This is a genomic window from Amycolatopsis jejuensis, assembly GCF_000717335.1.
GTDB classification, from domain to species: Bacteria; Actinomycetota; Actinomycetes; order Mycobacteriales; family Pseudonocardiaceae; genus Amycolatopsis; species Amycolatopsis jejuensis.
In genome coordinates this window covers 54,134-110,720 of sequence record NZ_JNYZ01000020.1, presented here as the reverse complement: position 1 = coordinate 110,720, position 56,587 = coordinate 54,134, and the positions used below count along the sequence as shown (strand labels likewise).

Annotated in this window: 57 protein-coding genes (2 of these 57 cut by a window edge); 49 read left to right on the top strand and 8 right to left on the bottom strand. The window is 69.6% G+C overall.

Translation table 11 applies throughout. The features are described 5' to 3' along the window. The 6 genes from OO71_RS26630 to OO71_RS26605 form a co-directional block, all read left to right on the top strand. Positions 1–1,352: the 3' portion of a xanthine dehydrogenase family protein molybdopterin-binding subunit gene (locus OO71_RS26630; RefSeq protein WP_051792227.1), read on the top strand. It extends 1,063 nt beyond the left edge of the window; the window shows 1,352 of its 2,415 coding nt (coding positions 1,064–2,415); its start codon lies off the left edge, out of view; the stop codon is at positions 1,350–1,352. Then, positions 1,352–1,870 carry an SRPBCC family protein gene (locus OO71_RS50965; RefSeq protein ID WP_033292628.1) on the top strand — a complete coding sequence of 173 codons (519 nt, stop codon included), beginning with the start codon at positions 1,352–1,354 and terminating at the stop codon, positions 1,868–1,870. The genes OO71_RS26630 and OO71_RS50965 overlap by 1 nt, the downstream gene beginning before the upstream one ends. Before the next feature lie 42 nt (positions 1,871–1,912). Continuing rightward, on the top strand, positions 1,913–2,698 hold the full coding sequence (locus OO71_RS26620; RefSeq protein WP_033292627.1) for an SDR family oxidoreductase: 786 nt from the start codon (positions 1,913–1,915) through the stop codon (positions 2,696–2,698). Between the two features lie 37 nt (positions 2,699–2,735). After that, positions 2,736–3,071 (top strand): cupin domain-containing protein, encoded by a 336-nt coding sequence (locus OO71_RS26615; protein ID WP_033292626.1) that lies wholly within the window; start codon positions 2,736–2,738, stop codon positions 3,069–3,071. A gap of 81 nt (positions 3,072–3,152) precedes the next feature. Continuing rightward, positions 3,153–4,475 (top strand): MFS transporter, encoded by a 1,323-nt coding sequence (locus tag OO71_RS26610; protein ID WP_051792225.1) that lies wholly within the window; start codon positions 3,153–3,155, stop codon positions 4,473–4,475. A gap of 13 nt (positions 4,476–4,488) precedes the next feature. Continuing rightward, positions 4,489–5,109 (top strand): SRPBCC family protein, encoded by a 621-nt coding sequence (locus tag OO71_RS26605; RefSeq protein ID WP_033292625.1) that lies wholly within the window; start codon positions 4,489–4,491, stop codon positions 5,107–5,109. Between the two features lie 54 nt (positions 5,110–5,163). On the opposite strand, the gene OO71_RS26600 is transcribed toward OO71_RS26605, so the two are convergent. Then, positions 5,164–6,630 (bottom strand): aminotransferase-like domain-containing protein, encoded by a 1,467-nt coding sequence (locus tag OO71_RS26600; protein ID WP_051792222.1) that lies wholly within the window; start codon positions 6,628–6,630, stop codon positions 5,164–5,166. Between the two features lie 134 nt (positions 6,631–6,764). Here OO71_RS26600 and OO71_RS26595 point away from each other — a divergent pair, with 134 nt between their 5' ends. From OO71_RS26595 to OO71_RS26570, 6 genes are read left to right on the top strand one after another with little or no spacing between them, the layout of a single operon-like run. Further along, the gene (locus tag OO71_RS26595; RefSeq protein WP_033292794.1) at positions 6,765–7,988 is read left to right on the top strand and encodes a Tm-1-like ATP-binding domain-containing protein; all 1,224 of its coding nucleotides are present in this window, start codon (positions 6,765–6,767) and stop codon (positions 7,986–7,988) included. Further along, entirely contained in the window at positions 7,978–8,826 is an 849-nt protein-coding gene (locus OO71_RS26590; RefSeq protein WP_033292624.1) for a phosphoenolpyruvate hydrolase family protein, read from the top strand. The genes OO71_RS26595 and OO71_RS26590 overlap by 11 nt, the downstream gene beginning before the upstream one ends. Then, positions 8,816–9,232, top strand: a complete 417-nt coding sequence (locus OO71_RS26585; protein ID WP_033292623.1) for a cupin domain-containing protein — start codon at positions 8,816–8,818, stop codon at positions 9,230–9,232. Before OO71_RS26590 ends, OO71_RS26585 begins: the two co-directional genes overlap by 11 nt. Further along, a complete protein-coding gene (locus OO71_RS26580; protein WP_051792220.1) occupies positions 9,225–10,064 on the top strand; it encodes an SDR family NAD(P)-dependent oxidoreductase in 840 nt (279 codons plus the stop codon). The genes OO71_RS26585 and OO71_RS26580 overlap by 8 nt, the downstream gene beginning before the upstream one ends. Before the next feature lie 36 nt (positions 10,065–10,100). Continuing rightward, positions 10,101–11,426 carry an MFS transporter gene (locus OO71_RS26575; RefSeq protein WP_051792218.1) on the top strand — a complete coding sequence of 442 codons (1,326 nt, stop codon included), beginning with the start codon at positions 10,101–10,103 and terminating at the stop codon, positions 11,424–11,426. Then, on the top strand, positions 11,423–12,970 hold the full coding sequence (locus tag OO71_RS26570; protein WP_033292622.1) for a sulfatase family protein: 1,548 nt from the start codon (positions 11,423–11,425) through the stop codon (positions 12,968–12,970). Before OO71_RS26575 ends, OO71_RS26570 begins: the two co-directional genes overlap by 4 nt. A 6-nt stretch (positions 12,971–12,976) precedes the next feature. Here the strand turns inward: OO71_RS26570 and OO71_RS26565 are convergent, their stop codons facing one another. Next, entirely contained in the window at positions 12,977–13,171 is a 195-nt protein-coding gene (locus OO71_RS26565; RefSeq protein WP_033292621.1) for a hypothetical protein, read from the bottom strand. Beyond that, the gene (gene hglS / locus OO71_RS26560) at positions 13,168–14,517 is read right to left on the bottom strand and encodes a 2-oxoadipate dioxygenase/decarboxylase (RefSeq protein ID WP_033292620.1); all 1,350 of its coding nucleotides are present in this window, start codon (positions 14,515–14,517) and stop codon (positions 13,168–13,170) included. Before hglS ends, OO71_RS26565 begins: the two co-directional genes overlap by 4 nt. A gap of 112 nt (positions 14,518–14,629) precedes the next feature. Between hglS and OO71_RS26555 the strand changes: the two genes are divergently transcribed. Next, the gene (locus tag OO71_RS26555) at positions 14,630–15,556 is read left to right on the top strand and encodes a LysR family transcriptional regulator (RefSeq protein ID WP_033292619.1); all 927 of its coding nucleotides are present in this window, start codon (positions 14,630–14,632) and stop codon (positions 15,554–15,556) included. Positions 15,557–15,731: 175 nt separating this feature from the next. Here OO71_RS26555 and OO71_RS26550 read toward each other — a convergent pair whose 3' ends face one another. Beyond that, a complete protein-coding gene (locus tag OO71_RS26550) occupies positions 15,732–17,015 on the bottom strand; it encodes a helix-turn-helix transcriptional regulator (protein WP_211260606.1) in 1,284 nt (427 codons plus the stop codon). A gap of 139 nt (positions 17,016–17,154) precedes the next feature. Between OO71_RS26550 and OO71_RS26545 the strand changes: the two genes are divergently transcribed. The 16 genes from OO71_RS26545 (at position 17,155) to OO71_RS52405 (ending at position 36,236) form a co-directional block, all read left to right on the top strand. Continuing rightward, positions 17,155–18,240: an S-(hydroxymethyl)mycothiol dehydrogenase gene (locus OO71_RS26545; protein WP_033292617.1), complete on the top strand. Its 1,086-nt coding sequence runs from the start codon at positions 17,155–17,157 to the stop codon at positions 18,238–18,240. Beyond that, the gene (locus tag OO71_RS26540; protein ID WP_033292616.1) at positions 18,237–18,860 is read left to right on the top strand and encodes an MBL fold metallo-hydrolase; all 624 of its coding nucleotides are present in this window, start codon (positions 18,237–18,239) and stop codon (positions 18,858–18,860) included. The genes OO71_RS26545 and OO71_RS26540 overlap by 4 nt, the downstream gene beginning before the upstream one ends. Before the next feature lie 131 nt (positions 18,861–18,991). Continuing rightward, on the top strand, positions 18,992–21,049 hold the full coding sequence (locus tag OO71_RS26535; RefSeq protein WP_033292615.1) for a hydantoinase/oxoprolinase family protein: 2,058 nt from the start codon (positions 18,992–18,994) through the stop codon (positions 21,047–21,049). Beyond that, positions 21,046–22,692: a hydantoinase B/oxoprolinase family protein gene (locus tag OO71_RS49180; protein ID WP_084145306.1), complete on the top strand. Its 1,647-nt coding sequence runs from the start codon at positions 21,046–21,048 to the stop codon at positions 22,690–22,692. Before OO71_RS26535 ends, OO71_RS49180 begins: the two co-directional genes overlap by 4 nt. Further along, complete coding sequence (locus OO71_RS26530) at positions 22,685–24,514, top strand: hydantoinase B/oxoprolinase family protein (protein WP_156096545.1); 1,830 nt, start codon at positions 22,685–22,687, stop codon at positions 24,512–24,514. The genes OO71_RS49180 and OO71_RS26530 overlap by 8 nt, the downstream gene beginning before the upstream one ends. Before the next feature lie 240 nt (positions 24,515–24,754). Continuing rightward, on the top strand, positions 24,755–27,055 hold the full coding sequence (locus OO71_RS26525; RefSeq protein WP_033292613.1) for an ATP-binding protein: 2,301 nt from the start codon (positions 24,755–24,757) through the stop codon (positions 27,053–27,055). Between the two features lie 132 nt (positions 27,056–27,187). Then, positions 27,188–27,901 carry a hypothetical protein gene (locus OO71_RS26520; RefSeq protein WP_033292612.1) on the top strand — a complete coding sequence of 238 codons (714 nt, stop codon included), beginning with the start codon at positions 27,188–27,190 and terminating at the stop codon, positions 27,899–27,901. A 183-nt stretch (positions 27,902–28,084) separates the two neighbouring features. Continuing rightward, complete coding sequence (locus OO71_RS26515; protein WP_033292611.1) at positions 28,085–28,579, top strand: hypothetical protein; 495 nt, start codon at positions 28,085–28,087, stop codon at positions 28,577–28,579. After that, positions 28,576–29,736: a WXG100 family type VII secretion target gene (locus OO71_RS26510; protein WP_033292610.1), complete on the top strand. Its 1,161-nt coding sequence runs from the start codon at positions 28,576–28,578 to the stop codon at positions 29,734–29,736. Before OO71_RS26515 ends, OO71_RS26510 begins: the two co-directional genes overlap by 4 nt. Further along, a complete protein-coding gene (locus tag OO71_RS26505; protein WP_033292791.1) occupies positions 29,736–30,563 on the top strand; it encodes an ESX secretion-associated protein EspG in 828 nt (275 codons plus the stop codon). Before OO71_RS26510 ends, OO71_RS26505 begins: the two co-directional genes overlap by 1 nt. Before the next feature lie 30 nt (positions 30,564–30,593). Next, positions 30,594–31,361 carry a transglycosylase SLT domain-containing protein gene (locus tag OO71_RS26500; protein ID WP_033292609.1) on the top strand — a complete coding sequence of 256 codons (768 nt, stop codon included), beginning with the start codon at positions 30,594–30,596 and terminating at the stop codon, positions 31,359–31,361. Between the two features lie 15 nt (positions 31,362–31,376). Next, positions 31,377–32,468: a CHAP domain-containing protein gene (locus tag OO71_RS26495; RefSeq protein ID WP_245633782.1), complete on the top strand. Its 1,092-nt coding sequence runs from the start codon at positions 31,377–31,379 to the stop codon at positions 32,466–32,468. Then, positions 32,465–32,761: a hypothetical protein gene (locus tag OO71_RS26490; RefSeq protein ID WP_033292608.1), complete on the top strand. Its 297-nt coding sequence runs from the start codon at positions 32,465–32,467 to the stop codon at positions 32,759–32,761. The genes OO71_RS26495 and OO71_RS26490 overlap by 4 nt, the downstream gene beginning before the upstream one ends. Before the next feature lie 116 nt (positions 32,762–32,877). Next, complete coding sequence (locus tag OO71_RS26485; RefSeq protein WP_051792216.1) at positions 32,878–33,342, top strand: hypothetical protein; 465 nt, start codon at positions 32,878–32,880, stop codon at positions 33,340–33,342. A gap of 45 nt (positions 33,343–33,387) precedes the next feature. Beyond that, positions 33,388–33,579 carry a hypothetical protein gene (locus OO71_RS26480; RefSeq protein ID WP_033292607.1) on the top strand — a complete coding sequence of 64 codons (192 nt, stop codon included), beginning with the start codon at positions 33,388–33,390 and terminating at the stop codon, positions 33,577–33,579. Positions 33,580–33,917: 338 nt separating this feature from the next. After that, on the top strand, positions 33,918–36,236 hold the full coding sequence (locus OO71_RS52405; protein ID WP_245633781.1) for a glycoside hydrolase family 76 protein: 2,319 nt from the start codon (positions 33,918–33,920) through the stop codon (positions 36,234–36,236). 50 nt (positions 36,237–36,286) lie between these two features. Here OO71_RS52405 and OO71_RS26470 read toward each other — a convergent pair whose 3' ends face one another. Then, on the bottom strand, positions 36,287–37,090 hold the full coding sequence (locus OO71_RS26470) for an RICIN domain-containing protein (RefSeq protein ID WP_245633780.1): 804 nt from the start codon (positions 37,088–37,090) through the stop codon (positions 36,287–36,289). 45 nt (positions 37,091–37,135) lie between these two features. Between OO71_RS26470 and OO71_RS52400 the strand changes: the two genes are divergently transcribed. Beyond that, complete coding sequence (locus tag OO71_RS52400; RefSeq protein WP_245633779.1) at positions 37,136–37,333, top strand: hypothetical protein; 198 nt, start codon at positions 37,136–37,138, stop codon at positions 37,331–37,333. Positions 37,334–37,637: 304 nt separating this feature from the next. Here the strand turns inward: OO71_RS52400 and OO71_RS26465 are convergent, their stop codons facing one another. Further along, positions 37,638–38,474 (bottom strand): hypothetical protein, encoded by an 837-nt coding sequence (locus tag OO71_RS26465; RefSeq protein WP_033292787.1) that lies wholly within the window; start codon positions 38,472–38,474, stop codon positions 37,638–37,640. 144 nt (positions 38,475–38,618) lie between these two features. Here OO71_RS26465 and OO71_RS26460 point away from each other — a divergent pair, with 144 nt between their 5' ends. The 7 genes from OO71_RS26460 (at position 38,619) to OO71_RS26430 (ending at position 44,864) form a co-directional block, all read left to right on the top strand. Next, entirely contained in the window at positions 38,619–39,269 is a 651-nt protein-coding gene (locus tag OO71_RS26460) for a GntR family transcriptional regulator (protein WP_033292605.1), read from the top strand. A gap of 434 nt (positions 39,270–39,703) precedes the next feature. Continuing rightward, positions 39,704–40,516 carry a carbon-nitrogen family hydrolase gene (locus tag OO71_RS26455; RefSeq protein WP_033292604.1) on the top strand — a complete coding sequence of 271 codons (813 nt, stop codon included), beginning with the start codon at positions 39,704–39,706 and terminating at the stop codon, positions 40,514–40,516. Beyond that, a complete protein-coding gene (locus OO71_RS26450; RefSeq protein WP_033292603.1) occupies positions 40,513–41,160 on the top strand; it encodes a DUF2848 family protein in 648 nt (215 codons plus the stop codon). Before OO71_RS26455 ends, OO71_RS26450 begins: the two co-directional genes overlap by 4 nt. Next, entirely contained in the window at positions 41,160–42,611 is a 1,452-nt protein-coding gene (locus tag OO71_RS26445; RefSeq protein ID WP_033292602.1) for a 4-hydroxyphenylacetate 3-hydroxylase family protein, read from the top strand. Before OO71_RS26450 ends, OO71_RS26445 begins: the two co-directional genes overlap by 1 nt. Next, a complete protein-coding gene (locus OO71_RS26440; protein ID WP_033292601.1) occupies positions 42,608–42,976 on the top strand; it encodes a cupin domain-containing protein in 369 nt (122 codons plus the stop codon). Before OO71_RS26445 ends, OO71_RS26440 begins: the two co-directional genes overlap by 4 nt. Beyond that, positions 42,976–43,494 (top strand): flavin reductase family protein, encoded by a 519-nt coding sequence (locus tag OO71_RS26435; protein WP_033292600.1) that lies wholly within the window; start codon positions 42,976–42,978, stop codon positions 43,492–43,494. Before OO71_RS26440 ends, OO71_RS26435 begins: the two co-directional genes overlap by 1 nt. A gap of 26 nt (positions 43,495–43,520) precedes the next feature. Next, on the top strand, positions 43,521–44,864 hold the full coding sequence (locus OO71_RS26430; RefSeq protein ID WP_033292599.1) for an MFS transporter: 1,344 nt from the start codon (positions 43,521–43,523) through the stop codon (positions 44,862–44,864). A gap of 45 nt (positions 44,865–44,909) precedes the next feature. Here OO71_RS26430 and OO71_RS26425 read toward each other — a convergent pair whose 3' ends face one another. Together OO71_RS26425 and OO71_RS26420 are read right to left on the bottom strand one after the other, a co-directional pair. Further along, positions 44,910–45,905 (bottom strand): 5-oxoprolinase subunit C family protein, encoded by a 996-nt coding sequence (locus tag OO71_RS26425; RefSeq protein WP_033292598.1) that lies wholly within the window; start codon positions 45,903–45,905, stop codon positions 44,910–44,912. Further along, the gene (locus OO71_RS26420) at positions 45,902–46,852 is read right to left on the bottom strand and encodes a 5-oxoprolinase subunit B family protein (RefSeq protein WP_033292597.1); all 951 of its coding nucleotides are present in this window, start codon (positions 46,850–46,852) and stop codon (positions 45,902–45,904) included. The genes OO71_RS26425 and OO71_RS26420 overlap by 4 nt, the downstream gene beginning before the upstream one ends. Before the next feature lie 151 nt (positions 46,853–47,003). Here OO71_RS26420 and OO71_RS26415 point away from each other — a divergent pair, with 151 nt between their 5' ends. The 12 genes from OO71_RS26415 to OO71_RS26360 all read left to right on the top strand — a co-directional run. Further along, positions 47,004–48,488 carry a PucR family transcriptional regulator gene (locus OO71_RS26415; RefSeq protein ID WP_033292596.1) on the top strand — a complete coding sequence of 495 codons (1,485 nt, stop codon included), beginning with the start codon at positions 47,004–47,006 and terminating at the stop codon, positions 48,486–48,488. 521 nt (positions 48,489–49,009) lie between these two features. Continuing rightward, entirely contained in the window at positions 49,010–49,717 is a 708-nt protein-coding gene (locus OO71_RS26410; RefSeq protein WP_051792212.1) for an acetoacetate decarboxylase family protein, read from the top strand. Positions 49,718–49,736: 19 nt separating this feature from the next. After that, the gene (locus OO71_RS26405) at positions 49,737–51,236 is read left to right on the top strand and encodes a YHS domain-containing protein (RefSeq protein ID WP_033292595.1); all 1,500 of its coding nucleotides are present in this window, start codon (positions 49,737–49,739) and stop codon (positions 51,234–51,236) included. Between the two features lie 14 nt (positions 51,237–51,250). Next, positions 51,251–51,505, top strand: coding sequence for a toluene-4-monooxygenase system B family protein (locus OO71_RS26400; RefSeq protein WP_033292594.1), 255 nt, complete (start codon positions 51,251–51,253; stop codon positions 51,503–51,505). An 11-nt stretch (positions 51,506–51,516) separates the two neighbouring features. After that, complete coding sequence (locus tag OO71_RS26395) at positions 51,517–51,849, top strand: MmoB/DmpM family protein (protein ID WP_033292593.1); 333 nt, start codon at positions 51,517–51,519, stop codon at positions 51,847–51,849. After that, the gene (locus OO71_RS26390) at positions 51,846–52,832 is read left to right on the top strand and encodes a ferritin family protein (RefSeq protein WP_033292592.1); all 987 of its coding nucleotides are present in this window, start codon (positions 51,846–51,848) and stop codon (positions 52,830–52,832) included. Before OO71_RS26395 ends, OO71_RS26390 begins: the two co-directional genes overlap by 4 nt. A 7-nt stretch (positions 52,833–52,839) precedes the next feature. Continuing rightward, the gene (locus OO71_RS26385) at positions 52,840–53,850 is read left to right on the top strand and encodes a 2Fe-2S iron-sulfur cluster-binding protein (protein ID WP_033292591.1); all 1,011 of its coding nucleotides are present in this window, start codon (positions 52,840–52,842) and stop codon (positions 53,848–53,850) included. A 14-nt stretch (positions 53,851–53,864) separates the two neighbouring features. Further along, a complete protein-coding gene (locus OO71_RS26380; protein WP_033292590.1) occupies positions 53,865–54,200 on the top strand; it encodes a monooxygenase system ferredoxin subunit in 336 nt (111 codons plus the stop codon). A gap of 24 nt (positions 54,201–54,224) precedes the next feature. Beyond that, complete coding sequence (pxpA, locus tag OO71_RS26375; RefSeq protein WP_033292589.1) at positions 54,225–54,947, top strand: 5-oxoprolinase subunit PxpA; 723 nt, start codon at positions 54,225–54,227, stop codon at positions 54,945–54,947. A gap of 34 nt (positions 54,948–54,981) precedes the next feature. Then, positions 54,982–55,230 (top strand): acetyl-CoA carboxylase, encoded by a 249-nt coding sequence (locus OO71_RS26370; RefSeq protein WP_033292785.1) that lies wholly within the window; start codon positions 54,982–54,984, stop codon positions 55,228–55,230. After that, positions 55,227–56,585: an acetyl-CoA carboxylase biotin carboxylase subunit gene (locus tag OO71_RS26365; RefSeq protein ID WP_033292588.1), complete on the top strand. Its 1,359-nt coding sequence runs from the start codon at positions 55,227–55,229 to the stop codon at positions 56,583–56,585. The genes OO71_RS26370 and OO71_RS26365 overlap by 4 nt, the downstream gene beginning before the upstream one ends. Next, positions 56,582–56,587 carry the start of a 5-oxoprolinase subunit B family protein gene (locus OO71_RS26360; protein ID WP_033292587.1) on the top strand. The gene runs 885 nt beyond the window's last position, so 6 of the gene's 891 nt are visible here — the first part of the coding sequence; it begins with the start codon at positions 56,582–56,584; its stop codon lies off the right edge, out of view. The genes OO71_RS26365 and OO71_RS26360 overlap by 4 nt, the downstream gene beginning before the upstream one ends.

Genomic DNA, 56,587 nt, shown 5'->3' with positions numbered 1-56,587 from the left:
CGGTCGCCACCAACAAATGTCCGCTCGGCACTTATCGCGGGGTCGGGCGGCCCTCGGCGGTGTACTCGATGGAACGGCTGATGGACGAGATCGCGCGCACGCTCGTCCTCGATCCGGCGGAAGTCCGCCGGGCCAACGTGATCCGCGAATTCCCGTACCAGACCGCCAACGGCCTCACTTACGACCCGGGTTCGTACGCCGAGTCACTGGAGCTGGCGCTGAAGGTGTCGGGGTACGAGGAACACCGTGCGCGCGGCGTCGAGGAGCCGGACGCGCGGATCCGCCGTGGGTACGGGATTGCGCTGTACAACGAGCAGACGTCACACGGCACGCCCGATTTCGCCACCCGCGGCGGCCCGATCGAAACCGGGTACGAATCGATCCGCATTCGCGTCGAACCCGACGGCATGGTGGTCGCGTACACCGGGCTGCAAAGCCACGGGCAGAGTATGGAGACGACGTTCGGGCAGCTCATTGCCGAAGAACTCGGCGTGGGCCTCGACCGGGTCCGGCTGGTGCACGGCGACACGTCGGCGAGCCCGTACTGCGTCGGGACCTGGGGCAGCCGTGGTGCGGCGCTCGGCGGGGCGGCGGCGATGGGTGCGGCGCGCGAGATCCGGGCCAAGATCCTGGAGATCGCCGCACACCGGCTCGAAGCGGCCGTCGGCGATTTGGAGATCACCGACGGGGTCGTCGGCGTGAAGGGGACCGACGGCGCGCGGGTCACCGTCGCCGAGATCGCGTACTTCGCCAACCGGACGGTCCAGCATCTGCCGCCGGGGATGGCGCCGGGGCTGGAGGCGGTGTCGTACGTCGACGGGCCGCCGAGCGGGACGTTCTCCAATGCCTGTCACGTCGCGATCGCCGACGTCGACACGTGGACCGGCCGCGTGTCGATCGCCCGGTACGTCGTCGTCGAGGACTGCGGGACGATCATCAACCCGGCGATCGTCGATGGCCAGGTCCACGGCGGGGTCGCGCAGGGGATCGGGACCGCGCTGCTGGAGGAGATGGTCTACTCGCCGGAGGGCCAGCCCGAATCGAGCACGTTCAAGGACTACCTGCTGCCCAACACTTCCGTGGTACCCGACATCGAGGTGCACCACCTGGAAACGCCGTCGCCGTGGACCGAACGCGGCATCAAGGGCATGGGGGAGTCCGGCACGATCGGGCCGATGGCGGCGGTGACGAATGCGGTGTCGGACGCGCTAGGGCTCTGCGTCGCGGTCACCCCGCTGCGGCCGCGGCGGGTCTGGGCACTGCTGAACGACGGCGCCGACCCGGACGCGAACTGGCAGTACTGGACCACTCGGCCGGGCCTCGCATCCTTCTGGCACGACGAGGAGGAGTAGTGGACCTGACCAAGACCGTTACCGTCGATGCTCCGGCCGAGCTGGTCTGGCCGCTCGTGTCCGATCCGGGGCAGTGGGGCTCGTGGGTCCCGGAGTCGTCCGGAAGTGCCGACCCGGCCGGGAGTTTCACCGTCCACACCGGACTGATGAGCTTGTGGGGGACGGCCGAGGTGGTCGAACGGGATGCGGACGGCCGGAGGCTGGTGGTGCGCGGCGAGGCGCAGGACCGGCTGGGCCGCAACTGTCTCGATGCGTTCGTCACCGTGCAGCTTTCCCCCGATGGGGAGCAGACCGCGGTGGCCGTCACCGCGCGGTTGCGGATGACCGGGCCGATCGCGCAGTACGGGCCGGGTCCCTTCGATCGTGCGGCGGACCGGGCGATGGCCGGGATCGCGGCCGCCCTCGCCACCGCTGCGCCGGTCGTGCCACCGGCCCGCCGTGCGTCCCGGTGGTGGTGGGCGGGCGCGGTCGTGGCGGTCGCGGTGGCGGTGTGGGCGCGGTCCCGCAAGACATTCTGAACAAACAGGTGGGCGTCGGCTCGCGAAGATCGGAGTACACCAATGGATCTGGGATTGACCGGGCACGTCGCGCTCGTCGTCGGCGGCACTCGCGGGCTGGGGCGGGCGTGTGCGGACCAGCTGGCGGCCGAAGGGGTGAAGGTCGCGGTCACCGGGCGGAACGAGGCGGCCGCGGAACAGGCCGCGGAGGAACTGCGCCGCCATGGCGCCGACGCCGTCGGACTCGCGCTCGACCTGCAGGACGAGCCTGCGGTGGAGTCGGTGGTGGCCGAGGTCGTACGCCGCTGGAACCGGCTGGACGTGCTCGTGGCGAGCTCGCCCGGGCCGCCGTCGGGTCCGGTCGACACGCTCACCGCGAAGGACTGGCGCACGGCGATGGAGATGAACTTCCTGTCGCTCGTGCACCTCACCGACCAGGTCCTGCCGCACATGCGCCGGGCAGGCTACGGAAAACTGCATTACATCGGGACGATCGGCGTGCGCGTGGTGCAGAAGCAGATGGCGCTGTCGAACGCCACTCGCCTCGCACTGCTCGGGTACGTCAAAACGCTGGCCGCCGAACTCGGGCCGGAAGGGATCATCCCGAACTTCATCGCACCCGGCCCGATCGCCACCGACCGGTTCACCGAACTGATCGAGCAGACCGCGCAACGCACCGGGTCGGACCTCGAAACGGCGCGCGAGAGCTGGGTGTCCGAGCTGCCGCTCGGGCGGGCCGGGACGCCGCAGGAGCTGGCGATGCTCGTGGCCACGCTGTCCTCGCCGCACTGCTCGTACACCACCGGAGCGGTGATCCCGGTCGACGGTGGCAAGGCCGTCTCGTACTGAATCTCTTTCCCCCGCAAGGTAAAACAGGAGTATTCCCATGCACATTTTCCGGACGGCCGACGCCACTTTCGCCGAACCACCCGGCCATTTCGGCGGCCTGCGGACCACGAACGTGGTCGGCACGGAGGTCGGCAAGCGTTATTCGATCGCGCTCGCCGAGGTCCCGCCCGGCGGGGGCGGGGAGGACCACCAGCACGACGCGGAGCAGCAGACGTTCCTCGTGCTGTCCGGGAGCTACCGCTTCCGCAGCGGGGACAAGCAGTTCACGCTCGGACCGGGGGAGGCAGTGCTCTTCGAACCGGGCGAGTACCACGAAACGCTGAATGAGTCCGCCGAACAGGTCACCTGTCTGGTCGTGACCGTCTTTCCCTGAGGGGGCTGGAAAAACCCGCGTCTCCGGACGCGGCAGGGGGCGGTGACGGGGGGTGATCGGACAAGGACTCAAGGAGGAGTCATGGACAACATGGTGGGCACGAACGTGGAAACAGACCAGCGCTCGGCGCTGCGAAAAGTCGTCCTCGCCGGTTTTCTCGGCACCGCGATCGAGTGGTACGACTTCGTGATTTTCGGGTCCGTCGCCGCGCTGGTCTTCAACCAGCTGTTCTTCCCGAACGAAGGACCGGTCGTCGGTGTGCTGGCTTCGCTCGGGACGTTTGCGGTGGGATTCGTGGCCCGGCCGCTCGGCGGGTTGTTCTTCGGGCAGCTGGGCGACCGGATCGGCCGCCGCCCGGCGCTGGTGATCACCATGACGGTGATGGGCGTTTCGACGCTGGCGATCGGCCTGCTGCCGTCCTACCATTCGATCGGCGTTCTCGCGCCGATCCTGCTGGTACTGCTGCGGCTGATCCAGGGCTTCTCGCTCGGCGGCGAATTCGGTGGCGTGGCAACGCTTCTGCTGGAGCATGCACCGCGTAACCGGCGTGGCCGGGTGGGCAGCTGGGCGCAGGTCGGCGGACTGGTCGGACCGCTGGTCGGGACCATCGTGCTGGTGGTGCTGACGTCGGCGATGTCGAAGGAGGCCTTCCGCGACTGGGGCTGGCGGATCCCGTTCCTGGTCAGCGTCGCGCTGATCATCGTGTCGATTTTCGTCCGCAGGCACGTGCACGAGAGCCCGGTGTTCACCCGGCTGCGGACCCGGCAGGCCGTGAGCAAGAAGCCGCTGCGCGACGTGCTGCGGAACAACCTCAAGGGCGTGCTCTGCGTGTTCGGCCTGATGTGCGGCAACACGATCCTCTTCTACACCGGCATCGTGTTCATCGTTTCGTACACCACCAAGGAAATCGGCTTGAGCAGCAGCGGTGCGCTCGTGCTGAACATCGCTTTCCTGGTCGCCGCGGCGATCGCGGCGTACGTGACCGGGTCGCTGACCGACCGCGTCGGCAGGCGGAAGGTGGCAGCCGGTGGTGCGATTGCGGGTATCGTCTTCATCTTCCCGGCGTTCGCCTTGCTGCACACGGGATCGCTGCCGGTGATGTGCGTGACGATGGCCGTGCTCGGCGCCATCGAAGGCACGCTTTACGGGTTCCAGCCCGCCTACTTCGGCGAGCTTTTCCGCACTGAACAGCGCTACGCAGGCATCTCGGCCGGGGTACAGCTGGCGACGGTCGTGGTCGGCTCGACCGCCCCGCTGATCGGCGTACTCCTGCTGAGCTGGTCCGGCGGCGGGACGGTCGGGTTCTCGATCTACATCGTCGCGGTCCTCGCGTTCACGCTGCTGGCCGCGCTGTGGGCGGGCGAGACGTTCAAGAAGGACCTGGAAGACGCGTCCGATCACTGAGGAGCAGGTACCCGTGAAACTGGAGAACACGTTCACCATCGCCGTCCCTCTCAGCGACGTGTGGTCAGCCATGAACGACCCGGAGACGGTCGCCCCGTGCTTCCCCGGCGCGGACCTGAGCGAGTACACCGGCGACTCGTTCTCCGGAACCATCAAGGTGAAGCTGGGCCCGATCTCGCTGAGCTACCGTGGAACGGGCACCTACCTGGTCCGCGACGAGGCGAACCACCGCATCGTGATCGACGCAACCGGCCGTGACCAGCGCGGCAACGGCACCGCGGCGGCCAAGGTCACCGGCACCCTGCGGGAGGCAGGCGAAGGCAAGACCGAGGTCCGGATGCTGGCGGACCTGACGATCACCGGCCGCCCGGCCCAGTTCGGCGGCGGCTTGATCGCGGAGGTGGCGGACAAGATCATCGGCCAGTTCGCGTCCCGCCTGGCAGACCGCCTTTCCACCGGCTCCCCGTCGCCTGCGTCGGCGGTGGAGACCGTCCGGGAGGCGGATGACTCGGTGAATGCGTTTGCCGTGCTGGCCGTCCCACTGGCGAAACGCCTCCTGCCGGTGGTCGGTGCGGCACTGGTGGTCGTGCTGGTTTCGGTGTTCGTGAAGCGCCGATCGGCGGCTGAGAGATAGGTGGTGCGGCCGGGGCCCCTGGTTGCCGCCAGGGGCCCCGGCCGTGTGCCGCGGTCAGAGCAGTTTGCGGGGATGCCCCAAGACCGGGTGATCCCGGTCGATCGATACCGATTGCTTGCGGGTGGCGCGCCAGAGGTCGGCGAGGCGGGTGAGTCCGGCGGTAAGTTCGTCCGGCGGCTTCCAGAACGGGATGCGCAGGTGGTCCTGGAATCCTTCCACCGCGGAGAAAACCGGCCCCGGTACGATGACGATCCCGTTGCGGCGGGCGGTTTGTGCGAAGGCTGTCGTGTCGGTGCCGGGCAGGCGGACCCACAGGCCGCTGCCGCCTTCGGGTTCGGTCCAGGACCATTCCGGCGCGTGCCGGTTGAGGGTGTCGACTGCCGCGGTCAGGCTGTGCCGCAAGTGGGTGCGGCGCTGCGTGCGGGCGGTGGTGAGGTCGTTCAGGCAGGCCACCGTCACCAGTTGGCTCACCAGCGAGCTGCCGAGATCCTCGACGGCTTTGGCCCGGACGAGGGTGTGCAGCGTCGATTCCTTCGCGCGGATCCAGCCGATCCGCAGGCCGCCCCAGAAGACCTTCGAAGCGGACCCGACGGCGATCCATTCCGCACTTTTCATTGCGGCACCGACCGGGGTCGGCGGGGCCGGGGTGGTGAGGGTCAGGTCCGCCGGTGACCCGTCCTCGACGAGGATCGAGCCGGAGCCGTCCATGATTTCGGCGATCCGCCGCTTCTTCTCCGGCGAGACGACGTAACCGGTCGGGTTGTGGGCGACCGGAAGCAGATACACCACCCGCGGCTGCAGCTGCCGGACCAGCCGCTCCAGCATGACGACATCCGGGCCGTCCGCCTCGACCGGCACCGGCACCAGCCGGGCGTTGCGCGCACGGAAGGCCTCCAGCGCGCCGCGGTAGGTCGGGTCTTCGACGATGACTGTGTCGCCGCGGCTGACCAGCGTGTCCGCGAGCAGCTTGAGCGCCTGCTGCGAGCCATTGGTGACCAGGACCTCGTCCTGCGTGGTGGGCACGCCGAGGTCTGCGTAGTACGTGCCGAGTGCCGCACGCAGGCTCGGCAAGCCGTGCACGTCGTAACCGTCCTCGGCGACGATCTCGGTGAACAGCGACGTGTTCAGTGCGGCCCGCGCGTGCTCGACAACGATGTCGAGACCGCCGGGTGCGCCGCTCGACAGGTCGACGAGCTCGTCCGCCCGTGAGCCGAACGTGCTCAGCCGTGCGTCGGTGGCCGTCTCGCGCCGGTGGTCCGACATGACGACGGAGCCGCTGCCGGTGCGGCTGCCGACGCGCCCGTCGTCGCGCAGCCTGGTGTACGCCTCGGTGACGGTGCCGCGGCTCACCGACAGCGCGGCGGCGAGGCCACGTTCGGACGGCAGCCGGTCACCCGCCGCCAGGTCGCCCTGCTCGATGAGCTCCGCGAGTGCCCGGAACAGCCGGTCAGGCAGGTTTCCGGACCCGGCCTCCCATCCGTCGAGCAACCGGCCGACGCGCGCGGCGTGGGACGAGGTCACGCACCAGCCCCCTCTCGTATTTGGGCCATTCGACGTGGAATTGGCCCTTGTTGGGGCCAATTCCGTAGACCACAGTATGGGCCAGCGTCCCGAGTCACAAGCAGTTCCGCGGAAGGAGGGCCAGCGTGGTCGTGATGTTGCCCGGCACCCTCGACACGAAGGGCCGGGAGTACCAGTTCGTCCGTGATCTCGTTGCCGGGCAAGGAATCGACGTCGTGCTCGTCGACGTCAGCGTGCTCGGGACCCCGATGGTCGACGCCGACGTGACGGCCGCGGCCGTCGCCGAAGCAGCCGGGACGAGCCTGGACGAACTCCGGGCGCGGCAGGACCGCGGGCACGCGCTGGCGGCGATGGCCGCCGGAGCGAGGGCCGTTGCCGAAGACCTGTATGCGCGCGGCCGGCTCAGCGGGGTGCTCGCGCTCGGCGGCAGCGGCGGTTCTTCGGTGGCGGCGACGGTGATGCAGGCGTTGCCGGTCGGGTTGCCCAAGGTGCTGGTCTCCACGATGGCCGCGGGGGATGTGTCCGCGTACGTCGGCACGACCGACGTCACGCTGATGTACAGCGTCGTCGATGTCGCGGGCATCAACTCGATTTCCCGCCAGGTGCTCGGCAATGCAGCGGCGGCGATCGCAGGGATGGCCACGGCGTACGAGTCCCGGCGGACTGCGGCGGCGGAGGACCGGCCGCTGGTCGCGGCGAGCATGTTCGGCGTCACCACCCCGGCGGTGGAGGCGGCCCGGGAACGGCTGGAGGAGCTGGGGTACGAGGTTCTCGTGTTCCACGCGACCGGCTCCGGCGGCCGCACGATGGAGTCGCTGGTGGCCGGTGGTCATCTGGCCGGCGTGCTCGATCTGACCACCACCGAACTCGCCGACGAGGTCGTCGGCGGGGTGCTGTCGGCAGGCCCGGACCGGCTCACGGCAGCGGCGAAGGCCGGGGTTCCGCAGGTGGTCAGCCTCGGCGCCCTCGACATGGTGAACTTCGGCCCGAAAAGCACTGTCCCGCAACGGTTTTCCGACCGGATGCTACTCGTCCACAACGACGCCGTCACGCTGATGCGCACGAATGCCGCCGAGGCCGCACAGATCGGCGCGGTGCTCGGCCGGAAACTTGCGGCGTCCACCGGCCCGGTCGCGCTGCATATCCCGCGGGGTGGGCTTTCCGCGGTCGATGCCGCGGGCGGACCGTTCTGGGCCCCCGAGGTCGACGCGGCGTGTGTGGACGCGGCCCTGGCTGCGGTCGCGGGCAGCGGGGTCGAGGTCGTCGACAGTGCCCGGCACATCAACGACGCGGATTTCGCGAGGTCGGCTGCTGACCATCTGCACCGGCTCATGGGGAGGACCAGCAATGGATCGTGACCAGGCACTCGACCGTTTCCGCAGCCAGATCGATGCCGGGCGGCTCATCATCGGCGCAGGGGCAGGTACCGGGCTCTCGGCCAAAGCTGCCGAAGCAGGCGGGGTGGACCTGCTGATCATCTACAACTCCGGCCGTTTCCGGATGGCCGGCCGCGGGTCGCTCGCCGGGCTGCTGCCCTATGGCGACGCCAACGCGATCGTGGTCGAGATGGCCGGTGAGGTGCTGCCGGTCGTCGAGCACACGCCGGTGCTTGCCGGGGTCTGCGGCACCGACCCGTTCCGCCGGATGCCGTGGTTTCTCGACCAGCTGCGCGCACTCGGGTTCACCGGGGTGCAGAACTTCCCGACCGTCGGGCTCATCGACGGCGTCTTCCGCGCCAACCTGGAAGAGACCGGCATGGGCTTCGACCTCGAGGTCGAGATGATCCGGCTGGCCGCGGAACGGGAGCTGCTCACCGCGCCGTACGTGTTCGACGCGGCACAGGCGACCGCGATGGCCCAGGCCGGCGCGGACATTCTCGTGCCCCACCTCGGATTGACGGCCAAGGGCAGCATCGGGGCCAAAACGGTGGTCAGCCTGGACGAGGCCGTCACCCGCATCCAGGAGATGCGCGACGCCGCCGTAGCCGTCAACCCCGGCATCCTCGTGCTGTGCCACGGCGGCCCGATCGCCGAACCCGAGGACGTCCAGTACGTCCTGGAACGGACGCACGGCATCGCCGGCTTCTTCGGCGCGTCGTCGATGGAACGGCTGCCCACCGAACGCGCGATCGCCGGCCAGCTCCGTGCGTTCAAGAACCTCGCCCATCACCCGACAGGAGAGACCCATGCATCGTGACCCGAATTCGCTCCCCGCAATGGTTTTCGACTGGGGCGCCATCAAATGGCACGTGACCCCGGACCTCATCGACGGCGCCTCCTCCACGCTGGGCGAAGTGGTCATCAACCCGAACAAGGGCCACGACCGCCACGAACACCCCGATGCCGACGAGGTGCTGTACGTGATCGAGGGGGAGGGCAGGCAGACCGTCGGCGACGACCCGGAGTTCACCGTGCGGGCGGGCGACGCGATCTGGATTCCGAAGGGCACGATGCACTCGACGTTCAACACCGGATGGCGTCCGCTGCGCCTGGTGGCCACCTACACCCCGGGCGGGGCCGAGAACGCCCTGCGCGAGGTGCCCGGCTTCGTCGAGCTGGCGCCGGGGGAGGCGCCGACCTGGGCGGTGGCCCCTCGTGGGTGAGTTCAAGCGGCCCGGCCGCAGCCATCGGATCCCGGTTGCCGAACCGGTGGTCTACCCGGTCCACCAAGGAAAGCGGTTCCTCGTCACCGGGGGTACCGGCGGCGTCGGCAGCGTCACCGCCGAGCTGCTGGTGAAGGAGGGCGCGAGCGTCGTCATCGCCGACGTGTCCGAGCCGGCGGCGGTGAAGCTGGCCGAGTCACTCGGCGGCAGCGAGCACGGCGTGCACGGGCTCGGGCTCGACCTGACCGACGAGTCCTCGGTACACGCCGCGGTGGACCGGACGGTGAGCCTGCTCGGCGGCATCGACGGATTGGCGAACGTCGCGGGCATCGTGAAGATGGCTCCCGCGCTGGAGCACTTCCGGCCGCTGTGGGACGACCAGTTCGCGGTGAACGTCTTCGGTCCCTTCGAGATCACCCGGCTGGTGGCCGAGCGGATGATCGGCCAGGGCACCGGCGGCAGCATCGTCAACGTCGCGTCCGAGGCGGGCAAGAAGGGACACCCGGACATGCTGGCCTACAACGCCAGCAAGGCCGCGATCATCAACCTGACCAGGGTCGCCGCCGAGGAATGGGCGCAGTACTCGATCAACGTCAACTGCGTGTGCCCGGGCGGCGTCGAAACCCCGATGCTGCACCAGGTCGCCGACACCCACGCGACGCAGACGGCCGAATACGCCGACGAGATCTTCTCGTTCATGGCCAACGAACAGCTCGGCCGGCACATCGCGCCGATCGAGGTGGCGTCGGTCATATCCTTCCTGCTCGGCGACCGCGTACAGGCAGTCCGCGGGCAGAGCATCAACGTCGACGGCGGCAGCTGCCCGTACTGACCGGGCTCCCCCTCCACCGCACAAAGGAGTGCGCTCATGAACGACCCCTCAACCGGGCAGCGGCCGGGTACGAAGCTGATCATCGCCACGGTCGTCGGCAACATGCTCGAGTTCTACGATTTCCTCATCTACGGCACGATGACCGCGGTCGTGCTGAACCAGGTCTTCTTCCCGGCATCCGACCCGACCGTCGGCACCCTGCTTGCCTTCGGCGCCTTCGCCGTCGGCTTCATTTCCCGGCCGTTCGGCGCGATGGTGTTCGGCCACTTCGGGGACCGGCTCGGGCGCAAACCGGTGCTGGCGCTGACCCTCGGCATCGTGGGTGCGTCGACCTTCCTCATGGGGTTGCTGCCCACCTACGCCGCCATCGGCGTCTGGGCCCCGCTCGCCCTGACCGCCTTACGCTTCATCCAGGGCTTCGCGCTCGGCGGGGAGTGGGGCGGCGCCGTGTCGCTCATGGTGGAGAGCTCGCCGGAAAAACGGCGCGGTTTCTACGGCAGCCTGATCCAGCTCGGCGCCGGGCTCGGCATCGTGCTCGGCTCGCTCACGGTCACCATCCTGCTCACCGTGCTGACCACCGAGCAGCTGCTCGCCTGGGGCTGGCGGATCCCGTTCCTGCTGAGCATCGTGCTCGTCGGCGTCGGGATGGCGGTGCGGATGCAGCTGTCGGAGTCACCGGCGTTCCAGCGGATCCGCAACACCGGCGCGACGAAGCGGGTATCGATGTTCGCCACGTTGCGCAAGAGCCCGCGCAATATCGTCGTCACCACCGGGCTGTACGTCGCGAACTCGGCGTTCGGGTTCATGCTCGGGGTGTTCGGCATCTCCTACACGGTGAACCAGCTCGGGTTGCCGCGTTCGGTCGCGGTGACCGCAAACCTAGTGGGCGGCATCGCTTACCTGCTGATGGCACCGGTCGGCGGCTGGATTTCCGACCGGTTCGACCGGCGGCGGGCGTACGCCTTCTTCGCCACCTTGATGATCCCGGCCGCGTTCTCGTTCTTCTGGCTCCTCGACACGAAGTCGATCGCCCTCGTGTTCATCGCCAACATCATCGGGTCCGGGGTGGCCGGAGGCCTCTTCGGGATCCAGGCGGCGTTCTTCTCCGAGCTGTTCCCCACCGGCAACCGGTACAGCGGAATCTCGCTCGGCTTCCCGCTCGGGTCCGTCCTCGGCGGCGCACTCATGCCGACCGTCGCCACGCTGCTGCTCCAGGCAAGCGGCGGCCACCCGTGGTCGATCGCGGTGTACATGTCGGCGCTCACCATCATCACGCTCGTCGCCACCGCAGCCGCCCGCATCGTCGGCTTCACCAAACAGGATGCGGCGGCCCGGCCCATCGTGACGGGAGACCACGTATGACAACGTCCCGGAAAAACCTGCTGCTGGTGATGGTGGACCAGCTCGGCGCCCGCTGGCTGGAGGCCGCGCACCAAGGGGTGGTGTCGCTGCCGAACCTGCGGCGGCTGGCCGACGAGGGCGTGACGTTCACGAATGCGTTCACTCCCAACCCGGTGTGCAGCCCGGCCCGCTCCACCATCGCGACCGGCCTCACGAGCGCCGGGCACGGCGTCACCGAACTCGGGTACGCACTCGATCCGCAGATCCCGACATTCATGCATGCGCTGCGCGACGCGGGATGGCGTACCGGAGCGTTCGGCAAGCTGCACTTCGCGCCGCAGGTGCTCGGCGATCCCGACTACCGCGCCTACGGTTTCGACGTCACCCACATCACCGAGGACCGGCGGGTCGGCGAATGGACGGACTGGGTCGAGCGGACCCATCCCGAGCATTACCGCGCGGCACTCGCGACCGTCTGGATGACGATGGCCCACGACGTCGAAAAGCGTGGGCTTGGCGCCAAGATCGAAGCGGCGCGACGGGAAATCCCGCTGGCCTCGCCGGATTACCCGGACAGCGACGACGAAGCGTACCCGCTGCCGTACCCGGCCGAGGTGTCCCAGTCCGCGTGGATCACCGACCGCGCGATCGATTTCCTGGAAAGCGTCCCGGCCGATACGCCGTTCTTCGCGCACGTGAGCTACGTCCAGCCGCACAACCCGTTTTCCCCGCCTGCGGAATACATTCCACACGTCGACGCCGAGGCGATTCCCGGACCGCTTCCCGCCGAATGGCACGAGACCCGGCAGCCTGCGTACTTCGCCGCCGACCGGCACCCCGAGCCGACCTGGACGACCCGCAGCTGGCAGCACGACCGGCGGATGTACTTCGCCGATCTCGCCCACCTGGACGCCCAGCTCGGCCGTCTCCTGGAAAGCCTGCACCGCACCGGCCGGGCCGGGGACACCTATCTCGTGTTCACCTCCGACCACGGCGAAATGCTCCACGACCACGGCCTGCTCGGGAAGTTCGAACGCCACTACGACGCGTGCATCCGGGTCCCGCTGCTCATCAGCGGACCGGGCCTGGCCGCCGGGACCACCCGGCCGGAACTGGCCGAGCTCACCGACCTCGCGCCGACGTTCCTGGACATGGCCGGCCTGCCCGCCCCGGACCTGTCCCGGCCGGACCTCGGGCGGCCCCGGGTCCCCGAGCGGATCCCGATGCTGCCCGGCCGGTCCCTGCTGCCGCTCTGCCGTGCCGAGGACGTCGATACCTGGCGCGACACGGTGTACGTGCGCAGCGACAGCAACCACTGGAACCCGACTCCGACCAGCTGGTGCCGCACCGTCCGGACCGCGCGCTACCGATACAGCCGTTTCCTGGCCGGGGGCGGCGAGCAGCTGTTCGACCTCACGACCGACCCGGGAGAACAACACAACCTGGCCACCGACCCCGCGTACGCAACGCAACGCGAACAGCTCCGCGAAGCGCTGACCGAGGCGATCGTCCTGGAGGGATACCCGAACTCGCCACGGCAGTTACGCGGGATCGGGACCTTCTAGGATTCATCACGGAACGCACCCGGTGCGGGTGTCGGCCCGCACCGGGTCCGAGATCGTCGTGAATACCTCGGCGGCGTCGAAGCCTGCCGTGAGCGGTCGACACTGCCACCACGGTCGCGCCGAGAGCCGCGAAGCGATCCGCTGCGGTGCGGCCGACTGCTCCGGGCCCCATTCGTCGACGAGGTCCAGTGCGGTGGTCACGTCCGTTCGTCCATCAGTTGTTCCACAGTGGCGTTCTGCTGCCGCTCGTAGAGCTCGTACGGGTCATGGATGTCGCGTTCGAGCACGCCGGACAGCCGCGCGACGTCGTAATGCGCCCCTTCGCGGGTGTTGTCGCGAGTGCCTGCGCCGCTGAGGTTGGACTGGAAGATCCCGGCGGCCGAGCGGGGCAGGAAATCCTCGTAGACGATTGGTCGCGCGTCCACCCAGCTCGCGGTGAGGCTCGTCGGCCCGCGGCGGGGCCGGTCTTCGCGCAGGTGGTAGGTGAAGAACGCCAGCCCGTCCTCGATCAGCCCCCGCTCGGTGTCCGGGAATCCTTGCTGCCAAACGGTTTTCGCGACCTCGGCACGGTCGTGACCGCTGCTTCGCCGATCGGTTTCGGCCAGCAGCTCGTCGTACCGCTCCCGGCCTTTCCTCGTGAGGGCAATCCCGCGTGCTTCGACCTCGCCGAAACGGACGCGCAGTGCGCCGGTCGTGACACTGCCGTCGGCCTCGCGCATCCGGCGTGGCTCGGCGAGCGCCCGGAAGGACGTCTGCCGCAGCAGCACGTCCGGCCCGGCCCACCGGGGCGGACCCTGGATCGCGTCGATCATCTCGATCCCGCGGGCGCTCATCCGGCGATACAGCTCGTCGATGTCGAGCACCCGCGGCGTGAGATGGTTGACGTGCGTGCTCGACACCCCGCCGATGTCCGCGGCGACCGAGGAAACTTTCTCCAGCTCCTGGTACCACGCGCGGTCCACCGGTTCGGCCGACAACTCGAAGGCGCCGACCGCCAGGCCGAGGAACCGTTCGGCGTCCACTTCGGACAGTTCGTGGTCCCGGTCCGCGCGGTCGGCGAGCTCCAGCAGTTCCGGCGGGAAAAGCCGCCGCCTGCCGAGGAAATTCTCCAGCCGCGCGCGAAGATCGTCGTCGAAGAACCGTGGGTCGGCCGGGGTCAGCATCGAGGTGAACACCCGGAACGGATTGCGCGCGAGCTCGTCCGCCTCGATCGGACGGAATGCGGTCGACACCACCGGAACCGCGCTGGCCGCCGCCTCGCGCAGGTCGTAGAACCCCACCGGCACCATGCCGAGTGCCCCGAAAATCCGCGCGACCTGCTGCAGTTCGGCCGGGGTGCCCACCCGGATCGCGCCGTGCCGCTCCGCGGTGACCCGTTCGATGCTCCCGAGCCGTTCGGCGTCGGCGCCGGTGCGGCGCAGGACGTCCTCATTGACCTCCCGCGAGACGTCGACCAGCGTCGTGTACGCCGGAACCTCCCGGCCGTACCTCTCGGACAGCCGCCGCGCGAACGCGGCCCGCAACTGCCACTGGGGAATTGTCTTCATCGGGGCCTTTCCTGGGTCTCGGCTCCAGCCTGGCCGTCGGGACGGCCTGAGCCAAGACCCAGCAGAACGGCACTTTTTGCACTTCAGGCCAAGCGATGCTTACGCTAGGCGCATGTACCGGATCCACCACCTGCTGACCCTGCAGGCCGTGCACCGCACCGGATCGTTCGCGATCGCCGCGCGCGAGCTGGGGTACACCGCTTCGGCGGTGTCGCAGCAGATTGCCGCGCTGGAGAAGGACACCGGCCTGGTGCTGTTCGAGCGCGAAGCGCACGGCATCCGGACCACAGCGGCGGGCGACCGGCTGGTCGAGCTGAGCAGGCGGGTGCTGGCCGACGTCGACGAGCTGGCCACGCAGGTCCGCCGCCTCGCCGCGGGCACGATCGGCCGGATCCGGCTGGGCAGTTTCCCCACCGCGAGCGTCCGTGTGGTACCCGGCCTGCTGTCGGCGTTCGGCAGCGAGCGGCCCGATGCCGAGGTGACGCTGGAGGAGGGGGAGCCCGAGGAACTGGTGAACGCCCTCACCGCGGGGGACCTGGATGTCGCGCTGCTGTACGAATACGGCCTGAGCCCGCGCGAATGGCCGGACGACCTCACCACCGAACCACTCCTGCGCGAAGACCTGCTGCTCGTCCGCCGGACCGGCAGCCGGACCCCGGCCACGCTGGCCCGTCTCGGCGGGCAGCAGTGGATCACCAGCAGGGAAGGCACCGCAGGCACGGTGTCGCTGACCCGGCTGTGCGCGGCGGCGGGTTTCCGCCCGGCGATCGCCTTCCGCACCAACAACTACGACGTGGTCCGCGAACTGGTCGCGGCCACCGGCGGAGTCGCGGTGATCCCGGCCCTCGGCCATCGCGCCGACGAGCGGATCACCGCGACCCGGCTCCCGCAGGCGGGTGCGCACCGGACCGTTTCCGTGGCGTACCGCACGGGGAGCAGCAACCCGCTGCTCCCCGGATTCCTCACCGCGATCCGGCGTGCGTTGCCCGCCCCGCCCCGTGACCCCGCCCCGCGACCCCCGGGACCCCTCGTTCCGTGAAGGCCACCTTCACGGAATCTGATTCCCTCATGGTTCCCTTCACGGAATGACGCGGGTTGCGACCAAACCCGCCGCGCAGGCTCCGGAACCCGCGCTACCCGCGCTACCCGCGCTACCCGCGCTACCCGCGCTACCCGCGCCGCTTTCCGCCACCCCGGCGCACGACCCCAGGCCCCTATCCCGGCGTCCCAGCGCGGTTCGCCGGGCCCGGCAGGGAGTCCGGCCGGACTCCCGCAGCCAGGGCAATCGCCGCCGCCTCGCCGCGAGTGCCCGCGCCCAGTTTCCTCAGCACCCCGGTCACGTGGAACTTCACCGTGCTCTCGGTGATCCCCAGTTCCTCCGCGATGGCCTTGTTGCGTTTGCCTTGCGCGAGCAGCCTGAGTACCTGCAGTTCCCGCTGGTTGAGCCCGGCCAGCGGGTTCTCGTCGGCCGGACCCGGGGGCGGGGCCAGCGGCAGCACGATCGTCGCGCGGCTGCCCCAGCCCGGGGTCGCGTCGAGTTCCACCGAGCCGCCCAGTGCGTCCGCGCGGCCGTGGAGCTGGTCGTGCAGGGCGGGGACGTCCAGGCGGCCCGATTCGTGGTCGCGGACGTCGGCGCGCAGCGACGTGGCGTCGGTCGTCCAGGCGATGCGCAGGCGGGTCAGGTCCGGCTGGGCGGTGAACGCGAGGACCGCGGTACGGGTCATCGCGCGGGCGGCGTGCGCGATTTCGCCCGGCAGTGGACGCCCGGTTTTCTCCGGTGCGGCGAATTCGAGCGCGGCGTCGTGGTGCCGGAGCGTCTGCCGCAGCTCGCGGCGGAGTTTCGCGAACGCGGCGGGCGCCGGTTCCTCGGACCACGCCTGGTCGGACGCCTGCGCGGACCGGAGTGCTACCAGCGCGGCCGACGCGGTTTCGGTTGCGCTGGCGCGGGCCTGGCGGTCGTCGAGGGTGCTTGCGCGGAGGGCGGTGAGGATGCTGACCAGCGACGTTTCGTGCGCGGCGGCCATTTCGGCGATCGTGCGGGCACGTTCGGCCGAGGCGGCGCGCGATTCGGTGAGGTACTCCGGACTGGCCTGCGCGACCTGCTGCCGGATCGACGTCGCGACGATGCCGAACAACCCCGCCAGCTCGGCCGCGTCCCGGAGTTCCTTGTCCTGACGGGTGATCAGCACCAGGAGCGTCCCGGTGCGGTCCAGCACTGTCCACACCGGACGGGACGCGCCGCCGATCGCCGCGGTCGTGCGCTGCGTGCCTCCCGGGGTGAGACTGGCCTTGAGCGCCTCCAGCTCGGCGATTGTGATCCGGTCCACCACCGCGGCCGGGCCGGCGACCTTGCGCGGACGGCCGGTGCACTCGCGGGTGAAGATCACGAGCGCGGTGTGCGGCCAGCGGTCGGCGAGCACCCGGGAGAACCGGACGGCGATCTCGAGCAGCGGACCGTCGATGACGTCGCGCAGGGCGGCGGCTTCCGGCTTGGGCACGGCCGCGATCTTACCTGTCCGGACGTCGAGCGACACCTCGACCGACGATCAGGTGCGACCGGCTCCCGCAATGGATAGCTTCGAAGTGAGGCATGCGTGGTCCCGCATGTCTTGCCGTCCACCCGGAGGAAGCAGTCGGATGTCACAGCAGGTACGCGGAGTCATCGCCCGTTCACGCGGGGCCGAGGTCGAGGTCACGGACATCGTCGTGCCGGATCCGGGACCTGGCGAGGTCGTCGTCGCGGTGGCGGCCTGCGGCGTGTGCCACACCGACCTGACCTACCGCGAGGGCGGCATCAACGACGAGTTCCCGTTCCTGCTGGGCCACGAGGCCGCGGGCACGGTGGAGAGCGTCGGCGAGGGCGTCGATTCGGTACAGCCCGGCGACTTCGTGATCCTCAACTGGCGCGCGGTCTGCGGACAGTGCCGGGCCTGTAAGCGCGGACGTCCGCAGTACTGCTTCGACACCTTCAACGCAGCTCAGCGCATGACCCTCACCGACGGCACGGAGCTCACCCCCGCGCTCGGGATCGGCGCGTTCGCCGAGAAGACGCTCGTCCACGCCGGGCAGTGCACCAAGGTCGACGCGACGGTCGACCCCGCGGTCGCCGGCCTGCTCGGCTGCGGGGTGATGGCCGGGCTCGGCGCCGCGGTCAACACCGGCGGGGTCGGCCGGGGCGATTCGGTCGCGGTGATCGGCTGCGGCGGGGTCGGGGACGCGGCGATCGCCGGGGCGCGGCTGGCCGGGGCCACCAAGATCATCGCCGTCGACCGCGACGACCGGAAGCTCGCCTGGGCCCGTGACCTCGGCGCCACGCACACCGTCAACGCCGCGGAAACCGACGCGGTGGCCGCGATCACCGAGCTGACCGGCGGTTTCGGTGCCGACGTCGTGATCGACGCGGTCGGCCGCCCGGAGACGTGGAAGCAGGCGTTCTACGCCCGCGACCTCGCCGGGACCGTCGTGCTGGTCGGCGTGCCGACGCCGGACATGCGGCTGGAGATGCCGCTGGTGGACTTCTTCTCGCGCGGCGGCTCGCTCAAGTCGTCGTGGTACGGCGACTGCCTGCCGGAGCGCGACTTCCCGATGCTGATCGACCTGCACCAGCAGGGCCGCCTGCCGCTGGAGCGGTTCGTCACCGAACGGATCGGCCTCGACGACGTCGAGAAGGCCTTCCACACCATGCACGCCGGCGAGGTACTGCGGTCGGTGGTGATCCTGTGACGCGGATCGACCGGGTCACCACGTCCGGCGTCTTCGCACTGGACGGCGGCACCTGGGAGGTGGACAACAACATCTGGCTGGTCGGGGACGACCGCGAGGTCGTGGTCGTCGACGCCGCACACGACGAAAAGGCGATCACCGAGGCGGTCGGCGACCGGAACGTGGTCGCCGTGGTGTGCACGCACGCGCACAACGACCACATCACGGTGGCGCCCCAGCTGGGCGAGAACCTGCACGCCCCGGTCCTGCTCCACCCGGCGGACGACGAGCTGTGGCAGCAAACCCACCCGGGCCGCAAGTTCTGGCCGGTGGCGGACGGGGAACGCATCGCGGTCGCGGGTACGACGGTCGAGGTGATCCACACGCCCGGCCACTCGCCGGGCTCGGTGTGCCTGTACCTGCCGGAAGCGGGCGCGCTGTTCACGGGTGACACGCTGTTCGCGGGCGGTCCCGGGGCGACCGGCCGTTCGTTCTCGGATTTCCCGACGATCATCGCTTCGATCCGGGACCGTCTTTTCGCCCTGCCGGAGGAAACCCGCGTGCACACCGGGCACGGCGACGGGACGACGATCGGCACGGAAGCTCCGCACCTGGGGGAGTGGCTCGCCCGGGGGCATTGACCCCGCTGAGGAACCGGGAATCCTCCCGGTGCTTTCCCCCATGCCGACGCCCGAGACTCGCAGGCGGCGCGAAACCGCGCCGCCGATGGCAAGGTGCGCCATCGGGCGGGGCATGGCGGAAGGCAGGTCCGATGGCGTACTCGATCGCGATCGACGTCGGGGGGACATTCACCGACGTCGTCGCTGCCGATGGGGGCGAGCTCTTCACCGGGAAGGTGCCGTCCCGGCCGAACGACGAGGCGGCGGCGGTGCTGGCCGCCGTCGACTCGGTCGCCGGACACTACGGTCTCGGGCGCGAGGACCTGTTGCGCCGCACCGGGTTCTTCGTGCTGGGCACCACCGTGGTCACCAACGCGATGCTCGAGTACGACGGCGTCCCGACCGGGCTCATCACCACCGAGGGCTTCCGCGACGTGATCGAAATGCGCCGCGGGTACAAGGAAAGCCTGTTCGACCTCACCCTCCCGGCACCGCATCCGATCGTCCGCCGCCGGTTCCGCCGCGGGGTCACCGAGCGGATCGGCTACGCCGGGGACGTCGTGGTCCCGCTCGACGAGGACCAGGTCCGGGCCGTGGCGCGGGACTTCAAGGCGGCCGGCATCGAGTCGATCGCGGTGTGCCTGCTCTTCTCCTTCGTGAACGACGCGCACGAGCGCCGGATCGCCGAGATCGTCGCGGAGGAGTACCCGGAGTGCTTCGTGACGCTGTCGGCCGACGTGCTGCCGCAGGTCCGCGAGTTCGAGCGCGTGAGCACGACGGTGGTCAACGCCTACACGAGCCCGATGCTCAAGCGCTACCTCGAACGGCTCGACGTCGCGCTCCGGGACGCGGGGTTCGGCGGGTCGCTCGTGGTGGTGCAGTCGAACGGCGGCGTCATGGACGTCGCGTACTCGGCTGAGCACGGGGTCGACGCCGTGCTGTCCGGCCCGGCCGGCGGGGTGGTGGCGGCGGTCGCGCTCGGTGAGCGATCCGGGTACCGCAACATCATCACCGCGGACATGGGTGGCACGAGCTACGACGTCTGCCTCATCCACGACGGCAAACCCGCGGTGGGCGTGGACAACTGGATCAGCCGGTACCGCGTCGCGGTGCCGCTCGTGGACATCCACACCATCGGCGCCGGGGGCGGGTCGATCGCGTGGGTGGACGAGGCGGGCGCGCTGCGCGTCGGCCCGGAAAGCGCGAAAGCCTCTCCCGGCCCGGCCTGCTACGGCCGCGGCGGCACCCGGCCGACGGTGACCGACGCCAACCTGCTCCTCGGCTACATGGACGCCGACCTCTTCATGGGTGGCGCGATGAAGCTCGACCGGGCCGCTGCCGAGGCCGCGTTCGACGAGCACATCGCCCGCCCGCTGGGGATTTCCGTGCACGACGCGGCAATCGGCGTGTTCCGGATCGCGAACAGCGGGATGTCGAACGCCCTGCGCTACGTTTCGGTGTCGCGCGGCCGGGACCCGCGCGACTACGCGTTGATGGCCTTCGGCGGCGCGGGCGCGATCCACGCCGGCATCCAGGCCGTCGACCTCGGGATCAAGACGATTCTGGTACCCCGCAACGCTTCCGTGCTCAGCGCGTTCGGCGGGATGGTCGCGGACTTCAAGGTTTCGCGGGTGCAGTCGTTCGTCCGCCCGGCTGCCGGGACCGGCGCGGACGAGCTGAGCGAGGTGTTCCGCCGCGTGCAGGAGGAAGCGGAACGGCTGCTGCCGGAGGCGGAGTCGACGCGGCTCGAGCGGTTCGTCGACATGCGGTACGAGGGCCAGGTGCAGGAGGTCATCGTCCCGCTGAACACCCGCACGCGGCGGATTTCCGACGTGAGCCTCTCCCGCGCGGTCCGCGATTTCCACGAGCTCCACGAGGAGCTGTACGCGCACCAGCGGCCGGACCAGCCGGTGCAGATCGTGTCGATCCGGGTGGTGCTGACCGGGTTCCGGCAGACCGCCGCGCCGGGCACCGCGCGGAAGTTCGCCCAGGAGGACCCGGGGGCGGCCCGGCTCGGCACGCGGCCGGTGTACTTCGAGTCGCTCGGCACGGTGGACACCCCGGTGTACGACGGCCCGCAGCTCGAACCCGGCAATGTCGTGGCCGGTCCGGCGGTGATCCACGAACCGGGTACCACGATCGTGGTGTGCGACGGCCAGGAGGCCATGCTGGACCAGTACGAGACCTACGTGATCGAGGTCGTCGGATGACCGCCCCGGTCGACCTCGAGATCCTGCGGACGACCCTGGTCGCGCACACCGGAGAGACCGCCGCGATGCTCGCGCACGCCGCCGCGGTGACCGAAATCAGCGAGTCCCGGGACTTCTGCGTCGCGATCGCCGACGCGCGCGGGGGGATCGTCGCCACCGACAACCCGGCGCAGCTGGGTTCGCTCGCGAGTTCCGTCGCCGGGCTGCTGGACTACTTCGAGTTCGATCTCAAGGACGGCGACGTCGTCCTCACCAACGGCGGTACCCGGGTTTCCGACCTCACCCTGCTCACCCCGCTCGTGTCCGGCAACGAACTCCTGCTGCACCTCGTGGTGCGGGTGCCGGTGCGGGACCTGGGCGGACAGGTGGGCGGCAACCGCTATCCGATCGCCACCGAACTGCTCGCCGAAGGCGTGCCGGTGACCCCGGTGAAGATCCAGCGGCTCGGCCGCCCGAGCCGTGATGTGCGGACCACGCTGGTGCTCAACAGCCGCCGTCCACAGGAGACGGAACGCATCCTGGACGGCGCGCTGGCGGCTTTGGCGTCCGCGCACCGGCGGCTCGGCGCACTGGTGGCCGGACGCGGCGCTGCGACGGTACGCAGCGCACTCGAATATACTCAAGATTACAGCGAACGGCTGGCCCGCGCAGCCATCTCCCGATGGAAGTGCGGAAGTTTTCCCGGTAGCGCAACGATTCCCGGTGAACCTTCCGGCGGTGGTCCGGTCGCGATCCGGGTACAGGCCACTGTGGACAGTGCCGGTCTCACGCTCGATTTCAGCGAATCCGACGACCAGCGGCCGTCGTTCGTGAACTGCCCGGAAGGGGTCACGGCGTCGTGCGCGCTTCGGGCGGTACTGGCTTGCCTCGGCGATTCGGTACCGGCCGACAGCGGTCTGCTGCGGGCGGTGCGGGTGGTCACCCGGCCGGGCACGATCACGCATCCCACGCCGTCCGCCCCGGTCGGCTGGGGTGGCGAGCATGGCGGCAACGAGGTCACCGAGGCGGTCGCGGCAGCCTTGCGCAGCGCCACCGGCGCGCCGGTACCGGTGCTCACCGCGCCGCGTCCGCTGGTGCTCAGCCGCACCAGGGCCGACCGCAGCGACCAGACCGACCTCGGCCGCTGGGCGGTCGGCGGAGCAGGGGCCGCACCCGGTTTCGACGGCTGGGGCGGGCCCGCGTTGTCCGCCCGCGCCTTGCTGCCGTCGGTGGAACAGTGGGAAGCCGAGCACCGGATGCGGGTGCACCGGCTCGAATTCGCCGCGGACACCGCGGGTGCCGGCCGGTGGACCGGCGCGCCCGGGGTCGAAGCGGTGCTCGAACTGCCGCCGGACCGCCGGTACACCCTCTGGACGGAGCCCGCCGGACCTCCGGCCGCCGCGCTCGCCGGAGCGGTCGCCGGACGCCCTGGCGAGGTTTCGCTGCACACCGAAAACGGCTGGGAGCCCGCGCCGGCCACCGCGGTGGAGCGCCCGCTCGACGGTGACCTGCTGCGCATCCTGCTGCCCGGTGGCGGCGGGCACGGCGATCCCCGCACGCGCGATCGCGCTGCCGTCGCCGCAGATCTGGCCGACGGGCTGCTCACCGCGGACCGGGCCCGCGCCGTGTACGGGATCGACCCGGAAAGGGGCTCCGATGCCTGACCCCATCACCGCCGAGATCGTCCGCAACGCCATGGACACCGCCGCGGCGACGGTGTACGAAACCCTCACCCGCACGTCGAAAAGCCCGGCGGTGAACGAGGGAAAGGACTGCGGGGCCGGGGTTTACGGGTACGACGGCACGTCCGCGACGATGATCTCGCGCGCCGGGATCGTGCTGCACTCCTTCGCCGGGCTCACCTCCGCGCAGACCGCGCTCGACTTCTTCCGCGGCGACCTCGACCCCGGCGACGTGCTGCTCGTCTCCGACTCCTACCACGGCGGCAGTCACATCGGCGACTACACCGTCCTGGTCCCGATCTTCTTCGACGGCAAGCCGCTCTTCTTCACCGCCACCCGCCTGCACGTCGCCGACCAGGGCGGGCCGTTCCCCGCCAACGGCAACCCGGACTGCCGCGAGATCTGGCACGAGGGGTACCGGCTGGCCCCGGTGAAGCTGTACGAGAAAGGCGCGCGACGGCGCGAGATCTGGGACTGGCTCCGGGCCAACAACCGGCTGCCGGACCTGCTCGAATCGGACCTGACCGCGATGATCGGCGCGAGCCGGATGGGGGAGCGGCGGGTCCGCGAGGTCTGCTCGCGCTACGGGCTCGGCGAGGTGCTCGCGGCGCTCGACTGGATTTTCGGGTACTCCGAGCGCCGGTTCGCCACACAGGTCCGGGAATGGCCGGACGGGACCTACCAGGCGCGGGTCGGCGTCGACAGCGATTTCCAGGAGGCCCGTGACCTGCGGATCCAAGTGGCGGTGACCGTCGACGGCGACCGGATGGCGTTCGATTTCACCGGCACCGACGCGCAGACCGACGGGTCGATCAACAGCGTCGCGAGCAACAGTGTCGCCTGGATTTGCGTTGCCCTGTCGGCGATGTGCCCGACGATCCCGATCAACTCGGGGTTCTTCCGGGCGCTGGACGTGCACCTGCCGCCGGGAAGCCTGGTCAACGCGCAGGAACCGGCGGCGACCCAGGCGAGCACGCTGTGCTGCGGCGGCCAGATCGGGCAGGCCGTGATGAAGGCATGCGAGCAGTTCGCCCCCGAACGCGCGGGCAACGTGACGCTCGATCTGTGCGGCGGGTTCGTGATGGGCCTGGACACCCGCAACGGCGTCGCGCCGTTCATGATGTTCGACTCCACCCCGAGCGTGGTGTCGAACAGCGCCGCGCACGGCACCGACGGCTGGGGCTGCTGGGCGACCCCGTTCAGCGTCGCGAGCCCGATCAACAGCGAGATGACCGAGCTGCATTACCCGGTGCTGTTCCGGCAGTCGGAGTACGCGACCGATTCGGCCGCGCCGGGACGATGGCGCGGCAGCCCGGCGTTCGTCACCCGCCGCACGATGCGGGGCGCGCAGGGGACCGCATCGGCGCTGTTGCTGCACTCGCTGGTGCATCCGCTGTGCGGGTACGCGGGCGGGTACGAGGGCACGGGGAACTACCAGGTGATCGACGAGAACGGCGCCGACGAGACCGTGGTCGGCGCGGGTGGTGCGCAGCTGACGCCGTTCGATCCGGCCGGGGTGGTCCTGTCCCACAGCGGCGGCGGAGGCGGCTGGGGCGACCCGCTGGACCGCGACCCGGCGCAGGTACTCGACGACGTACTGGACGAGTACATCTCGGTCACCGGCGCGCTGGCCGACTACGGGGTGCACATCGATTCGCGAGCGGGGGTGGTGCTGGCGGAGGCGACGGCGCGCGAACGGTCGGCCCGCCGGGTGGCCGGGCCGCGGCCGCTGCGGGGAATCGGCCGGACGGAGGTCATCCGGCGCACGGGGATCGGGGATCGTCTTGCCGCACAGGATGTCTGACGGGGTGCGGTGGCGTCGGTGCCTGCGGCCGGGGTTGTGCGGGGTGCGGTGGCGCTGTCGGTGCGGGTGAGCTGCCAGCGCCTCGCGCGTGCCACCGGTGCTGCGTGAAGTGCTCGCGCGTGCCACCGGTGCTGCGTGAAGTGCTCGCGCGTGCCGCCGGTGCTGCGTGAAGGGCCGGGGCCACCCCGGCCCCGCCGCCGGGCCTTGCCACCGCGGAATCCGCATGCTTAGCCTTGGCGGATGACGGATTCTGGGCGTCTCCGCGGCGCTGGGACACTGCCCGCGGAGCTGACCGGGTTCGTGGGCCGGAGCCGGGAACTGGCGCTCGGAGCCCGTCGGCTGGCCGGGGATCGGCTCGTCACCCTCACCGGCACCGGCGGCGTCGGCAAGACCCGGCTCGCGGTGCGGCTGGCGGCGGAGGCCGCGGACGAGTTCCCCGACGGCGTCCACTTCGTGCAGCTGTCCGAGATCCGGGAACCCGCGCTGCTGCCGGCTGTACTGGCCGCCGTGCCGACGCTCGTCCCGCCCGGCGGCGACGGTGCGCTCGCCGAACTGCCTGCCGGGCGGAGGCTCCTGATCGTGCTCGACAACTGCGAGCACCTGCTCGACGCGTGCGCCCACCTGGTCGGGCAGCTGTTCGCGGCCGGACCGGCGGTCCACGTGTGCGCGACCAGCCGCCAGCCGCTCGGCGTTGCGGGCGAGACCGTCCTGCCGGTGCCACCACTGCAGGTTCCCGCGCCCGACGACCCGGATGAGCTGGTCCGCGGGTCCGACGCCGTGCGGTTGTTCGTGGACCGGGCGGCGGCCGTGCTCCCGGAGTTCACCCCGGACGCCGCCGCGTCGCGCACGATCGCCCGGATCTGCCGTCGGCTGGACGGGATCCCGCTCGCGCTCGAACTCGCCGCCGTCCGCCTGCGCACGCTCACCCTCGACGACATCCTCGGCATGCTCAGCAACCGCCTCCGGCTCCTCACCGCGGGCAGCCGGACCGCGCCCGGCCGGCACCAGACGCTGCGGTCCTCGATCCGCTGGAGTTTCGACCTGTGCACCGCCGCCGAGCAGCGCGCGTGGGCCGATCTTTCGGTGTTCTCCGGCACTTTCGACCTCGACGCCGCCCGCGCGGTGTGCGCGCCCGGCGCGGACGACGTCGTCGACCTGCTCGGTGCGCTCGTGGACAAGTCGATCTGCGTGCGGGAACCCGGCACCGGGCCGACGCGGTACCGGCTGCCCGGCGCGCTGCGCGAGTTCGGCGCCGAGCAGCTGGCCGCGGCCGGTGCCCCGGACCGGGCGCGGGACCGGCATACCCGCTGGTACGCGCAGGTCGTCGAACGCGGGCACGGCGCGTGGATGAGCCCTGGCCAGGAGGAGTGGGTGTCCCGGCTGGCCGCGGAACAGACGAACCTGCGGGCGGCGATCCGCCGTGGGCTGGCCGAGCCGTCGCTGGTGCCGATGGTCAGCCGGATGGCCGTGCAGCTGGGCGATTTCTGGCTTGCGCGCGGCCTGCTCGCCGACGGCAGGCACTGGATCGGGCAGCTGCGCGGGCATCCCGGCGTCGAGGACACCGTGCGGATCGACCTGCTGTGCCTCGGCGCGACGCTCGCCGCGATCCAGGGCAACCGCGCCGCCGCCGCGGCAGACCTCGCCGAGGCCGCCGGCCTGACGGCCCGGTTCGGCGACCGGTATCTGGCGAAACTGAAGTACACCAACGGATTCGTCGACACCTTCGCCGGCGACGCCGTCTCCGCGGCGGAAGCGCTGGAGTGGGCGACCGAGCGGTTCGGCGCGGAGCACGACGATTCGGCTCTCATTCATGCCCTCACCCTGCAGCTCATCGCGGCAGTGGTCGCCGGAGACCCGGCCGCGGCCGAACAGCACGGCGCAGCCTGCCTGGATCTCGCGGATTCCTCGGGGGACGCGTGGATCCGCGCGTCGGTGCACTGGTGGCTCGGGCTGTCGGCGTTGTCGGCCGGGCAATTGCCCCGGGCGGGCGAAGGATTCGCGCTGAGCCTCGAACTGTTCCTCGACCTGGACGTGGGCATCGGCGTGGCCATGTGCGTGGAGGCGCTGGCGTGGCTCGCCGCCGCACAAGGCTCCGCCGACCGAGCCGCGTACCTGCTCGGCGGAGCCGCGACGCACTGGCACGCGGCAGGCACCGACGTCACGATCATGCCCTGCCTGGCCGGAAAACGAGAGGACTGCGTCACCCACCTGCGCCGAAAACTCGGCCCGGCCCGCTTCGACCGGACCTGGCGACGGGGCCGGTCCGGAACCACGCGCGAGGTCCGCGAGGCCGGATTCGAGACGGCGACGGCCCGGCCGGCCACCGCTGATCCGACGGAACAGCTGACCCGCCGGGAAAAGCAGGTCGCGGCGCTCATCGCGAGCGGGCTGACCGACCGGCAGATCGCGGCGGACCTGGTGATCGCGCCACGGACGGCGGAATGGCACGTCGAGCGGATCTTGACGAAGCTCGGGTTCTCTTCGCGGGCCCAGGTGGCGGCATGCTGGGCAGCGCACCACGGAATGGCCGCGATCGGGTAGCCGGGGCCGAAGTCCGGGAGAACTCCCGGCGCCTACGGCCCCCGCGAACAGCGACGATTTCCCCGCCGGAGGGTTTCCGGCCGAGCCCAGGACCGCCTGGTGTCTCGCACGCGCTGCCCGGCGGAGGAAAGCATGACCCGGATCGTCGACCACATCGTTCTCGAATGCTCTCCCGCCGACCTCGCCCCGACCTCGGCCCTCCTGCAGAAGGCCGGGTTCAAGCTGGAGGACGAGGTTGTCACCAGGGGGGAGGGCCTCCAGTCGCACCTGCTGTCGATCGCGGGCGGGGGCTTCATCGAGATGTCCGCGCAGATCGACCCCGGCTCCCACAAGTTCGACCTGTTCGCCCACGCGACCCCGCGGCTGGTCGTCGGCGCGTACACCACCGGTGACGGCGCCGCGGACCTCGCGCACATGCAGGCGCACCCCGGCGGCGGCAAGTCGTTCGCCTGTTGTGGTGGCTGGCAGCGGACCCGCGACGACTCCTGGGGCTACTACGTGGGCATCATGCCGACCGACGTCCTCGAATCGCGCGAGACCGGCGTCTTCTTCCATCTCCAGGACCGCAGGCTGTTCCCGCTGCCGTACCCGCATGCCGCGGACACCGCGCCCGCCCTGCGCAAACTGACGCTCACCGGCTCGTCGGCCGGCCTCTGGCGCAAGCGGCATGTGGAGTTCTTCGACCTGCCCGAACGCGACGGGTCGCTCTGGGCCGGTGAGACCGAGCTCGTCTTCAACCAGAGCGAAGCCACCGACAACCAGATGGTCGCGACCTTCGCGGTACCCAACCCGGAGGTCGAGGTCCCGCTCGCGGGCGGCGCGTTCGAGTTCGTCCCGCAGCACTGAGCACCCCCCGCTCGACCGCACCGGGCACCGCCGTCCGGGTGAACCCGGGGAACCGGCACCACCTCCCTCCCGTCCCAGTTGCCGACTTTCCCGGACCGGGTGCCCCGCACCCGGCGGGCTGACATACTGGTGCGCGCGTTCGCGTCGGACACTGCGAGCGCTCGCAAGGGGAGGTGGGCCGGGGTGAACACGCACCGGGTTTCGGACTGGGCCGACGTCCGTGCGCTGGACAAGAAGCAGGGGCGGCAGGAGCACCCGGACGGGCGGCCGCCGACGGCAGGCTCGGTGCACGATCCGTCCGGGGCCGGGACCGCCGAGATCGTCGCCGAGGACACCGGCGTCATCGAGCTGGACCCGGCCGAGATCGCCGCCGCCGACGCCGAGCTCCAAAAACGCCATGACGAGCTCACCGGCTACCTGGAGCAGGCGAAACAGCTCACACATCCGCTGAAGGACGGCACCAGCCCGGTCGCCGCGCACCTGCGGAAGGCGTTCGGGGTGCGCGGGTCGGCCGACGGCGGCGTACAGACGATTCTGCAGCAGTACCTGGACGAGCTGTCGGCGCTGCGCTCGGCCATCCGGGCGGCGAGCGCGGGCCAGGTCCGGCAGGAAGCCGACGCCCGCGACTCGCTCACCGCGCTGCGCGACCGGGCGGAGAACGGGGGGACGCCGGCATGAGCCGGAAGCACGGGTACGAGCGGCTGCCGTACGAGGAGCACCGCAAGCACCGGCTGTGGAGCGAGGACCACCCCCTCACCCCCGCGCAGCGCAGGCGGGTGCACCGCACCCAGCTGATGCAGCGCGCCAACATGCGGGACGAGTCCTTCGGCAAGATCAACTGGAACGCCTGGGCGCACACGACGCTGTACGACATGATCATGACCGCGGACCCGGCCGAGATGGGCAGTTCCGCGCACCGCTGGGCAAAGCTCGCGCTCGATGTCGACACGTCGACGGCGGCGGTGCACAAGACGGTGCAGAAGCTGCTGCTTTCGTGGCGGGGCGGGGCGGCGGGGAATGCGGCGCAGTCGGCGTCGAAGCTCACGTCGTGGGGCGCTGGGGCGAGCGAGACGATGCGGACCGTCGGGGACCGGCTCGACCACTACACGAGCGCGGTCGAGACGGCACGGCACAAGATGCCGGAACCGGTGTTCTACGTGGCGGAGAACCAGTTCCGCGACGGGTACGACCTGAACGCGGCCGCCGGTCCGAGCGGTGCGGTGATGGTGGACCAGCTGCTCGACGATCACTTGCCCGCCAAGCGGAACGCGGCGCAGGCGAAGGCCGAGGCCGTGCGGGTGATGGAGGGGTACGAGAGCACGAGCAAGGGCGTGCACGATCGGCTGCCGCATTTCACGTCTGCGCCGTTGGCTACGCGGGTGGATCCTGGTACGGGGTCCTCTTCTGCCGGTTCTTCCGGGGCTGGTTCCGGTTCTGGTTCCGGTGACACCACGACGGTGTCGTCGGTTGCGCCTCCGGCGGGCGGTGCGGTGCCGGGGGTCGGCGGGCCGTCGGCCGGAATGTCCGGTTCTCTCGGGGTTCCCGGTGCGGTGGGCGGGGCGCTCGGGGGCGGCGGATCGGGGAGCGGAAGCGCCTTGCCCGGCGGATTGCTCGGTGGCGCAACGGGTCCCGGCGGGGCGGCCGGCGCAGCACAGGCGGCGGCCGGGATGCGGGGCGGCCCGGGGACCGGCGGCGGGTTCTTCCCGCCGATGGGCGGGATGGGTGGCCAGCGCGGCGAAGGCGACGGCGACCACCAGAACCGGTACACCAAGGGCAGTGCCTTCGACTTCCTGGAGGACATGCCTGCCGCGTACCCGCCCGTGCTGGGCGAGTGATGGCCAGGTACCTCACCGGTGCGGACGGCGTCGTGCTGTCGCATCTCGAATTCGACCTGCTGTGGAACGATTTCGACCTCGGGCCGGCGCCGTACCCGCTCGAAGTGCCTTCGCACGGCGCGACGATGGACGATCGGGACGTGCTCGGCGCCCAGGTCGCCGAAGGGCTCGCCGCGGCGGGATTGCTCGACGCCGAGGACGAACTGCACCCGCGGCTCGGCGAGCTGTTCGCGCTGCTGGCCGATCCGGTGTACTCGGTGGACCTGCTGGTGTTCCGCGATCCGCCGTTGCGCGCGCTGGCCGCGGCGGGGCGGAAACTCGGCGTGCTGGCCGTGCTCGACGCCGGTGAGCTGGCGCTGCGGCCGTGCCTGCCGGACGAGGTCCCGATGCTGGCGGCGAGCGTCGTCGGGACGGCCGGACCCGGGCCCGGCGACGCGGTCCGGCTGCCGCGCGACGCGTTTTCCGCGGCGATGCAAGCGTTTGCGGACAGCGGGCACGACGCGTTCGAGCGCGTGCTGGCGCGGGCCGGGATCGCCGGGCGCGACCTGCGGGCGCTGTCGACGCTGGTCACGACGCCGCGGGCCGGGTACGGCCAGCTCGCGGTGAACGGCCCGGGCGGGCGGTCGCCGGTGGTGGCCTGGTACGACACGGAAGCGGGCCGGTACGGCGCGGTCGTGCAGGAGAGCGCCGGTACCCGCTGGGTCACCGTCGCGCCCGCGGACGGCGCCTGGCTCGCCGACCGGATGACCGCCCTTTTCCGCGAAGTGTCATCAGATCGGGGGACTCGGGAACCGAAAGGGCAGGGCGGCGCGTCTCACTTCGGGTAGCTGAGAGGTGCCTTTCGAAGGGGGCGGGAAATGAGCAGGTTGTCGGCCGGGGAGATCGCGCAGCACGCGTACCGGGCGGGTTTTCGCGGGCCCGCGCTCACCACGGCGGTCGCGGTGGCGCTGGCGGAGTCGAGCGGCAACACCCGCGCGCACAACGGCACCCCGCCGGACAACTCGTACGGGCTGTGGCAGGTCAACATGCTCGGCTCGCTCGGCCCGGCGCGGCGGCACGAGTTCCACCTGAAGTCGGACAACGAGCTCTTCGACCCGGATGAGAACGCCAAGGCGGCCTGGGCGATTTCGGGGCACGGCAAGAGTTTCGAACCGTGGTCCACGTATACGAACGGGGCGTACAAGAGCCATCTCGCCGCGGCGCGGAAGGCCGCGGAGGACGTCACCCGGCATCACGGCAAGGGGCATCCCGGTAAGCACGAGCCGAAGCCGCATCAGGGTAAACACGGTAAGGACGGCGGCTTCCGGGCGGATCTCGAGCAGTTCATCGCGTACGAGAAGAAAACCGAGCGCATCGCGAGTGAGCTGGTCACGGTGGGGAAGCGGACGGTGCACCGGGTCACCGGGATCGCCAAGGACAGCTTCGGGAAGGTCGGCGAGGAAACCGGGTTCGCCGATGCGCTGGGCGATTTCAGCCGGTCACTGGAGTCGCAGGTACGGGCCACCGGGGCGAACGCACGCACGCTGAGCGCGTCGGTGTTCCGGGCCAGGAAGACGTACGCCGGGGCCGACGCGGAGGCGGGGTCGGCGATCGCCGCGCAGGACATCAAAGGCATTCTGGGCTGACGGAGGGGGAGTTCCGTGCTGGACACCGCAGGCGTCGCGACGTTGTTCGCCGACGAGATGAAGACGCACCACGGCAAGCTCCGCGGCAAGGCCGCGGATGCACAGGCCGCGCAGCAGGCGCTGCAGAAGGCCGCGAACGAGATCACCGAACAGTACGACGTACAGCGCAAGGCCGCGCACTCGCTGCTGAATGCCTGGCAGAGCAAGGCAAACCCGGCTTTCGAACGGGACAGTGCCAAGTTCGGCCGCGACCTGAAGGTCACCGCGCAGGCGAGCCGCCACGGCGCCCAGGTGGTCGGCGAGGTCACCGACGCACTCGCCGGGCGGCACCAGGCCACCGGCAAGCTGCTCGACGAGTTCATCGCCAAGGCCCGGCGCCTCATCGACGCCGGATACCTGCTGGCGCGCAACGGAAGCCCGGCCGCACTGCTGCTGGCGATCGGCGACGTGGCCGACCTGGCCGGGAAGTACCTCAAGGAATCGTCCGGGCACCTGAAGAACGCACGCGAGGAAATGCAGGAGGCGGCGCGCAGACTGCGCGCACTGCAGAAGGAACTCGGCCACGACGGTGTCGCCGATCACGGCCGTACCGGCAAGCACCAGGCGCACGTGCGGCATCGGCAGCACGAGCAACACAAGAAGCACCAGCAGCACCACGGCAAGACCACCGTGAGCCACAGCAAGAAGGTCGACAAGATCCTCGACCACGCACGGCACAACCTCGGCTTCCACGAAGGCCCGAACAACCGCAACAAATGGGGTCCCACGGGGCAGCCGTGGTGCGCATATTTCGCGACGTCGATGTGGCGTTCGGCCGGGGTGGACATCCCGAAGTACGGCTTCACCGGCGACGTCTACAAGTGGGGCCAGCGCCACCACCTCGCCTACGACCGCGGCGCCATCGCCCACAACGCCCGCCCCGGCGACACGATCCTGTTCGGCGACGGACCTTCGTGGGGACACAGCCACCACATCGGGATCATCGAAAAAGTCGAGGGCAACAAGATCACCACGATCGAAGGCAACGCGGACGACCAGGTCGAGCGCATCACGTACACCCTGCCGAAGGACCTGCACCGCTTCTACGGCGGAGTGCACCCGAAGTGACCACCACCGGCACAGCACGGCAATCCGGGGTGACGGCGGAGGTCGCCCCGGGCGGCGCGTTACGGCACCTGGAACTCACCGCAGCAGCCCTCCGCACCGGCGGCCCCCGCCTGGCCGACACGATCCTGCGAACCGTCCGCGAAGCAACGGCCCAGGCGAACGAACGCGCCCGCCACCTGCTGGAAGCCGAACTGGGCCCCCTCGGTGACGAACTGCCCCGGCTTGGCTTGTCCCGCGAGGACTCGACGGCGGCTCACGCGGAAGACACGACGCCGACCATGTGGAGCAGGTGATGGACCCCTTCCGCGCGCCAGATGCTCCGGGTGGCGCTGGCCGCGCACCGGGGGTTGAGGATGGCGCTGACCGTGCACCGGGGGTCCCGGGTGGCGACGACCGTGCACCGGAGGTCATGGATGCTGACGACCGCGCGCCGGAGGCCCCGGATGGCGACGACCGCACCATCGACGACCTGATCGAAGTCGCCGACGAGATCCCCGAGCGGCTGGGCCTGTCCGGGGGCCTGGCCGCCATCCGGGCGTCCGCGCAGCGCTATGGCTTGAGCGTCACCGTGGACGTGCACGGAATGCTGGTAGCCCTGAACATCAGCGAAACAGCACTGGAACTGGGCCCGGACGCACTGGCCGCAGAAATCTCCCGCCTGGCCACGGAAGCCGGTACCGAGGCACTGCGTCGCGGAATGCAAGCCATCCGGGCGGGTTGTGTCCCGGCCGTCGCCGCCGCCGTCGAAGACGTCCTGCCGCTGGATGATCCCCCGGAACCGACTCCGGCCGCAGACCCCGAGCCAACCCACCGCTCGCGGCCCCGCCCAGCCACCGAAGACGAGGAGTTCGTGCTGAAACCCGTGACCGACTGACCCCAGGCCCGTGCACCCGGCCGCAGGTGATGCCACTCTGGGGACATGACGCACTACGTACTCGCGCAGTCGGTAACCCTCGCCGCCGACCTGGAGGCCAAGGGTTTCCTGGGGACCGTCGGCAAGATCGCCGCCGCCACGATCATCTTCTTCATCGTGATCGGGCTGGTCGCAGGCCTGGTGATCGGCTACTTCGCAGGCCGGGCAGTCGGCCGCAGGCAGGGCAGCCGCAGCTGACCCCCCGTCGGATACCGCTCATCTCGGGTGTACGGCGAGCGCCTGCCGTGCCATCGGTCCCCACCAGCGTGTCGACGAACTCCTCTCGCGGCCACTGGGCCGGAACGAGTCGCTCGCACCGGTACAGCAGCAGGCCCGGGTCGGACATGGAGAACCGGCCCGAGGCCGGGCCGTAGCCGAGAGCGCTACGCCTGGCAGGCGTGCCGTCCCCGGATCTCCACCGCTTGCGCGAGCGTGACGGTTGTCCGGAACGGGACAGAACCTCTCCCAGGGCTTCTCCCGCCACTGCACCACTTCCTATCCTGGACGGAAAATCACCCCCGGCGAGGGGATCGTCCATGCGGACCATGGTTGTGGTGCTGCTCGCTCTCGCGTTCCTCACGGTCCCGCGCGCCCCGGCGCGAGCCGATACCACGGTGTGCGTGGTGTCGTGCGACCGGCTCGACCCCTCGCGGGCGGCGCAGGAGAGTTTTCCCTTGCCGGACAAGGGGATCAACGGTCGCGTGGTCCGGCTCCACGTCTCGGATCCCGACGGGATGGCCTGGGCAAGCATCGACAACGGCCACACCGGCGACGCCGTCTGGCTCGACCGGTCCTGGGACGGCGGCGCCACCTGGGACGGCCTCCTCGGCAAAGCCAGCATCCCCGGCACCTGGACCGGAACCCGCACCCTCATGTACAACATCACCGACCCGGTCGGTCATCGACGCGGCCTCATCCGCGCATGCGGGGATGCACAAGGCGTCGGATGCACCGGCTGGATCTACCCGACAGTCTGCGACACCACCTGCGACGGCGTCCCGCCCGGCACCGGGGACAGCCAGCCAGTACCGTCGGCGACCATTTTCGGCCGAACCATCCGGCTCCACTTCGACGACCGCGGCATGGCCTGGGCCGGAATCGACGAGGGCAGCACCGGAGACGAGGTATGGCTCGACCGCTCCTGGGACGCCGGTTCGACGTGGCCAGGAGGTTCCTCACTCGGGCGGACCAGCGTGCCCTCCGCCGCGCGGGCTGTGGCGCCCACCGGAGAGGGCGCGGGCGTCGAGACCGGCGCGGCGACTGGCGCTGTGGTGCCTGCTGCGAGGGGCGCGGGCGTCGGGACTGGTGCGGCCACTGGCACTGTGGCGTCCGCTGTACGGGGCGCGGGCGTCGGGACCGGCGCGGCCATTTCCACCGTGGTGCCCGAGGCAAGTGACGCGAGCATCGAGACCGGCGCGGCCACTCGCACTGTGGTGCCTGCTGCGAGGGGCGCGGGCGTCGGGACCGGCGCAGCCATTGGCGCTGTGGTGTCTGCTGCGAGGGGCGCGGGCGTCGAGACCGGCGCAGCCACCCGCGCCTTGGTGCCTGCTGCAAGGGGCGCGGGCGTCGGGACTGGCGCAGCCACTGGCACTGTGGCGTCCGCGGCAAGGGGCGTGAGCGTCCAGACTGGGGCGGCCGCTCGCGCCGTGGTGCCTGCCGCAAGGGCTGAGAGCGTCCCGACCACCGCAGCCACCCCCACCGTGGCACCCGCCGCAACGGGTGCGGGCGTCCTGACCACCGCGGCCACTTCCGCCCGCACCCCGGCCTTCGCCACCAAAGACCCGCGCGGGCGGATGTTCGGTGGGGCTGTCCGGGCGTGTGGCCGGGAAGCTTCTCACCAGCAAGGCGCGTGTACCGCCTGGGCTCGCCCAGCGCAATCGCGCGTTGCGGCGGCCGCCGATGCGCTCCTCTGGTCCCACGACACTTACCGTGCGTGGTGGGCGTCCAGCTGGTGGAACTCCGCAGTTGCCGTGACCGCACTGGCGGATTCCGGGTTACCCGGCCTCGATCCGGTGCTCGCCAGGGTATTCGACGTGAACCGGGCGGCATTCCCCGCCGGGGAGCGGAGTTCCGATCCCATCGAGGGTGACTTCGTCAGCCGGGCGATCGACGACAGTGCCTGGTGGGGTCTCGCCTGGATAGCCGCCTACGACCGTACCCACGAAAGCCGCTACCTCACCGAAGCCACCACGATCGCCGACTACGTGCGCGGCTTCTGGGACCCGGGCACCTGCGGCGGAGGCGTGTGGTGGGATCGCGAGCGGACGTACAAGAACGCGGTCACCAGTGGTCTGTACCTCCGCCTCACCGCCGCACTGCATCGGCGCATCGGGGGCGACACGACATGGGGTGACCGGGCCCGCGAGGCAGGCGACTGGTACCTGCGCAGTGGCCTGATCAACTCCGCCGGCCTGGTGAACGACGGCCTCACGTCGGGCTGTGCGAACAACGGCCAGACCGTCTGGACGTACAACCAGGGCCTCGCGATCGGCGGCTTCACCGAGCTCTGGCGCGCGACCGGCGAACAGTCCTATTTGGACACTGCGCGGCGGCTGGCGGACGCGGCGATGTCGGGTCTCACGTCCGGTGGCATCGTGACGGAATCGTGCGACTCGGGTACCTGCGATGACAACCAGAAGCAATTCAAGGGTATTTTCCTGCGTTATTTCGGCGACCTCGCGGACGCGACCGGTGCGTATGGTGATTTCGTCCGGCGGCAGGCGGATTCGATCTGGAACAACGATCGGGACTCATTGAACCGGATCGGACAGCGGTGGTCCGGTGGGACGCCGAATGTCGTTGATTGGCGTACGCAAGCGTCCGGATTGGAAGCCTTGATTGCGGCCCATCAATAAAGAAAGGGGCCCGGGCGTCCGAGAAGAAACGCCCGGGCCGTCAGAATACCTCAGGAGGGGACATTCCAGCGTGGTTCTGCGCAATCACGCAGCGCCAAGCGGGTTCCCTCCGCGGTCGCGCCGTTCTGGGTACCCAGGCATTGGCCGGATTCGGGGTTCAGAATGCTGCCGTCACCCCGGATTTGCCACGTTTCCGCGCCGGAACCGTCACAGTCCCACAATTCGCCCGACGAGCGCAGGCATTTGTCGAGGGAACGCAGCGTTCCATCGCGGACCGTCCATTGCTGGGCGCTGGTGTGGTCGCATCCCCACAGCTGGACCGGGGTTCCGTTGGCCCGTTCGGAAAATGCGACGTCGGCACAGCGGCCGTCGGCGCCGGTGAGCTCGCCCACGGCGTACGGCCGGTCGCCGCGGATCAGGTAATCACTGTTCGCGACATTCCAATGGGTCGCAATATACGTCCCGGCCGGTGGCCTCGTGTTGAAGTAATCGTCACCATTGCAGTCGATCTGGTTTTCCGGCGCGCCCGGGCACGATTTCACCAGATGCCCCGGCGGATTCGGCAGGCCGCCGTCGTCGTAGCACATGATGTCCTCGTCGTCCCAGCAGTGGCCGTTGCTCGACGCGTGCGGCGCGCTCGACTGGACCGCGCCGAGCGTGTGCAGCAGTTCGTGGCCGCTGGCCTGCCACGACCAGCATCCGGTCCCGACCGTGGCGTAGTTGCCGAAGGCGAGGCCGCAGCCGTCTTTGTCGTACCAGACGAGGTATTTGCGGTCGCTGCGGTTGTACCCTTGCTTTCCGATTGCGTCCGCGATCGTCTGCGGATCAGTGAGGACCGACGGGTCGATGGCCACGTCGTCGATGGCCGCTCGGCAGCCGGAATCGGTGACGAAACGAACATGCCGGATTTCTCCGCCGAGGCGCAGACCGGCTTCTACGAAAATGTCATCGATTTGGTCGGCAAAGGTACGGAATTGTTCGGCGAGCTGGTCGTGTCGATCGGGTTGGTTCGTGGCGTGGACATATACCGCCTGAACACGATTGCCACTGTGGCCGTCACCGTCGCATGGTGTCGAATGGGCAACTGCAGCGGGTGACGGGATTGCCGTTGCCGGAGCGGAAAACGACAGCGCACCGGCAAGGAGCGCCGCCGCGATCGCCACGGCTCGGGTTCTTCTTTTCACGGATTCCGCCTTTCCTCGGTGGGGACACTGGGAACAGCCGGGAATTCCGCCGGGGGACCGCGGAAAAACCCTGCCGCCCCGGCGTGGTTGCCAGGGTAAAGACGGTGGGTGATTCGTCAACCGCAGCGCCGGGATTGACCGTTTTTCTGTCTCGCCGGGTACGGACGGCAGTGCGCCCGGGCATTCACGGGGAACACCCGGGCGCACCGGAGGAAGATCAGCGGATCAGATACGCGCTGTTCGCCACATTCCAGTGGGTGGCAAGGTAACTACCGGCTGCCGGTTTGGTGTTGAAGTAGTCGTCGCCGTTGCAGTCGATCTGGTTTTCCGGGGCGCCGGGACACCGTTTCACGAGCTTGCCGGGCGGATTCGGAATACCGCCGTCGTTGTAGCACATGATGTCCTCGTCGTCCCAGCAATGCCCGTTCTTCGTCGCATGCGGGGCACTGGACTGGACCGCGCCGAGGGTGTGCAGCAGCTCGTGGCCGCTGGCCTGCCACGACCAGCATCCGGTGCCGACGGTGGCGTAGTGCGGCCCCGCGTTGTAGGGGTTGTTGGCGCCCGGCCGGTCATTGCCGCCGTTGCCGAAGGCGAGGCCGCAGCCGTCTTTGTCGTACCAGACGAGGTATTTGCGGTCGCTGCGGTTGTACCCTTGCTTCTTGATCGCGTCGGCGACCTTCTGCGGCGACGCCATGGCCGACGGCGCGATGGCGACGTTGCGGATCACCGCGTGGCACTGTGCGTCGGTGACGAAGCGGACGTGCCGCTTCTGCCCGCCGAGCCGTTTGGCCGCTTCCACGAAATTCGCATCGATCTGGTCGGCAAAGCCGCGGAATTTGCCGACGAGGCTGGCGTGCCGGTCGGGTTTGTCGGTGGCGCGCACGTAGAGCGCTTCCACGCGCTTCCCGCTGGTGCCGTTGCCGTCGCACACGGTCGACTGCGTGGCCGGGGCGTCGGCCGTGGCTGGGGCGTCGGCAGTGGCCGGGGAGACGAGCGACAGCGATCCGGCCAGGAGCGCCGCCGCGATCACGGGGGCGCGCAATCCTCTGCTCACGGGTGTATCCGCCTTTCCGATCGGGACTCGGGCGTTGCTGGAGTCTCGCCGGAACGCGGTGGCCGGGTCTTCACGGTCGGGCCGCAAGATCGCTGATCGGAGCACACTTGTGCCAGTGGCACACCTGATGTATACATCTTGTCCATGAGCAGTCTACGACCGGCCGGGTCCGCACAGGACGTGACGTACCGGTTCCTGAAGAAACGGATCGCCGAGCTGCCGCGCGACGGCGGGACGTTCCTCACCGAATCGGAGGTGGCGGAGGCCGCGGGCACGTCGCGGACCCCGGTGCGCGAGGCGCTGCTGCGGCTCGAGGCCGAGGGTTTCCTCGAGATCGTGCCGAAGAAGGGCGCATTCGTGCCGCCGATCTCGGACGCCGAGGTGCGGTCGGTGATGGAGGCGCGCGAGCTGGTCGAGGACTGGTGTGTCCGCAAGCTGGCGTCGCATGCGGACGCGGCGTTTTTCGCGGAGCTGGACGACCTGCTTGCGAAGCAGCGCGAGCTCGTCGCGGATCCGGTGCAGTTCATCGAGTACGACCGCGCTTTCCACCGCGCGATGGTGCGGCGGGCGGGAAATCCGGTGCTGGGGGAGTTCTACGAATCGCTGCGGGACCGTCAGGTGCGGATGGGCTTGCGAGCCGTGGCAGGCAGCGAAACCCGCGCGGAACGAGTGCTGGCCGAACACGCGGCGATCGTGGCGGCGCTGAGGTCGGGGTCGACGGAGGAGGCGGGGGACGCGGTGGCGACGCATTTGTCGAGCACGATGGCGGCACTCCGGGTGGGGGAGCGGTTGTGACGGCGGCGGGCTGGGGGTGTGGGCGGCCGGGGGTTGGTGGCGCTTCGGGTGGCGGAGGGGTTGTGATGGCGATGGGTCGGGGGTGTGGGCGGCTGGGGGTTGGTGGCGTTTCGGGTGGGGGAGCGGTTGTGACGGCGGCAGGTTCGGTGGTCGAGGTAGTGGGTGGCCGGAGGTTCGTGGCGGTGCTTCGGGAGGGGAGGGTCGGGACGGCGGGCGGGCGTCGGCGGCGCTCCGGACAGGGGAGCGGCTGTGATGGCGCCGGTGGCGGAATGCGGAGTGATCTGGCAGCCCGGCGGATTCGGGGCTTGTCGTGAATCGCGGTTCGGTGGATCGCGTGGTAGCCGCGTGCAGGTGCGAGGGCGGCACCGCTGTGGAACTGCGACCGGCGCAGCGGACCAGCACCCGGTGACCTCACTGCAAATCAGGGAGTAGCAATGAAAGTCGCGATGATCCAACTGGCCAGCCCACCTCACGAGGAGCCCGCTGAGCGGCGCCGTCGGGTCGGGCGGATGGTCGAATCGGCCCGTGGCGCCGATCTCGTCGTGCTGCCGGAACTGTGGGCCGCCGGGTACTTCGCCTTCGACACGTACCCCGCCGAGGCCGAGGCGCTTGACGGGCCAACCGTCCAGGCGGCCAAAGGGTGGGCGCGGAGTCTCGAAGCCCACGTCCACCTCGGGAGTTTCATCGAGCGGGACCCGTCCGGGCGGTTGTTCAACACCGCCGTCCTGATCGCGCCCGATGGCAGCATCGCGCATACCTACCGCAAGATCCACGTCTTCGGGTACGCCTCGCGCGAAGCGGAGCTGCTCACCCCCGGCGACGCGCTCGACGTTGCCCAGACGGGACTCGGGCCGGTCGGCGCGACGACCTGCTATGACCTGCGGTTCCCCGAACTGTGGCGCGGGCTGGTCGACCGCGGGGCGAAAACCGTCGTGGTACCTGCGGCGTGGCCGGCGGCGCGGCGAGAGCACTGGCGGATGTTCACGTCGTGCCGGGCGGTCGAGGAGCAGGTCCTCGTGATCGCGGTCAACGGCGCCGGGACGCAGCACGGCGGGGTCGAGCTGGCCGGTACCAGCCGGATCGTCGACCCCTGGGGCACCGTGCTCGCCGAAGCGGGCGGCGGTGAGGAAGTGGTCCGCTGCGAGGTCGATCAATCCATTGTGGACACCGTACGCGCCGATTTCCCGGTGCTGGCCGACCGGCGGTGGCCGGTGTCCGAAAAGGACTTCACGGGAGTGGGAGCATGATCAGTCTGCACGTGGCAGGAACGGGGGAGGAGCTCGCCTTTGCGCCGCAACGGCTCGTGGTGGCCGGTTACACCGGGCGCGACGAAGCGGCCGTGGAGGAGCACATCGCCGAACTGGCGGCGATCGGCGTGCCGCGTCCGCCGTCGGTACCTGCATTCTACCATCTCGACCCGGCATTGCTCACCACCGCGCCGGTGGTTGGGGTGCCCGGCGCGGGCACGTCCGGCGAGGTCGAACCGGTGCTGATCCGTTGCGCCGAAAGGTATTTCCTCGGCGTCGGATCCGATCACACCGATCGCGAGCTGGAGCGGGACAGCGTCGAGCAATCCAAAGCGGTGTGTCCCAAACCGCTCGGTGAAGTGGTCGTCGAAGCAGGACCGTCCATTCCGGACTGGGACCACGTCGTCGCGGACTCCAGCGTCGACGGATTTCCTTACCAGAAAGGGAAACTGGCTGCGCTGCGGCATCCGGTGGACCTGCTGGAACGCCTCGGCCCGGTCGACGGCGACTTCGCGCTGTACTGCGGCACGCTTCCGTTGCTGGGCGGCGAATTCGTCCCCGGCGCGTACTGGCGTATCCACCTGGAGCTGCCCGGCGGCCCGACCCTCACCCACGTCTACGAAACCAAGCAGAGGAGCGAATGATGCGCAGCGGAGCCGATTATCTGGCCGCATTGAAAGGCCCCCGGCGGATCTACGTCGACGGCGCGCCCGTCGAGGATGTCGCGCACCATCCGGCATTCGCGCCGATCGCGAAGACCATTGCGGAACTGTTCGACCTGGCGGCCGACCCGGCGTCCGGCATGACGGTCGCTGACCCGGTCACCGGAAACGCGGTCAACCGCCTGTTTACGCCGCCGCGCAGCCGCGAAGACCTGGCCGCTTACCGCGCCGCGGCGACCACCTGGGCGCGGCACACGCATGGCTGGGTCGGCCGCAGTCCTGATCACGTCGGCGCTTTCGTGGCAGCGTTTTCCGCCCATCCGGAGGCGTTTTCCCAAGGAGACCGCGACTTTTCCGCCAATGTAGCCGCGTATCACCGGCGGGTCGTGGAGGAAAACCTCTATGTCTCATACGCGATCATCCCGCCGCAGGTGTCGCGCGCGACCACCGCGCACGCGTGGGAAGGCGATCTGATCCAGGCGGGCGTTGCGGAGGAACGCGAGGACGGAATTGTCATCCGCGGCGCGCAAATGCTCGCTACCGGCGGCGCGGTGGCCGACGAGATTTTCGTGTCCTGCATCAAACCTCTCGGTCCGGAGGACGCCGATTTCGCACTCGGCTTCGCCGTTCCGGTGGACGCCGAAGGGCTGAAACTCTACTGCCGCCGCCCGTATGCACCGGCCGCGACGAGTTCGTACGATTACCCGCTCACCACCCGCTACGACGAAACCGACGCGCTGCTGGTGTTCGACGACGTATTCATCCCGTGGGAGCGCGTGTTCGTCTACCGCGATATCGCGGGCCTGCGTCGGCAGTTCTTCGACACCGGCGCGCACGTTTTCGGCAATTGGCAGGCGCAGATCCGGTTCATGGTCAAGACGCAGTTCATCGCCGGGCTCGCGCGGAAGGTCGCCGCGGTGAACGGCGTCGACAAATTCCCTGGCGTGGTCGAGAAACTGGGCGAGCTGGCGAGCCTCACGGCGGTGGTCGAATCGTCGGTGCTGGCCGCGGAATACACGGCGGAACCCGACGAACAGGGCTTGTGGCGGCCCGGCGCCCGTGCGGTGTACGGCGCGATGGGCCTGCAGGCCGAGCTGTACCCGCGGCTGCTCGCGATCCTGCGCGACCTGGTCGGCGGCGGGGTGCTGCAGGTACCTTCGAGTGTCGCGGACCTGCTGAATCCGGAAACGCGCGCCGACATCGATCGGTACGTGCACAGTCCGTCCGCGCCTGCCGAGGAACGGGTGAAACTGTTCAAACTCGCGTGGGACGTGGTCGGCAGTGAATTCGCCGGACGCCATCACCAGTACGAAATGTTCTACGCCGGCGCGCCTTTCGTAGTGAAGGGCTACGCCTTCCGCAACTACGGTTTCGACGAGGCGCTCGGCGCCGTCGACGCATTCCTGTCCAGCTACGAGGTGAGTGACCGATGAGCAAACCCGAGCACGAATTCTTCCCGGTCACCGACATCGGGTACACGATTTGTCCCGGCGGGGACCCGAAAATCACCGAGCGGATTCTCGCCAAGGACCCGGAAACCGGCGTGGCGACCAGGATCCTGCGATACGAGCCCGGTGCCGATTCGACCCCGATGGGCGTGCAGAAACATGATTTCTGGGAGGAGGTCTACCTTCTCGAAGGTTCGTTCACCGACCTGACTCTCGGCCGCACGTTCACTGCGGGCATGTATGCCTGCCGCCCGCCGGGCATGCCGCACGGCCCGTGGCGCACCGACGAAGGCGTTGTCACGTTCGAGGTCCGCTATCCTGCGCGAGGCGCCGAGCCCGAGGTGCCCTGATGATCACCACACCAGCCGAGGTCGACCCGCTGACGATGCGCCGGACGATGGGGCGGTTCGCGACCGGCGTCGCGGTGGTCACCACGCGCGCGGCGGGGGTGCCGCACGGAATGACGGTGAACTCGCTGACCTCCGTCTCGCTCGAACCGCCATTGTTGCTGGTGTGCTTGACGATCGGCGCGCGCAGCACCGATGCCGTGGTGGAGGCGGGACGGTTCGCGGTCAACATCCTGTCCGCGCGGCAGGAACAGCTCGCCCTCCGCTTCGCGCGCCGCGGCGAGGACCACTTCGCCGGACTGGAGGTGACCGAAGGCCGCCACCGCGTCCCGGTGATCCCGGACGCCTTCGCGCACCTCGAATGCGACGTGGAACGGCATTTCGTGGCCGGTGACCACGTGGTGGTGTTCGGCCAGGTCCGCAGTGTCTGCGAACGCGACGGCGAACCACTGGCATTCCACAGTGGACGGTTCGCCGACCTCACCGGCCGGGCCGCGGAGCCCGTGCACTGGTTCTTCTGAGCAGTTTCCGAGTCCTGGAGCCGAAAATGGCCGACCCGCAGAGTGCCCGTACCCGGAAACACACCCGATTGGGGGTGGTGGCGGCTTCGAGTCTCGCCGGCACCGCCGTCGAGTGGTACGATTTCTTCTTGTACGGCACGGCATCCACTCTTGTCTTCAACAAACTCTACTTTCCTGCGCACGATCCCATGGTCGGCACCGTCCTCGCGTTCGCCACGTACGCGGTCGGATTCCTGGCTCGTCCGGCCGGTGCGGTGGTGCTGGGCCACCTCGGCGACCGGAAGGGCCGCCGGTCCACGCTGATCGCGAGCCTGCTGCTGATGGGCGCGTCCACGTTCCTGATCGCGCTGCTGCCCACGTACGCGGCAGTCGGCGTGCTGGCACCGGCGCTGCTCGTCGTGTGCCGTCTGGTGCAAGGGTTCGCGCTCGGCGGCGAATGGGGCGGTGCGGTCCTGCTGGTGTCCGAGCACGGCGACAGCAGGCGGCGCGCGTTCTGGTCGTCGTGGCCGAATGTCGGGCCGCCGCTGGGCAACCTGCTGGCGGCCGGGGTGCTCGCCGTGCTGGGCGCAGTGCTGCCCTCGGCGGAGTTCCTGTCGTGGGGCTGGCGGATCGCGTTCGGGCTGTCCGCGGTCCTGGTCCTCATCGGGCTGTGGCTGCGGCTGTACGTCGCGGAAACGCCGCTGTTCAAGGAGGCGCCGAAACCCGCGGGGCTGCCGGCCGGAGTGGTGCTCCGCAAGCACTGGCGCAGTGTGCTGCTCGCGGCGGCGACGCGGTTCGGCGAGAATGCCGGGTTCTACCTGTTCTCGCTGTTCGTGATCACGTACGTCACCACGGTGCTCGGCATGCCCAGTTCCGTCGGGCTCACCGCGGTGCTGGCCGGGCAGGCGTGCGCGGTGGTCACGATCCCGCTGTTCGCACTGCTCGCCGACCGGGTCGGCCGCCGTCCGGTGTACCTGGTCGCGTCGGCGGCCACAATCGTCTGGGCGTTCGTGTTCTTCGCGCTGGTGGACACGCGCAGCCCGGGCCTGATCACGGTCGCGGTGGCGGGCGGGTTGCTCATTTTCGCCGCGTACAGCTCGGTGATCGGCGCGTTCTTCGCCGAGCTGTTTCCCACCGAGATCCGATATTCCGGGGTTTCGCTGGCGTACAACCTGGCGTCGGTGCTGGCCGGGTCGCTCGCGCCGATCATCGCGATCGGGCTGTATGCGAAATTCGGGACCGGGTATGCGATTGCGGTGTACCTGGCGGTGATGGGCGCGATTTCGCTGGTCGCGTCGCTGATCGCCAAGGAGACGAAGTCGGTGGACCTGGGTGCGGTCGCCGGGAGTGCTGCGGGTAAGGCGGAAATCCGGGCCACCACCGCGGAATGACGCCGGGAAGCGCGGCTCAGGCAGGGTCTCAGCGAGAAGCGCGGCTCAAGCAGGTTCCAGGTGTTTCACGTCCAGCAGCTGGTGCACATGCGCACCGAGGGCCGCCGCCTGGGCCAGGTCGATCTCCCGGAACTGCACCGTATCGCGGCCCGGGCGAAGCTGGCCCACCTTCCAGAACGACGCCGACGCCACCGTCGCGATCACGGCGAAACCGCCGGACGTGTTGCTGTCCGGGCCGAGGATCGTGAGCACGTCGCCATACGCCAGGATTCCGCCGAGCGGGTAGCTGGAATCCAGGAGGTTCGACGGGTGCCCGCCCGCGACGTCGCCGGACGGGCGGGCCCAGCGGAAGCGGTGCGGGTTGAACCGGATGCCCACGCGGTCCGAGCTCAGGTCGCACCGCCACGACGCGGCGAGGAAGTCCGCGAAGTCTTCCGTGGTCAGGAAATCCGGGTCGGCGTGCGGGCCGCGCAGCACCTCGATCTCCCACGAGACCGGGTACGCCGGGCGCAGTGACACCGGCAGGCGGCGCGGGCGCGGCGGCGGGCCCGAAACCGGCAGCGTGTCGAGGACATCGGCGCGTTCCAGGGCGCGGCCGTCGAGTCCGCCGATGCCCGCGAGCAGGAACGTCGACCGCGAACCGAACACCTCCGGGACCGCGATTCCGCCGGCCAGCGCGAGGTACAGCCGGTGCCCGGGACCGCGCAGGACCTCGCACGCCAGCACGTCGCCGGTCTCCACCGGCACCGATTCCCATTGCGGGATCGGGTCGCCGTTGAGCGTCACCGTCGTGTCCGGGCCGGTGACGGCGATCCGGCCCGGCGCGAGCACCCCGGCCTGGAACCGGCCGAGCGGGATTTCCAGCGCCGCCGCGCCGGGGCGGTTGCCCACCAGCAGGTTCGCCAGCCGGAAGGCGAGCGGGTCGACCGGGCCGGACGGGAAGAAGCCCAGTGACTGCCTGCCGCGCCGTCCCGGATGGTCCTGCACGGTCGTCTGCAGGCCGGGTTCGAGGATTTCGAGCGTCGGGACCGGCCTGCTCATGGGATCTTCACCAGCTCCTGCGCGGCGGCCCGGTCCGCGCGCCGCTTGGCCGCCTCGGCCGCGACCGCCGGATCGGCCAGTACCCGCAGGTGGTCGGCGACCGCGTAGCGGCCCGGTTCGATGTCGTAGTCGTAGCGGCCTTCGAAGACCTGCCTGCGCAGTTCGATCAGCTCCGCCTCCTCGACGCGGTGGAAGGTGATCCGGTCGCCCGGGTGGATGAGGATCGGGTCGGCGCGGTGTGCCCGCGGACGGCGGATCAGGTCGCAGATCGGCAGCGTACGGCCGAAAAGCTGGTACGAGCCGGGCGATTCGATCGGGTGGATCACGACGCACGGCCCGCCGAACGCGACCGCGCCCTCGGGCGTCCACGCGCGGGCCGGATTGTACTTCGGCGCGACCAGCTCCGACCGCGGGTCGAGCGGCAGCAGCGACGGGAGCCCGGGGTAGAAGCCGGTGAACGCGTTCCACCACTCGGATTCGAGGATCCGCGCGTACAGCGCCTCGCGGTTCGGGAGGCCGTTGGAGCGGACGAGATAGTCGACGTTCGTGCCGTCGACGACGTTCGGCGCGTCCGGGCGCGTGGTGATCTGGTAGCGCTCCACGGCTTCCCGGGACGTCGAATCGTCGAACGCGATCGGCAGTTTCAACCGGCGGCTCGGCAGCACGAGCGAACCCGGCTCGGGGATTTCGCGGTGCAGCCGGTCCATCGCGGCGATCACCGCGTCGTGGCCGATCACCTCCGGGTCGTAATGCACGAGCAGCGACCGCAACCCGGGCGCGACCTCCTGGATACCGCGCACCGGATGCGCCTCCAGATGCCGGGCCGACGCGTGCGCGAAGAAGTTGAGCCCGAGGTCGACCGGAAGTGGCGGCCCGTACTCGACGAGCAGCGCGCGATCGCCCGCGGTCCGGTACGTGACGTCCGGCCGCGCCGGGGCTGCGGGCATCGGGACCTCCGGTTTTCGTTGTGCCGTGCGGTGTTCTACCCACCGGGGCCGGGGTTTGTCCAGCCGCGTGGTTCGTCCGGGTGGTGCTTCCGGGCGGCAGGCACGCGGCCGCCCGGTTAGACTTCGCCGGCTCCGCACTCCGGGAGGCAGGATGCCGCTCACCGTCCAGATGCTGCTCGAACGCAGCGAACTCGGGCTCGAACTCGCCGTGGGACCGGCCCGCGCGCTCGACCGTGCCGTCACCTGGGCACTGATCAGCGAACTGCCGGATCCGTCGCCGTACCTCGAGGGCGGGGAACTCGTGCTGACCACCGGGTCGCGGCTTGCGCTGGGGCAGGCGGCGAGCCGGGAGTACCTCGACCGGCTCGTGGCGGGTGGGGCGGTCGCGCTCGGGTTCGGGGCGAGCTCGTTCTACCAGAAGGTGCCGCAGACGCTGGTCGACGCGGCTGCCGACGCCGGGCTGCCGGTGCTCGCGGTACCCGCGGGGACCGGGTTTGCCGCGATGAGCCGGTTGGTCGCCGAGCATCTGTCGGACGAACGGCAGCGGGAGCTGAACTTCGCCGTCTCCGCGCAACGGGATCTGACGCGGGCGTCGCTTTCGCCCTATTCGTCGCGGGCGATCGCTGTTCGGCTGGCGAAAGCCATCCGGGGCTGGACGTTGCTGCTCGACGCCCAAGGCGGGTTCCGGGCGGGGGTACCGGCGGCGCGGATGCATGTTGCGCGGGTGCGGATCGAGCTGCCGAGACTGCGTGACCGGGCGAATTCGGCGAGCTTGAGCATGTCGATCGCGGGGGAGTCGGTGGTGGTGCTGCCGCTGGCGGTGCGCGGGCGGGTGCAGGGGTTCCTGGTGGTCGGGCGGTCGACGCCGTTGACCACGGCGGAGCAGGCGATCGTCACCACCGCGGTGTCGTTGCTGTGCGCGGAACTCCATAGTGCGCGCGGGGTGCTGGACAGCGAACGGCAGCATCGGCTGGCGGTGTTCAAGGCGGCGGTGGCCGGGGAAGTCGAGCTGGCCACGTCGATCGGGCAGGCGCTGGACACCGACTTTCCGGAGGGGGACCTGCGGGTCGCGATTCTGGGGGTGCCGTCGGGGCACGAGCGGGAGCTGCTCGAGCACGCCGAGGGGGACCATGGGCTGCGGAGCCTGCGCGCACTGGTGGCGGAGTGGGAGCGGGGGCGGGTGGTGGTGCTGATGCCGCCTGCGGAGGGTGATACCCGCACGTTGGAGGCGCTTTTGCGGCGGATCCCGCTGGCTCGGGGGGCAGTCAGTGATCCGACGCCGCCGGGGGAGCTCGGCGCGGCTTGGGACCAGGTTCGGGCGGTGTTCACGAGTTCGCCGGGGGATGCCGGGGTGCTGACTTGTGCTGGGGATGTGGCTACCAGTGGGTTGATGCGGTTTCTCGACAGTGACGAGGTGCGGGGGTGGGCTGCGGCGTTGCTGGCGCCGTTGTCGGAGCCCGGGGGGAAGATCGATTTGCGGCATACGTTGCGGACGTTTCTGGCGCACAACGGGCAGTCGGATGCTTCGGCTACGGCGTTGGGGATTCATCGGCATACGTTGCGGTATCGGATGGGGAAGGTGGCGGAGGCGCTGGGTGGTGAGGTGGATGATCCGGCTAGTGTCACGACGGTCTGAACGGCTTTTCAAGGCGGGAAAGATGCCTTTACAAGCCGTTCAGACCGTGTGGGGGCTTCGGATCGGGGTGCAGGGCGGGGGCTGGGTGCCCGGGTCCGGGTGGGTGCCTCGGCTGCGGTTGGGAGGGTGGGTGAGGTGGTGGGAAGTCCGTGAAGGGAACCATGAGGGAATCGAGAGGGCTGTGAAGGGAACCATGAGGGAATCGAGAGGGCTGTGAAGGGAACCATGAGGGAATCGAGAGGGCTGTGAAGGGAACCTTCACGGAATGGTGAGGGCTGTGAAGGGAACCATGAGGGAATCTGATTCCGTGAAGGTTCCCTTCACGGACGTGGGCGGTGGGGGCGTGGGCGGCTGAGCTGCGGGGATGTGCGGGTTTGCTCCGGTTTGGCACCTGGGGCGTGGTTGTTGTCCAAGGTGCGCATTACCTGGGGGTGGGGGGGCTCGCGCAGTCTTTGGGACACCTTAAGCCGCGCGGGGGTGAAAGCCGGGGCGGTGTTCAACGGTGAACCGGGAGGCGCCCTGTGGGTACGTCGCTGCATCCGCCGCAGTTGGTTACTGGGTCGCGGACTCTTTACCTCGTGTGGGTGCCGGAGGATCCTGATGCGGTCGCTGCGCTTGTTCCGGACGGGCTTACTCCGGCGGCCGATCGTTCGTGCTATATCAACCAGTATGTGGTCGAAGGGCCGCGGCAGACGTCGGCCAGTGAGGGTGACGAGGCGTTCGGCGCTTACTCGCTGACTTACCTCGGGGTGAATCTCGCCGGGCTCGATACCGAGGCCGGCGTGCCGGGGCGGTGGTGGACTGATTATCACAACAGTTCCGAGCCCATGATCCGGTACGCCCGGGCGCATGGGGTTCCGGCTGGTGATCCTGGGGTTACGACGCTTGACCTCGATGGGGGTCGGCTGGTGGCTACCACTTCCGTCGGGGGGCGGCCGATCATTCGGACTACTGCTCGGCTCACCATTGGCACCCCGCAGCGCGTGACTGGGCAGCTCCGTTACCTTACTCGGCGCGATGGGGAATTCGTCAGTGGACGGTATGCCTACGTTGCCGATATTGCCGAGGAATTCGCCGTCGAATCCTTCGAATTCCTCGACAAGGAGCATCCCACCTACCGGTTGCGTCCTGCCCAGCCCCTGCAGGTGACGTTCGGGTTTTACGCCCCCGCCATGTCCTTCGTCTATCCCGGCGGCGAAGGGCCGCTGGGTTCCGAACACGGCAGCTAACCAAAAAGGAGCTTCCCAAATGGCTCTGCTCGACCGCGCACAGTGGTACGACATCGCCCGCGATACGCAATGGACCCCGCGCTACGTTACTGAAGCGCAGTTGTTTCCGCCCGAGCTGGCTGGCGGCGAGGGGCTGCCTGATGAGGTCTGGGCGACCTACGACGAACCCTACAAGGTCAGCTATCGGGAATACGTCGACATTCAGCGGCAGAAGGACGCCGGGGCGTATTCCGTGAAGGCGGCGCTCGAACGGGCCGATCTTTACCACAAGGCCGACCCCGGGTGGATTTCCATTCTCAAAGAGCATTACGCGGCGGTCGCGCTCGTCGAATACGGGGCGTCGTTCCAGGAGTCGCGGTTCGTGCGCTGGTCGAAGGCGCCCGGGATGCGCAACATGGCTACCTTCGGGATGCTCGACGAGATCCGGCACGGTCAGATCCAGCTGTACTTCCCGCACGAGTACGTCAGCAAGGACCGCCAGTTCGAGTGGTCGCACGCGGCGATGTTCACCGACAACTGGGTCACGCTCGGGGCCCGGCATTTCTTCGACGACGTGATGATGACCCGGGACGCGGTCTCGACCTCGATCTTCGCGAACTTCTCCTTCGAGACCGGGTTCACCAACCTGCAGTTCATCGGGCTTTCCGGCGACGCCGCGAAAGCCGGGGACTTCACGTTCTCCAAGCTGATCCAGAGCATCCAGTCCGACGAGGCCCGGCATGCGCAGCTCGGTACGCCGCTGCTGCAGATGCTGATCGAAAACGGCCAGAAGGACGTGGCGCAGAAGAAGATCGACATCGCGTTCTGGCGTTCGTACCGGCTCTTCACGATTCTTTCCGGCATTCCGATGGACTACTACGTTCCGCTCGACGTGCGCGAGGCGTCGTTCAAGGAGTTCATGGAGGAATGGATCGTCACGCAGTTCATGCGCTCGCTCGAAGACCTGGGTCTTTCGAAGCCGTGGTACTGGGACATCTTCCTGCGCGACATTTCCGAGCACCACCACGGCCAGCAACTCGGCACGTACTCGTGGCGGCCGACCCTGTGGTGGAACCCGGCGGCCGGGGTGAGCCCGGAGGAGCGGGACTGGCTGGAGGAGAAGTATCCCGGCTGGAACGGCACGTTCGGCAAGGTGTGGGACGTCCTGATCGACAACTTCGCCAACGACCGGCCGGAAAAGACCGTGCCGGGCACGCTGCCGATCATCTGCAACGTGTCGCAGCTGCCGATCGTCGGCACGCCTTCGCAGAGCCTGCGCGACATTTCCCTGGTCCACGAAGGACGGCGGTACCACTTCGCGTCCGAAGTGGACAAGTGGATCTTCGAGGACGACCCGGAGCGCTACCGGCACCACAAGAACCTGGTCGACCGGTTCCTCGGCGGCGAGATCCAGCCTGCCGACCTCGGCGGCGTCCTGGAGTACATGGGCCTCGGCTCGGTCGGTCCCGGCGGGGACGACGCGCACGGCTTCGCCTGGGTCGACACCTACCGCAAGCAACTCGCCACCACAGCCGGCTGAGGAAGGGGAAACCGATGGCCACCATTCCGCTCGCCGTGAATTTCGACGGCGACTTCGTGCTCAAGCTGCTCCCCGCGGACAGCGAGCACACGATGGACGAACTCGCCGCCGCGGCGGCAGGCAACTCGGTCGGCGTCCACGTGCCCGACCAGCCCGGACGGACGCTGCGCGTGCGCCGCCAGGGTGACGCGCAGCCGTTCGAGCGCACCAGCACCGTCGCGGCGGCCGGTCTCGGGCCGACCGAATGCGTCGAAGTCTACTTCGAGTGAGGGAGGACCGGATGAGCACCGAATCCGGCGCTGAACCGATTGCCGACCCGGTCGGCCCGATCCTGCAGACCGGCGAGGTGGCCCGCGCGGTCGCCGACGCGGCCGTGACCGACAACGCCGGATGCCGGGTCGACGTCCGCAACCGTGGTTCGTACGTGCGGGTCGAGGTCGAGGGCGGCGAATGCGTGCTGCGGCGCGCCACCATCGCCGAGGAGCTCGGCCGCCCGTTCAAGATGTCCGAGCTGGAGCTGATCATGCCCTCGTTCGTGGGGCGGATCGAGACCGGCAGCGACGTCATCCGCTTCTACCTGGGCACCGCCGCCCGCAAGGAGGCCCTGTCGTGAGCACCCCGCTCAAGCCGCTCAAGACCTGGGGGCACCTCGCCGCCCGCCGGCGCAAGCCGAGCGAGTACGAGATCGTGTCCACCAACCTGCTGTGGCACACCCGCGATCCCGAGCAGCCGTGGGACGTCGGGCACACCGGGTTCATGGCGGATTTCTACCGCCGCCACCGTAACCAGAGCCCGATCACGCATCCGGACTGGAACACCTTCCGCGACCCGGACGAGCTCGTGTACCGCACCTACAACATCCTCCAGGACGGCCAGGAGTCCTATGTGGAGGGTCTGCTCGACCAGCACGAAGCGGAGGGTCACGACCGCGGCCTGTCCCCGGAGTGGGTCGCGCTGCTGGCCCAGCTGTACACGCCGAGCCGGTACCTGCTGCACACCGTCCAGATGGCCAGCGCGTACCTGGTGCACATGGCCCCGGCCAGCACGATCGCGAACTGCGCGGCCTTCCAGACCGCGGATTCGCTGCGCTGGCTGTCCAATGTGGCCTATCGCACCGCCGGGCTGCGGCTGGCGCATCCGACGGCCGGGTTCGGCGAGCGCGAACGCGAGCTGTGGGAGGAACTGCCTGCGTGGCAAGGCTTCCGTGAGCTGATGGAACGCCAGCTGACCACCTTCGACTGGGCAGAAGCGTTCGTCGCGCTCAACGTCGTGGCCAAGCCCGCGGTGGACGAGGTCGTGCTGCGCCAGCTCGGGGTCAGCGCTCGGCGGCACGGTGACGTCCTCCATGCGCTGCTGGCCGAATCGGCATTGCGCGACAGCGAACGTTCGCGCCGCTGGACAGAAGCCTTGGTACAGCAGATGTCCGAAGTGGACTCGAATGTGCCGCAGCTGCGCGAGTGGGTGGCGAAATGGCAGCCGCTCGCCGTCGCCGCCATCGAGGCGTACGGCGCGGAGGTCGCGGAAAACGCCGAGGCGGCGGACAACGCGATTGCTGCGGTACGGGCTTTCCAGCGGCAGCTCGGCATCGGAGGCTGAACGGGCCATGACGATCGGACACCAAGTCCTCCTGCGGGGGACCGGCGTTCGCTTTCCCTGCGCGGAGGGCGACACGCTGCTGCGTGCCGCCCTCCGCGCTGGGGTCGGCCTGAGCTACGAGTGCAACAGCGGGGCGTGCGGGAGCTGCCGGTACGAGCTGCTCGAAGGCGAGGTCCGCACGCGCTGGACGGAGGCACCCGGGCTCAGCGCGCGCGATCGCCGCAAGGGCCGCCGGCTGGCGTGTCAGAGCGAACCGGTGACCGACTGCGTGGTCGACCTGAGCGCGGTGCCGGAACCGGCGCCGCACCGGCCGATCCGGCAGGCCGCGCAGCTGCGCGAGGTCCGCCACCTCACCCACGACATGGCCGAATTCGTGTTCACCGCGGAGAAACACGCCGCGTTCAGTGCCGGGCAGTACGCGATGCTCGCGCTGCCCGGCGGCGTCGAACGCGCGTACTCGATGAGCAACCTCGGGAACTGCTCGCGGGAGTGGAAGTTCGTGGTCAAGCGGTCTCCGGACGGGCAGGCGACATCGATCCTCTTCGACAGCATGGACCTCGGCGCCGCGATCGAGCTGGACGGCCCGTACGGTCAGGCGTACTTCCGCGCCGGAGACGACCGGGATATCGTCTGCGTGGCAGGCGGTTCCGGGCTCGGCGCGATGGTGAGCGTCGTCCTCGGCGCCGCGGCGCAGGCCGACGCGAGCGAGCGCACGGTACACCTGTTCTGCGGCGGCCGTGCCCCGCGCGACCTGCACATCCCCGAAGCCATGGCGATGGCCGAACGCCGGTTGCGCGCCCTGCACGTGCACACCGCGGTTTCCGAACCAGGCGCGGCGGATTCCGGTTCGCACCAAGGGTTCGTGCACGAGGCCGTCGTCGCCGAGCTCGGCGATGAAGTCCCCGAATTCACCTACTACGCCGCCGGACCGCCCGCGATGACCGACGCCCTCGCCCGCGCGCTGGTCCTCGACGGCGGGCTGGCCGCCGACCGGCTCCACTTCGACCGGTTCAGCTGAGAAAGGAGCACCGCATGGGTTTCGTGCGGGTGTGCAGCCTCGACGACGTGTGGGAAGGCGACATGGAGTCGTTCGAGGTGGGGGACAAGGAAGTGCTGATCGCCCACCTCGACGGCGGCGAGGTCGTCGCCACCCAGGCGATCTGCCCGCACCAGCAGGTCGAACTGGTCGACGGAGAGCTCGACAGGAAGACCCTGATGTGCAAGAGCCACCTGTGGACGTTCGACCTCGGCACCTGCCGCGGTATCAACCCCGGTCACGCGCAGCTGGCCCGCTACCCGGTGCGGCTCGAAGGTGACGACGTCTACATCGACCCCGACGGGGACACCCCCAAGATCGCGCACTCCTGAACGAAGAGACGAGGAACAGCACTCATGGTTGCCATCAACTGCGACATGGGCGAGGCCTACAGCATCTACCGCTGCGGCGACGACGAGGGCATCATGCCCTACATCACGGTCGCGAACGTGGCCTGCGGCTACCACGCCGCGGACCCGGTCGTGATGCGGCGGACGGTCGCGCTTGCGCACGAGCATTCGGTCAAGGTGGGCGCCCACCCGTCGTTCCCGGACCGGGACGGATTCGGCAGGCGGGAGCTGAAGATGGAGCCCGAAGAGCTGACCGCGGCCGTGGTGTACCAGGTCGGCGCGCTGACCGGGTTCCTCGCCGAGCACGGCATGCCGCTGAACCACGTCAAGCCGCACGGCGCGCTGTACGGGCTGGCCTCGCGCGACGAGACGGTGGCGCGCGCAGTCGCCGAGGCTGCGGACGTGTTCGGCGTGCCGTTGATGGGGATGGCCAATACAGTGCACGAAAAAGTGTGGGGCAAGCGCAGCGAAGGCTTCATCGCCGAGTACTACACCGACCTGGACTACCGCGCCGACGGTTCGCTCATCATCACCCGCGAGCACGTCGCGTACGACCCGGCGATCGCGGCCGAGCGGTCGGTGCGGGCGGTGACCGAAGGGCTCGCCACGTCGGTCGACGGCCAGGACATCCCGATGCGCGCGGACTGCGTGTGCGTGCATTCGGACACGCCCGGCGCGGTGGATCTCGCGAAGAGCGTGCACGACGCGCTGAAGCCGTACCTGAGCTGACCGGTCCCGACCCGACGAGTGCGAGGTGACGCTGATGTCCCGTCTCGAGGTGCTTTCGCCGATTCCCGGCGTGTTCTACCGCAAGCCCGACCCTGACAGCCCGGATTTCGTCAAGCCCGGCCAGCAGGTCGCCGCCGACGACACGGTTGGCCTGGTCGAGGTCATGAAATCGTTCTACCCGGTGCCGGCCGGTTCAGCGGGGACCGTGGTGGAGTTCGCCGCGGACGCCGAGGCCGTCGTCGATGCCGGGCAGCCACTGGTGGTACTCGAGGTGGACGCATGAAACGGCTGCTGATCGCCAACCGCGGCGAGATCGCGGTCCGGATCATCCGCGCGGCCAACGATCTCGGGATCGAGACCGTCGCGGTGGCGAGCGAGGCCGACCGCACTGCCGCGCATGCGCTGCTGGCCGACCAGGTCGTGCCGATCGGCCCGGCTCCGGCGACGAAGAGCTACCTGGTGGCGGACGCAATTCTGGCGGCGGCCAAGGAGTCCGGCGCGGACGCGGTCCACCCCGGCTACGGGTTCCTGTCCGAGCGCGCGTCGTTTGCGGCGGCGGTGGCCGATGCCGGGTTGACCTTCGTGGGTCCCGAGGCCGAGGTCATCGAGCAGATGGGGGACAAGGTCCGCGCGCGGCAGGTCGCGCAGGCGGCCGGGGTGCCGACGGTACCCGGGACGCCCGGCGGTGTGTCGGACGTGGCCGAAGCGGTGGCCGCGGCAGGCGAGATCGGGTACCCGATCATGCTCAAGGCTGCGGCGGGCGGCGGTGGTCGAGGCATTCGCGTGGTGGCCGACGAAGGCGAGCTGAAGGTCGCGTTCCCGCAGGCGTCCGGCGAGGCCGCGAGTGCGTTCGGGGACGGGCGGATGTATCTGGAGCGGTTCGTCCGGGCCGCGCGGCACGTCGAGGTGCAGGTGCTCGGCGACGGTGCCGAGACGGTGCACGTCTTCGAGCGCGAGTGTTCGTTGCAGCGGCGGCGGCAGAAGGTGGTCGAGGAGGCGCCGTCGCCGGGGATCGACGAGCGCATCCGGGCCGAGATGACGTCCGCGGCCGTGCGGCTGTGCAAGGAGGTCGGCTACCGCAGTGCGGGGACCTGCGAGTTCCTCGTCGACGACGACACCGGTGAGTACTTCTTCATCGAGATGAACACCCGGATCCAGGTCGAGCATCCGGTCACCGAGCTGATCACCGGGATCGACCTGGTGGCCGAGCAGCTGCGGATCGCGGCCGGGGAACCGCTGCGGTTCCGGCAGCCGGACGTGACCAAGCGCGGGCACGCCGTCGAATTCCGGGTGTGTGCCGAGGATCCGGAGCGGAATTTCCTGCCCGGGCCGGGCAAGATCGGTGACGTCCGGCTGCCGGGCGGGCCGTGGGTGCGCACCGACACCTGGCTCGCGCCGGGCAGCCAGGTCCCGCCGTTCTACGACTCGCTGGTGGCCAAGGTCATCGTGTGGGGCGACGACCGGGAGACCGCGTTGCGGCGCGCGCGGCGGGCGTTGTCCGAGCTGGTCGTCGAAGGGGTTCCGACCACCACGACGTTGCTGGTGGAGCTGCTGGGGCAGCCGTGGTTCGCCGAGGGCGCTTTCACCACCGGGACCCTCGAAGAATGGCTGGTCGAGCGGGCGGAGGCGCGCGCATGACG

Bases quoted from the DNA above. Each gene is read 5' to 3' on its own strand.
- OO71_RS26620 (WP_033292627.1), top strand. From the start codon at position 1,913: ATGGATCTGGGATTGACCGGGCACGTCGCGCTCGTCGTCGGCGGCACT.
- OO71_RS26615 (WP_033292626.1), top strand. From the start codon at position 2,736: ATGCACATTTTCCGGACGGCCGACGCCACTTTCGCCGAACCACCCGGC.
- OO71_RS26610 (WP_051792225.1), top strand. From the start codon at position 3,153: ATGGACAACATGGTGGGCACGAACGTGGAAACAGACCAGCGCTCGGCG.
- OO71_RS26595 (WP_033292794.1), top strand. From the start codon at position 6,765: ATGTTGCCCGGCACCCTCGACACGAAGGGCCGGGAGTACCAGTTCGTC.
- OO71_RS26590 (WP_033292624.1), top strand. From the start codon at position 7,978: ATGGATCGTGACCAGGCACTCGACCGTTTCCGCAGCCAGATCGATGCC.
- OO71_RS26585 (WP_033292623.1), top strand. From the start codon at position 8,816: ATGCATCGTGACCCGAATTCGCTCCCCGCAATGGTTTTCGACTGGGGC.
- OO71_RS26575 (WP_051792218.1), top strand. From the start codon at position 10,101: ATGAACGACCCCTCAACCGGGCAGCGGCCGGGTACGAAGCTGATCATC.
- OO71_RS26570 (WP_033292622.1), top strand. From the start codon at position 11,423: ATGACAACGTCCCGGAAAAACCTGCTGCTGGTGATGGTGGACCAGCTC.
- hglS (WP_033292620.1), bottom strand. From the start codon at position 14,517: ATGAAGACAATTCCCCAGTGGCAGTTGCGGGCCGCGTTCGCGCGGCGG.
- OO71_RS26555 (WP_033292619.1), top strand. From the start codon at position 14,630: ATGTACCGGATCCACCACCTGCTGACCCTGCAGGCCGTGCACCGCACC.
- OO71_RS26545 (WP_033292617.1), top strand. From the start codon at position 17,155: ATGTCACAGCAGGTACGCGGAGTCATCGCCCGTTCACGCGGGGCCGAG.
- OO71_RS26535 (WP_033292615.1), top strand. From the start codon at position 18,992: ATGGCGTACTCGATCGCGATCGACGTCGGGGGGACATTCACCGACGTC.
- OO71_RS49180 (WP_084145306.1), top strand. From the start codon at position 21,046: ATGACCGCCCCGGTCGACCTCGAGATCCTGCGGACGACCCTGGTCGCG.
- OO71_RS26530 (WP_156096545.1), top strand. From the start codon at position 22,685: ATGCCTGACCCCATCACCGCCGAGATCGTCCGCAACGCCATGGACACC.
- OO71_RS26525 (WP_033292613.1), top strand. From the start codon at position 24,755: ATGACGGATTCTGGGCGTCTCCGCGGCGCTGGGACACTGCCCGCGGAG.
- OO71_RS26520 (WP_033292612.1), top strand. From the start codon at position 27,188: ATGACCCGGATCGTCGACCACATCGTTCTCGAATGCTCTCCCGCCGAC.
- OO71_RS26510 (WP_033292610.1), top strand. From the start codon at position 28,576: ATGAGCCGGAAGCACGGGTACGAGCGGCTGCCGTACGAGGAGCACCGC.
- OO71_RS26505 (WP_033292791.1), top strand. From the start codon at position 29,736: ATGGCCAGGTACCTCACCGGTGCGGACGGCGTCGTGCTGTCGCATCTC.
- OO71_RS26500 (WP_033292609.1), top strand. From the start codon at position 30,594: ATGAGCAGGTTGTCGGCCGGGGAGATCGCGCAGCACGCGTACCGGGCG.
- OO71_RS26485 (WP_051792216.1), top strand. From the start codon at position 32,878: ATGGATGCTGACGACCGCGCGCCGGAGGCCCCGGATGGCGACGACCGC.
- OO71_RS26480 (WP_033292607.1), top strand. From the start codon at position 33,388: ATGACGCACTACGTACTCGCGCAGTCGGTAACCCTCGCCGCCGACCTG.
- OO71_RS52405 (WP_245633781.1), top strand. From the start codon at position 33,918: ATGCGGACCATGGTTGTGGTGCTGCTCGCTCTCGCGTTCCTCACGGTC.
- OO71_RS52400 (WP_245633779.1), top strand. From the start codon at position 37,136: ATGCCGGATTTCTCCGCCGAGGCGCAGACCGGCTTCTACGAAAATGTC.
- OO71_RS26460 (WP_033292605.1), top strand. From the start codon at position 38,619: ATGAGCAGTCTACGACCGGCCGGGTCCGCACAGGACGTGACGTACCGG.
- OO71_RS26455 (WP_033292604.1), top strand. From the start codon at position 39,704: ATGAAAGTCGCGATGATCCAACTGGCCAGCCCACCTCACGAGGAGCCC.
- OO71_RS26450 (WP_033292603.1), top strand. From the start codon at position 40,513: ATGATCAGTCTGCACGTGGCAGGAACGGGGGAGGAGCTCGCCTTTGCG.
- OO71_RS26445 (WP_033292602.1), top strand. From the start codon at position 41,160: ATGCGCAGCGGAGCCGATTATCTGGCCGCATTGAAAGGCCCCCGGCGG.
- OO71_RS26440 (WP_033292601.1), top strand. From the start codon at position 42,608: ATGAGCAAACCCGAGCACGAATTCTTCCCGGTCACCGACATCGGGTAC.
- OO71_RS26435 (WP_033292600.1), top strand. From the start codon at position 42,976: ATGATCACCACACCAGCCGAGGTCGACCCGCTGACGATGCGCCGGACG.
- OO71_RS26430 (WP_033292599.1), top strand. From the start codon at position 43,521: ATGGCCGACCCGCAGAGTGCCCGTACCCGGAAACACACCCGATTGGGG.
- OO71_RS26425 (WP_033292598.1), bottom strand. From the start codon at position 45,905: ATGAGCAGGCCGGTCCCGACGCTCGAAATCCTCGAACCCGGCCTGCAG.
- OO71_RS26420 (WP_033292597.1), bottom strand. From the start codon at position 46,852: ATGCCCGCAGCCCCGGCGCGGCCGGACGTCACGTACCGGACCGCGGGC.
- OO71_RS26415 (WP_033292596.1), top strand. From the start codon at position 47,004: ATGCCGCTCACCGTCCAGATGCTGCTCGAACGCAGCGAACTCGGGCTC.
- OO71_RS26405 (WP_033292595.1), top strand. From the start codon at position 49,737: ATGGCTCTGCTCGACCGCGCACAGTGGTACGACATCGCCCGCGATACG.
- OO71_RS26400 (WP_033292594.1), top strand. From the start codon at position 51,251: ATGGCCACCATTCCGCTCGCCGTGAATTTCGACGGCGACTTCGTGCTC.
- OO71_RS26395 (WP_033292593.1), top strand. From the start codon at position 51,517: ATGAGCACCGAATCCGGCGCTGAACCGATTGCCGACCCGGTCGGCCCG.
- OO71_RS26385 (WP_033292591.1), top strand. From the start codon at position 52,840: ATGACGATCGGACACCAAGTCCTCCTGCGGGGGACCGGCGTTCGCTTT.
- OO71_RS26380 (WP_033292590.1), top strand. From the start codon at position 53,865: ATGGGTTTCGTGCGGGTGTGCAGCCTCGACGACGTGTGGGAAGGCGAC.
- pxpA (WP_033292589.1), top strand. From the start codon at position 54,225: ATGGTTGCCATCAACTGCGACATGGGCGAGGCCTACAGCATCTACCGC.
- OO71_RS26370 (WP_033292785.1), top strand. From the start codon at position 54,982: ATGTCCCGTCTCGAGGTGCTTTCGCCGATTCCCGGCGTGTTCTACCGC.
- OO71_RS26365 (WP_033292588.1), top strand. From the start codon at position 55,227: ATGAAACGGCTGCTGATCGCCAACCGCGGCGAGATCGCGGTCCGGATC.